Genomic DNA, 54,187 nt, shown 5'->3' on the forward strand with positions numbered 1-54,187 from the left:
GCGGATCTTCGACTTGAATTCCAGCGCGGTGTAACCGCGCTTCATCGCCGACAGCACGCGGTCGCTGCCCGCCTGCACCGGCAGGTGCAGGAAGTTGGCCAGCTGCGGCACATCGCGGAACGCATCGATCAGCGAATCGCTGAACTCCAGTGGGTGCGAGGTGGTGAAGCGGATGCGACCGACACCATCGATCTCGGCGATGGTGCGGATCAGCAGGCCGAGGTCGGCGAGATCGCCATCACCGTAGGGGCCGCGGTAGGCGTTGACGTTCTGGCCGAGCAGGTTGATCTCGCGCACGCCCTGCGCGGCGAGCTGCGCCACTTCCACCACCACGTCCTCGAACGGGCGGCTGACTTCGGTACCGCGCGTGTAGGGCACCACGCAGAACGAGCAGTACTTGGAGCAGCCTTCCATGATCGACACGAACGCCGACGCGCCATCGGCACGCGGTTCGGGCATGCGATCGAACTTCTCGATTTCCGGGAAGCTGATGTCCACCTGTGGGCGCTGCTGTTCGCGACGGGCGCGGATCAGCTCCGGCAGGCGATGCAGCGTCTGTGGGCCGAACACCAGGTCGACGAACGGCGCACGCTTGATGATCGCCTCGCCTTCCTGCGACGCCACGCAACCGCCGACGCCGATGATGACCTCACGGCCCTGGTTCTTCAGGCTCTTCCAGATGCCCAGCTGGCTGAACACCTTCTCCTGCGCCTTTTCGCGGATCGAGCAGGTGTTGACCAGGATGACGTCGGCGTCTTCCGGGCGATCGGTCAGTTCCAGGCCATCACTGGCGGCCAGCACGTCGGCCATCTTGGCCGAGTCGTACTCGTTCATCTGGCAACCGTGGGTCTTGATGTACAGCTTGCCTTTCACCTGGTCGGGCTTGCGCGGACCAGAGGGCAGGGCAACGAGCGGGGTACCGCCCGGCGTGGCGGGCGGAAAGACGTCTGGCGTCCCGGTCATGGCGCTTAATCCATTCGGGTGGCGGGAAAGGGGGCGATTCTACCCGCATCCTGCGCCACCCGCCGCGCCCTTGTAGAGCCGAGCCCACGCTCGGCTGCTCTTCCCGCTTGCCATGCATGGGGCAGCCAGGCACGGCCTGGCTCTACTGAAACCAGCCGAGCGTGGGCTCGGCTCTACAAAGGAAACCCTGCGAATGCCTTACGCTGCGATCAGCTCCGCATCGATCTGCCGCGAACGATCAAACGCGGTCAGCGCACTCATCCGTTCGATGTAGGCGGCCGTCGCCGGTGCTGGCTGCACCAGGCCGAACGCACTGGTCCATGCCAGTGCATTGCCCCACAACACGTCTGCCGCACTCATCACCTCGCCCAGCAGGTACGGCCCCTGCGCCAGCTGTGCTTCGATCACCTGCAGCACCGTATCGGCGTCGTTGTAGGGCGACATCGCATGCGGCGGCGGGTCGCGACGCATCGCCCGGTCGATCATCGCCGGCTCGAAGCAGGCGCCGTAGAAGGCCATCCAGCGCAGATAGGGGCCGCGCAGGGCGTCGCCGATCGGCGGTGCCAGCCCGGCTTCCGGGTACAGGTCGGCCAGGTACAGATAGATCGCCACCTGCTCGGTCACCAGGGCGCCGTTGTGCACGATGGCCGGCACCTTGCCCATCGGATTGATCGCCAGATAGGCCGGGGCCAGGTTGGCGCCAGCCTTCAGGTCCAGCACCTGCATGCGGTAGTCGGCGCCCAGTGCTTCAAGCAGGGCCACCGCGCCGCTCGAGCGTGAACGGGCGGCGTGGTAGAGGGTGATCTGGCGTGACGTCATGGCATTGCTCCTTGCAGGTGGTGGTGAAGTGGGGGCCATCCTGGGGCACAATTGCGGACGACTTCTGTCCGCGATCCGTCATGCGCCATACCGCCCATCGCCTGCTTCGCCTGATCTCGCTGCTGCAGGCCCGCCGCCACTGGTCCGGTGCCGAGCTCGCCGAGCGCATGGGGGTGGATCGGCGCAGCATCCGCCGCGATGTCGAACGCCTGCGCGAGCTGGGATATCCGGTGCAGGCGTCGGCCGGCGTAGGCGGGGGCTACCGGCTGGGCGCGGGGGCACCGGTGCTGCCGATGCTGCTGGACGAGGAAGAGGCCACCACGCTGGCGATTGCCCTGCGTGCGGCCTCGGCCACGGTCTCCGGCATCGACGACACCGCCCGCGGCCTGCTGTCCAAGCTCGACCCGCTGGTGCCGGCGCGTCGCCGCCAGCAGGCCGGCGAAGTGCATGCGGCCACTGCGACCCTGTCCGATCTGCCATCCACCGATGCGCGCCTGCTCGGGCGGCTGGCCCAGCACTGCCGGCAGGCCGCGCGGCTGGCCTTCGAATACCGCAGCGCGCAGGACGCAGTGACGCAACGGGAGGTCGAGGCTCAGCACCTGGTCAACTACGGGCGGCGCTGGTATCTGCTGGCCTGGGACCTGGGGCGGCAGGACTGGCGCACGCTGCGCGTGGACCGGATGGGCGCTGTGCGGCCTCTGCCCGAGCCTGGCCTGCACCGGCGAACCCCGGCGCCGCCCGATGTGATGGTGCGGCAGGCGGTCAGCCAGGCGCCGTTCGCGCTGCAGGCCATCCTGCGCCTGGCCGGCAGTGAAGCGGAGCTGGCCGGCCGCATTCCGCCCTGGTGCGGCGTGCTCGAGGCTGACGGCGCAGACCATTGTCTGTTGCGGATGGGTGCGGAAAGCCGCGGCATGATGCTGGCGCAGATCCTCAGCCTGGATCGCCTGCCGGTGGCACTGTGGACCACGCCGGCCGAGCTGCGCGAGGAGCTTGCCCAGCGTCTGACCGGGCTCAGCCAGGTACTGGCCGTGCCCGCGGTCACGGTCTGAGCCGTCGCCCTTGGCAAGCCGCAGCGAAGCTGGGACACTCGCGGCCATGAAGGGGAGACTGGGGATAACGGCGATCGTCATCGCTGCGCTGACCGCTGCGCCGGCCAGCGCCGGCACCCTGTACAAGTGCCTTGGCGCCGATGGGGTCACCAGCTATGTCAGCAAGCGGGTGGCCGGTGCCCAATGCAGCACCATCAGCTACACCCGCAGCGCGGGCAGGGCGGTGCGCGCCCCGGTCGCCACCTCGGCGCCGACGCCAGCATCCGTACCTGCTGCAATGGTGGCCAGCGCCGAGCGTAATCCGGTCGCGGTTGCCGCCAGCGCTGCCAGTCCCGCTGTCGCACCGACTCCGGTACCCGCGGCAGCGTCCACGCCGGCCGCTCCACGCGGCGGCAAGATGGTCAGCGGACAGGTCTATTCGTACATGCAGGACGGGGTGCGCCACTACACCAGTGCACGCCCGACCCAGGTCGCCAACCTCGGCCCGGTACGGACCATCCGCTACAGCTTCATGGAGCGCTGCTACGCCTGCGGGGTCAATCCACGCGTCGATTTCGGCAGCGTGCGCCTGAACACCACGGCCTTCCAGAGCGAGATCACCTCGGCTGCACGCGAGTTCGGGGTGGAAGAGGCAGTGGTGCGCGCGATCATCCATGCCGAGTCGGCCTACAACCCGACCGCGCTCAGCCGTGCCGGTGCGCAGGGCCTGATGCAGCTGATGCCGCCCACCGCCGCACGCTTCGGCGTCAGCGATTCCTACGACGCCGGGCAGAACATCCGTGGCGGCGTGCAGTACCTGGCGTGGTTGTTGAAGCGCTTCAAAGGTGATCTGACCCTGGCCGCGGCCGGTTACAACGCTGGCGAAGGCGCGGTCGATCGCCATGGAGGCGTGCCACCCTACAGCGAGACCCAGTATTACGTGCGAAGGGTAGGGCAGCTGGCCGAGCGTTACCGCACCGCCCTGACCCATCAGTAGGTGCCGACCGTTGGTCGGCACACCTTCAAGCGGGTAGGTGCCAACTGTCAGTCGGCACACCTTGAAAAGAGTTGTTGCAATGCGTTGTGTGGCGCGCGACGGTTCCGCTACACTCGACCGAGATTCAATGCGGCTCTGGCCCCCACCGGAACCGCTGGCAGCCTTAAAGCTACCTAATCAATATCGGAGTGCCGGATGGCCAACGATGGGGTACACGATCCAGTCAACACCGGACGTCGGCGTTTTCTTACTGCCACCACAGCCGTGGTGGGCGCCGTCGGCGTCGGATTCACCGCAGTTCCTTTCATCAAATCCTGGAACCCCAGTGCCCGCGCCAAGCTTGCCGGCGCACCGGTGGTGGCCGACATCAGCGCCCTGCAGGAAGGCCAACGCCTGATCGTGGAATGGCGTGGCCAGCCGATCTGGATCGTCAAACGGTCCAAGGCGATCCTCGATGCGCTGCACGGGCTGGATGGCCGCTTGAAGGACCCCGAGTCCGGCGAGAAGGACCAGCAGCCGGAGTACGTGCTCAAGCAGAACCCCGAGCTGCGCTCGATCAAGCCCGAGATCTCGGTGCTGGTCGGTCTGTGCACGCACCTGGGCTGCTCGCCGGAAATGGTGGGTGAAATCCGCCCCGAGCCCTACGACCCACAGTGGAAGGGCGGCTATTTCTGCCCCTGCCACAAGTCGCGCTTCGACATGTCCGGCCGCGTCTTCAAGGACGTGCCCGCACCCATCAACCTGAAGGTGCCCGCGCACCACTACCAGGACGACAACACCATCATCATCGGTGTCGATCCGCAGGGGGCTGCCTGATGTCCAACATCCTCAGCCGTACCGCCACCGGCGTGGCCGACTGGGTCAATGCCCGCGCGCCGGGGTTGATGCCGATCTACCGCAAGCATGTCAGCGAGTACTACGCGCCAAAGAACTTCAACATCTGGTACTACTTCGGCTCGCTGGCGCTGCTGGTGCTGGTCAACCAGATCGTCACCGGCATCTTCCTGACCATGCACTACAAGACGAATGCTGCCGAAGCATTCGCCTCCATCGAATACATCATGCGTGACGTGGAGTGGGGCTGGCTGATCCGCTACATGCACTCCACCGGTGCCTCGCTGTTCTTCATCGTGGTCTACCTGCACATGTTCCGCGGGCTGCTGTATGGCAGCTACCAGAAGCCACGTGAACTGGTGTGGATCCTGGGCATGCTGATCTACCTGGTGCTGATGGCCGAAGCCTTCATGGGCTACGTGCTGCCGTGGGGCCAGATGTCGTTCTGGGGCGCCAAGGTGATCATCTCGCTGTTCGGCGCCATTCCAGTGATCGGCAACGGCCTCACCGAATGGATCATGGGCGATTACCTGCCCAGCGACGCCACGCTCAACCGCTTCTTCGCACTGCACGTGATCGCGCTGCCGCTGGTACTGCTGCTGCTGGTGGTGCTGCACCTGGGGGCGCTGCATGAAGTGGGATCGAACAACCCCGATGGCGTGGAGATCAAGAAGGGGCCGAAGGGCAACCGCTGGTCACCGAACGCGCCGACCGACGGTATTCCGTTCCATCCCTACTACACGCTCAAGGATGGCGTCGGTGCGGGCTTCCTGCTGATCATCGCGGCCTTCATCATCTTCTTCGCGCCGGCCTTCGGTGGCCTGTTCCTGGAACACGACAACTTCACCGAAGCCAACCGCCTGGTCACCCCCGAGCACATCAAGCCGGTCTGGTACTACACGCCGTACTACGCGATGTTGCGGGTGGTGCCGAACAAGCTGGGCGGCGTGATCGTGATGTTCTCGGCCATCGCCATCCTGTTCCTGGTGCCCTGGCTCGACCGCGCCAAGGTCAAGTCCTACCGCTACCGCGGCTGGCTGTCGCGCGGCCTGCTGGGCATGTTCGTGGTGTGCTTCGCGTGGTTGATGGTGATCGGCTCCGGTCCTGGTACCGATGCGCACGAGACCTATGTCGGGCGGGTGCTGACCTTCCTGTACTTCGCCTTCTTCATCACCATGCCGATATGGACAAGGCTGGACAAGACCAAGCCGGTACCGGAAAGGGTGACCACGCATGACTGAGCGCTGGATGGTCCGGCTGGCCCTGGCGGCCGCCCTGATGCTGGGCAGTACCCTGGCCATGGCCGCCGAGGGCGGCACCAAGCTGCTGCAGGCCGGCAACGACCTGGGTGACAGGGCGTCGCTGCAGCGCGGCGCCCAGCTGTACATGAACTACTGCAGCGGCTGCCATGCATTGAAGTACCTGCGCTATTCGCGGATGGGCGAGGACCTGGGGCTGAGCGAGGAAGAGGTGATGAACAACCTCAACTTCACCGGCTCGGCGATCGGCGATCCGGTGCCGGTGGCAATGCCCAAGGAGCAGGCCGAAAAGTGGTTCGGCAAGATGCCGCCCGACCTGAGCCTGATTTCGCGGGTACGCGGCAGCGACTGGATCTACACCTACCTGAAGTCGTTCTACCTGGACAGCAGCCGCCCGCTGGGCTGGAACAACGCGCTGTTCGCCAATGCATCCATGCCCAATCCGTTGTGGGAGATGCAGGGCCTGCAGCACGCAGTGCATGGCAAGGCCGAAGCGCCGGGCATGGACCCGCCGGTGACCGGCCTGCGCATTGAAAGTCCGGGCTCGGTCGATGCGGGCCAGTACGACCAGGCCGTGCGCGACATCACCAACTTCCTCGAATACGCCGGCGAACCGGCCGCGCTGAAGCGGCAACAGCTCGGTGTCTGGGTGATCCTGTTCCTGGCCCTGCTGACCTTCCTGGTGTACCTGCTGAAGAAGGAATACTGGAAGGACGTGCACTGATCCAGAGCCGGCCATTGCATCGGGCCTATTGGCTTTTGTGATGGTCGGTTGCACACTCGGGGAGGAGTCGACCGCCAGCACGGTGCTGGCGGCGCCGATGCGGCAGGCGGTCTCCTGTCGTAGGAGAGCCTTTGATGGCGGCGAGCGTACGCATGCGCAATACACTGACGCTGTTTTCCTCGAACGACGATGTACTGTGCCACCGTGTGCGCCTGGTGCTGGCGGCCAAGGGCGTGAGCTTCGACTTCGTTCCGGTCGATCCACAGAACCCGCCGGAAGACCTGATCGATCTCAATCCGTACCATTCGGTGCCGACCCTGGTCGAGCGCGAGCTGGTGCTGTACGCCGCGTCGGTGGTCAGCGAGTATCTGGACGAGCGCTATCCGCACCCGCCGCTGATGCCGGTTGACCCGCTGTCGCGCGCGCGCATCCGCCTGGCCATGCTGCGTATCGAGCATGACTGGGTGCCGCAGGTGCAGGCGATCCAGCTGGGCAACAAGACCCAGGCAGAGGCAGGGCGCAAGCGGCTGAAGGAACTGCTGACGGCCTCGCTGCCGTTGTTCAAGGCCAGCAAGTTCTTCCTCAACCCGGAAATGAGCCTGGCCGACTGCGCGATGGCGCCGATCATCTGGCGCCTGCAATCGCTGGATGTGCCGTTGCCGAAGGACAGCAAGGCCATCGAGGACTATGGCAACCGGATCTTCCGCCACCCCGGTTTCGTCCGCAGCCTGACCGATCAGGAAAAGAAACTGCGCGATCTGCCGGGCTGATCCGGCATCCGCTTTCCCTTCTGCACGCCGACCGGCGTGCAGGCGATCCGCCCCGGCAGGGGCGTCGGGCGCTACACTTCACGCATGACCGAAGACTTCTTCCACATGACCAGCCACCGCCCGTACCTGTTGCGGGCACTGGTGGAATGGATCAACGACAACCAGCTGACTCCGCACATCCTGGTCGACGCCGGCGTTCCCGGCGTGCAGGTTCCGCCTTCGGCCGTCAAGGACGGCCGGGTGGTGCTCAACATCGCCGAGCGCGCAGTCGTGCGGCTGGTGATCGACAACGAGTCGGTGAGCTTCTCGGCGCGCTTCTCCGGTACCAGCTATCCGGTGCAGGTGCCGATCAGCGCGGTGCTGGCGGTGTATGCCCGCGAAACCGGGCAGGGCATGGCGCTGCCGGACGACATTCCCGGTGGCGAGCCGGCGCAGGCCAGTGATGAGCTGCTGCACGACGATGAGCAGACGCCGCCTGACGACACGCCGCCCGCTGGTCCGCCGCCCAAGGGCCGCCCGACCCTGCGCGTGGTCAAGTAGTTTCCGCAGCTTTTCATCCACGCATGGCGTGGATCTACCGGCGCGATATCCAGTAGATCCACGCCATGCGTGGATGCTTCTGCTCACACATCCTCGGCATCTTCATTGTCGGTGCGGATCTGGCTGATCCGCGCCGCGCCCGGGCCGGTGAAGGAAATCAGCTGGTCGCCGCGCAGCACCATGCGGCCGACATGGCGATCGATGCCGTCGTAGGAATACTCGAACTTGAAGGTGCGCTCGAAACCGAGCCGGCCATCTTCCCCGCGCGACAGCCGCAGGCCCGTGGCGTGCACCGCCTGGTCCAGCCACTGCACATCGGCGGCGCGGCAGGCATTGCGGCCCAGTTCAACCGCACGTTCGGCGGCCGAACGCGCTGCGTTCCAGAAGAAGTAGACGATACCGCCGGCAATCAGCAGGATCAGCAGGGTGGGCATGGCTTCAGCCGTCAGGTGTCGATCCGCCAAAGATGGCGACGAATGGCGACCGGATCAAGCTGCATGTGCTCAGCGATCGCTGCCAGTCTCCGTTGCCGGCTGCAGCGGTACCGGTGTCGGTGCCGCGGGTACCGCCGAGGGACGCGGTGCAGTGGCATTCAACTGCAGCAGTGCGGCCCAGTCCTGCCGGTTGAAGCTGCACTCGTCCTCGCGACCCGGTGTGCAGGTCGGGTCGATGCCGGTGGTGTCGCGCTCGCGCGGCGGCGGCAGCTTGATCATGCCGGTGCGATCCAGTTGCAGCAGGCGCATCGCCACGGTGTTCATGACATTGCCGCCCACCAGATAAAGCGTCTGGTCGCCACCGAGGTTGGCCGCCACCACCACTTCGCAATGCGACTTCCAATGGCCGACCGAGCCGTTGCCCAAGGCCTGCACCAATCCGCTGTAGCTGAGTGTGCTGCTGCGGTCGCGCAGGAAGCACAGCAGGTCGCCCGGTGCCGGCTTGGCGGTGGCCGGGTCCACCAGGCGGTAGGGCACGCCGGAAGGGCCTGCCTGGTAGGCGGCGCGGATGTAGTCTATATGGCGTGGGGAGGTATTGAAACCGGGTACGCCGGCACGCACCATCACCCAGGAAATGAACGCCGCAGACCACGGATTGTCGATCAGGAACGCGCGGCAATCGCTGTCGGTGTAGCGCGTTCCCAACGGGGCCAGGCAACTGCTGGCACCGGGCTGGCTGCCCAATGCATTCAGCGTGCCGCTTTCGCGCCAGTAGCTGCTGACCCGTTGCCAGGCGATCAGGCCATTGTCGGCCAGATGATCGCTCTCGGCCTCGGTGACACTGAGACTGGCGGCGCGGCCGTCACGGTCGATGAAGGGGCGGAACCAGAGGCGATGCTCGTTGCAGGCAGTGTTGCGGATGGCGATCGCCAAAGGGCTCAGGCCGAAACGCGGGGGTACATCGCAGGCTTCGACGGCGGCGGCCGAGAAGGGTGCTGCGGCCAGCAGCAGGCAGGCAGGCAAGAGCATCCGGCGCATGCGCGGCTCCTGTGGGGGATGGTCGCAGCGTCGCAGCGCTGTTGTGAACGCCGGGTGTGAGAGCGGTAGTGCCGGCCGCTGGCCGGCAACATCACGATCCGCGAATCCACCCTCAACCTGGCGGTGGACCCAGCTTCAACGACAGATCAATGGCCTGCACGTGCTTGGTCAGGCCGCCGATGGAAATGCAGTCCACGCCATCTTCAGCGATCGAACGCAGGCCGCCGAGGCCGACGCTGCCGGACACTTCCAGAGGAATGCGGCCTTCGGTGATGCGCACCGCTTCGCGCCGCAGCTCCGGGCTGAAGTCGTCCAGCAGGATGCGTTCACAGCCGGCCTGCAGCGCCTGCCGCAGTTGTTCCAGGTCCTCGACCTCGACCACCAGTGGCAGTTGCGGCCATTGCCGGCGGGCGGCCGACACCGCGGCAGCCAGTGAACCGGCCGCGCGGATGTGGTTCTCCTTCAGCATCACCGTGTCGTACAGGCCGAAGCGATGGTTGTCACCGCCGCCGCAACGCACCGCGTACTTCTGCGCCAGGCGCAGGCCGGGCAGGGTCTTGCGGGTATCGAGGATGCGCGTGCCTGTCCCTTCCACCGCAGCCACATAGCGGGCTGTGGTGGTGGCGGTGCCGGACAGGGTCTGCAGGAAATTCAGCGAGGTGCGTTCGGCGCTGACCAGACTGCGGCTGCGCCCCTGCAGCAGCGCCAGCACGGTACCGGCGCTGACATGGTCGCCTTCGGCTACACGCCACTCGATCTGCACGTCGGCATCGAGCGCGCGATGGGTGGCATCGAACCACGGGCGGCCCGCGATCACCGCATCCTGCTTGCACAGCAGGTAGGCGCTGTCGGGTTGGTCGGGCAGCAGGGCGGCGGTAACGTCACCGCTGCCCAGGTCCTCGGCCAACGCGCGCGCGACATCGGCCGCGACGACGGCTGGATCCGGCGTCGGCAGCGCGTTCATGCGGTCGGGAAGTCGGCGATCTGTGCGGTCGGGATGGCCTCTTCGGCCAGCAGCACCGGAATACCGTCGTCGACGCGGAATACCTGCTTGCGGTCGCGGGTGACCAGGGCTTCGCGCAGTGGCTGCGCCAGCGGGTTGCCATCGGCGCGGTTGACGGAACCGGCGGCGATCGCCCGGTTGAGGGCTTCCAGGCCCTTGCCATCCAGCAGGGACAGGGGCTGGCGGGTATCGGGCGACACCAGCAGGTCGAGCAGCTTGCGATCCATGGTTCTTCGTCTTGCGTGGAAGATGGCTAGAATACGTCTTTAAGGCAGGTGACGGCCAATGACCCCCAACCCGATCGCGCCGCTTGTCGGCATCGTCATGGGTTCCCGCTCCGACTGGGAAACCATGCAGCACGCCGCCCAGAAGCTTGAAGCCCTGGGTGTTCCGTTCGAAGTGAAGGTGGTGTCCGCGCATCGGACGCCGGATGTGTTGTTCAGTTATGCCGAGCAGGCGGGTTCGCGCGGGCTGCGCGCGATCATTGCCGGCGCCGGCGGTGCCGCGCATCTGCCGGGCATGATCGCGGCCAAGACCGCAGTGCCGGTGCTGGGCGTGCCGGTGCAGTCCAAGGCCCTCAATGGCATGGATTCGCTGCTGTCGATCGTGCAGATGCCGGCCGGCATCCCGGTCGCCACCTTCGCCATCGGCAATGCCGGCGCCTCCAATGCCGCGCTGTTCGCCGCGGCGATGCTGGCCAGCGACCAGCCGGCGATCGGCCAGGCGCTCGATGCTTTCCGCGCGCGCCAGACCGAAGACGTGATGGCCCACGACGATCCGCGCCAATGAGCCTGACCGTCGGCATCCTCGGCGGCGGTCAGCTCGCCCGCATGATGGTCCTGGCTGGTGCGCCGCTGGGACTGCGCTTCGAACTGTATGATCCGGCGGCCGACGCCTGCAGCGGCCCACTGGCGCCGCTCACCGTCGGCGCCTTCGATGATCGGCAGGCGCTGGCGGACTTCGCTGCCAAAGTCGATGTGGTGACTTTCGATTTCGAGAACGTGCCGGCTGACAGCGCGCAATGGCTGGCCGACCGCGTGCCGGTCTACCCGCCGCCGTCGGCGCTGGCCGTGGCCCAGGACCGGTTGAGCGAGAAGACCATGTTCCAGCAGCTGGGTATCCCGCTGCCGGCGTTCGCCGATATCCGCAGCCGCGACGAACTGGCCGCCAAGGCCGCCGAATTCGGTCTGCCGTGCATCCTCAAGACCCGCCGCCTGGGCTACGACGGCAAGGGCCAGTTCCGCCTGCGCAGCGAAGCGGACATCGATGCGGCTTGGCAGGCGCTGGGTGCGCAGGTCGAGCGCACCGGCCTGATCCTCGAGGGCTTTGTCGCCTTCCAGCGCGAAGTCAGCGTGGTGGCCGTGCGCGGCCGCGATGGCAGCTTCCTGGCCTGGCCGGTCACCGGCAACTGGCATGTCGACGGCGTGCTGTCGGCCAGCGTGGCGCCGGCGGTGCTGTCCGCTGCCGAGCACGAAGCGGCGATCGGCTATGCCCAGCGTGTCGCCGAACACCTGCAGTACGTGGGCGTGTTTGCGCTGGAGCTGTTCTGCCGCGACGGTGAACTGCTGGCCAACGAGATGGCGCCGCGTGTGCACAACTCCGGTCATTGGACCATCGAAGGCAGCGAAACCTCGCAGTTCGAGAACCACCTGCGCGCGGTGCTCGGTCTGCCGCTGGGCAGTACCCGCATGCTTGGCCATGCCTGCATGCTGAACTGGCTGGGGGCGATGCCTGACCCGACGCCGGTGCTGCAGCAGGCCAGCGGCCATTGGCACGACTACGGCAAGGAATCGCGTGATGGCCGTAAGGTCGGTCACGCGACGCTGCGGGATGATGATGCCGGTGCACTGGCCGATGCGTTGGTGCAGGTTGGGCTGGAACTGGACCGTCAGGCCCAAGTGGCTCCAGCGGTGCACGCGCTGCGCAACGGCTGATCAAACGGGGCCGGCCGGCGGACGCCGCTGATCCAGGTAGTGCCGGCCGCTGGCCGGCAATGCCCACCAAGGTGGGCAGCTACCAGAGCGGTGCCCACCAAGGTAGGCATCCACCACGGCGCGGCGTGATGCCGGTAGCGCCGGGCCATGCCCGGCGGATGCCCGTCCGTATCAGCGCAGCTGGCTCTCGGCGAACTCCCAGTTCACCAGTTGCCAGAATGCTTCCAGATAACGCGCACGATCATTCTGGTAGTCGGTGTAGTACGCGTGCTCCCAGACATCGCAGCACAGCAGTGGCGTGCTGTCGCCGGTGAGCGGCGTGCCCGCGTTGCGCGTCGCCTGCAGGCCGAGCTGCCCACCCGGGTGCTGTACCAGCCACACCCAGCCGGAGCCGAACAGGCCAAGCGCGGTCCGGTTGAACTCTTCGCGAAGACGCTGGCCGTCGCCGAACTGGCGCTTGACCAGTTCGCCCAAGCGACCCTGCGGTTCGCCACCGCCACGCGGGCGCAGGCACTGCCAGTAGAAGCCGTGGTTCCAGGCCTGGGCAGCGGCATCGAACAGCGCGCCCTGGGCGTGGCGGACGATGTCCTCCAGCGTGGCTTCTTCCCATTCGGTGCCGACGATGGCGGCGTTGACCGCGTCGACGTAGGTGCGATGGTGGCGGCCGTGATGCAGTTCCACGGTCTGTGCCGACAGGTGCGGCTGCAGGGACGAGGGCAGGTAGGGCAGGGCGGGCAATTCGACGGGCATGGACAGGTTCGTGGCCAGGGGGCGGCGGCAGCCGGTACCATCGGCTTACAATGGGGGCTACCGTGGGCAGTCTAGCCGACCATCACGGTTGGTTTGTCCGGCGACGCAAGGAGTGAGGTGTGGCGGTAATGCAGCAAATCCAGGCCGAGGTGGATCGTTACCCGCTCGTGCTGTTCATGAAGGGCACCCCGCAATACCCCATGTGCGGCTATTCCAGCCGCGCCGTGCAGGCCTTGATGGCCGCAGGCGCCGTTGCGCTGCGCACGGTCAATGTGCTGGAAGAGCCCGAGATCCGCGCCAACCTGCCGCGCTTCTCCAATCTGCCCACCTTCCCGCAGCTGTTCATCAACGGTGAGTTGATCGGCGGCTGTGACATCGTCATGGAACTGTTCGAAGCCGGCGAGCTCAAGCGCATCGTCGAAGAGGCTGCGCAGGGATGAGCGCCTGGCCATCGACGTCACCGGCAGACGGGGCGCTCGATGGCCGCCCGTTGCAGGATCGCGTGGTGCTCGTTGCCGGCGCCGGTGGTGGGCTGGGGAGTGCCGCTGCTGTGGCTGCCGCCGAGGCGGGAGCGACCGTGGTCCTGTTGGGGCGCAAGCCACGCCGGCTGGACCGGGTCTATGCCCAGGTGCAGGCGGTCGGGCCGGAACCCCTGTTGTACCCGTTGGACCTGGAAGGTGCAGGTCCTGATGACTATGCCGAACTGGCCCAGGCCGTGGCGCAGGAGCTGGGACGTCTTGATGGCCTGCTGGTCTGTGCAGCGCACTTTCCGGGCCTGACCCCGTTCGAGCTGGCCGACCCGGCCAGTTTCGCCCGTGCCGTGCACGTCACCCTGACCGCTCCTGCCTGGCTGGCCCAGGCCTGCCTGCCGTTGCTGCGCCAGCGTGAAGACGCGGCACTGGTATTCACCGTGGATGCCCCTGAGCGGGTGGGGCAGGCGTACTGGGGCGGCTATGGCGCCGCCCAGCATGGCCTGCGCGGGCTGATCGGCAGCCTGCATGACGAGCTGGCCCGCAGCCCGGTGCGGGTAAGTGGTCTTTACCCCGGCCCCTTGCGTACTGCCCTGCGGGCGCGGGCCTATTCGATCGACCAGGACCCGTCCGCGCGTGGCCCGGAGGCTGCCGCTGCGGCGGCCGTGACCCTGTTGTCCGCCGCTGGACAGGCGTGGCGGGGGCAGGTGCTCGATGCGGGCAATCCGCCATCGACGAGTGAAGACGTTCGTAAAGCGGAATGAAGATCCCGTCACGATAGCGTTGCGATCCGGTGCCGTTTGTCGCACAACCGTCACATTGAAAGCGTAGCGTGTTAATCTAGTGTTAACCGTTGCGGCAGCTGCCGTTCACGGTAGGGAACCCCAGATAAATGTCCGAACAGCCGCCCGCAAGGCTGCTTGGATGCGCTTTTTTTCCGCCATCGCCAACTCGCATCGAGGCTACCGAACAATGACTCACCCATTCCGGATGTCCAAGCTCACCCTTGGTCTCGTGGCTGCGCTCGCCGCCGCTCCCGCCTTCGCCCAGAGCACCTCTGCCGGTGTCGGCGGCCAGGTCGTGTCCCGTGCCGGCCAGCCCGTCGCCGGTGCTGAAGTCACCATCACCCACACCGAGTCGGGCACCGTTTCGCGTGCGACCACCGATGCGGCGGGTCGTTACAACGCGCGCGGCCTGCGCGTGGGTGGTCCGTACTCGATCACCATCACCAAGCCGGGTGAAGGTACCAAGACCGAAGATGGCGTCTACCTGGGCGTGAACCAGACCGGCACCATCAACGCCACCTTGGCCGGCGACCTCGCCGCGACCAACCTGGACACCGTGCAGGTCACCGCTGTCGGCGGCGGCTCGGAAGTGTTCAGTGCCACCAAGATGGGTTCGGGCACCAACATCAGCCAGCAGCAGATCGAAGTTGCGCCGTCCATCGGCGGCAACATCCAGGATCTGATGCGTCTGGATCCGCGCGTGACCTTCATCGATCGCGCATCGGGCTCGATCTCGGCCGGCGGCCAGAACCCGCGCTTCAACTCGATCAGCATCGACGGCGTTTCGGCCAGCGATACCTTCGGCCTGGAAGGCAACAACATGCCGACCCGCCGCCAGCCGGTCGCGATGGAAGCCATCGAGGCGCTGGACATCAACCTGTCCAACTACGACGTCAGCATCGCTGCCGCTGCCGGCGCTACCGTCAACGCGGTGACCAAGTCGGGTACCAATGAATTCCACGGTTCGGTGTACGGCACCTACCGTGACGGCGACTGGTTCGGTGACAACCCGGAAGGCCAGCCGTTCAATGGCTTCACCAAGGAAAAGACCTACGGCATGACCGTCGGTGGTCCGATCGTCAAGGACAAGCTGTTCTTCTTCGCCAACTACGAGAAGTTCGAGCAGTCCGCTCCGGGTGCCGACCTGTCGACCACCCCGCTGGGCAAGGCCAATGGCCAGTTCAACCTGGCTGACGTGACCCGTGCGCAGCAGATCGCGCAGGGCTACGGCATCGACGCCGGTGGCCTGGAAAGCAATGGCGACACCTCGATGGAAGAGTACGCGCTGAAGCTGGACTGGAACATCAGCGACAACCACCGTGCCAACATCCGCTACAGCAAGATCGACCAGAGCAAGCTGCGCATCAACGGCATGACCACGAGCTCGGCGTCGCTGAACTCGTACTGGTACCAGCACAACAAGACCAACGAGAGCTACGTCGCCCAGCTGTTCAGCGACTGGACCGACACCTTCTCCACCGAGTTCAAGGCTTCGTACCGCGAGTTCTCGGCGATCCGTGCGGTCAATACCAACGCCCCGAGCGTGCGCATCTATTTCGATGGCACCGCTGCTGCACCGTCGGGTGACTCGCTGTACCTCGGTACCGAAGTCAACTCGCAGGACAACATCCTGACCACCAAGGCGTGGAACTACTACGGTGCAGGTACCCTGACCCTGGGTAACCACGACGTGAAGTTCGGTGCCTCGTACGACACCAACGACATCTACAACTACTACGGTGCCAACTCGTGGGGTGCCTACACCTTCTACGGTCTGGACAATTTCGCTGCCGGCCGCTGGAGCACCTACGATTACGCCCCGGAGCGCACCCCGGGTTCGATCGCAGCTGATTACAAGTACAGCAACCTTGCGCTGTTCGTGCAGGACACCTGGTACGTCAACAGCAACCTGACCCTGACCCTGGGTCTGCGTGCTGACCGTCCGGACACCAGCCCGAGCCCGGCCTACAACGACAAGGCGTCGCAGTTCTTCGGCTACAACAACAGCAAGGTCTTCGAAAGCAAGTTCCTGGTGCAGCCGCGCTTTGGCTTCAACTACACCTTCGACACCGAGCGTCCGACCCAGCTGCGCGGTGGCGTGGGCCTGTTCCAGGGTGATTCCCCGCAGGTGTGGCTGAGCAACAGCTACTCGGCGACCGGCTTCAACACCAGCGTCTACAACGTGCGTGCCTACAATCCGGCCCTGCCGTTCAATGGCAACAAGGACAACCAGCCGGTGCCGAGCGGCCCGGGCTCGACCCAGCAGAACGTCAACTTCGTCGGCAACGACTTCAAGCTGCCGTCGATCTACAAGGCCAACCTGGCCTTCGACCATGAAACCCCGTGGTACGGCATCGTGGCCTCGGCCGAACTGCTGGTCACCAAGGTCAAGGACGGCCTGTTCTACCAGAACCTGAACATGGGTCCGGTGCAGTATCAGGGTCCGGACGGTCGTGACATGTTCTACGCACAGAACAAGGTCGGTGCCTGGAGCGCGAACGACGCCCGTGTTGCTCGCAACAAGGACTACAACAACGTCTACCTGATCAACAACACCGACAAGGGCCGCACTTCGCAGTTCACCGCGTCGCTGTCCAAGCCGTGGAGCGACACCAGCGACTGGTCCTGGAACATCGGCTACACCTATACCGATGCCACCGAAGTCGGCTCGCTGACCAGCTCCACCGCCAGCTCGGGTTGGAACTACCAGTACGCCTTCGACGCCAACAGCCCGGTCGAGAACACCTCGCGCTACCAGATCCGCGATCGCCTGTCGGGCTCGCTGAACTGGAAGCACAAGTTCTTCGGTGACTACGAGACCAAGATCGGTCTGGTGTACGAAGGCCGCAGCGGTCGTCCGTACAGCTACGTGTACGCCAACGACGCCAATGGCGATGGCCGTTCGGCCAACGACCTGTTCTACGTGCCGAAGGGCCCGGGCGATGTGCTGTTCGGTACCCTGGCTGCCAATGGCCAGTTCACCGCCAACGCGCAGATGGAGAAGGACTTCTTCACCTGGCTGGCCGCCAATCCGGACCTGGCCAAGTACGCAGGCAGCTCGGCGCCGGCCAACGGCTTCCGCAGCGGCTGGATCAACACCTTCGACATCCGTATCAGCCAGCAGCTGCCGGGCTTCATGAAGGGTCACAAGTCGGAGATCTGGCTGGATATCCAGAACGTCGGCAACATGATCAACAAGGACTGGGGCAACATCTACGACTACGGCTTCTTCGCCGACAGCCGCGTTGCCACCCTGCAGGGCATGCACCAGGGCAAGTACGTGTACAACTACCGCGGTGCGGATACCCCGACCGTCGCCAACGCCGACGCCGATGGCTTCGACGTGGGTGTGTCGCAGTGGTCGCTGCAGCTGGGCTTCCGCTACCAGTTCTGATGAACTGACGTAGCAACAGCTGTGCACGGAAACGGCCGGGGAAACCCGGCCGTTTTCCGTTCAGGCGAAAGTCCTTGCGGGGGGGCCTGCATCGGCGTAGCATCCAGACACGTGCGCGGCGCAGATGCCGCCGAAGCGGTCCCGAAGCGGCGAACGCGGGACGCACCTATCCAACGGTCGGGCTTCCCGGCCGTTTTGCTTTTTAAGGGGGCGGCAGTACAGTCGGACACCTTAAAGGAAGCAGAAAAGTGGATATGACAACGAACGAAAAGGCAGCGCGGACGCTGCCGGTGCAGGACGCGCGGATCTACCCGCGTGGTGGCCTGGATGTGCTGTCGCGGGCCGAGGTTGCGCGCCTGCGCGATGCCTCCGGCGGCGGCATGCACGAGCTGCTGCGCCGCTGCGCGCTGGCCGTGCTGACCAGTGGCAGTGCTTCCGATGATCCGCGCGCGGCGCGCGATCTCTATCCCGACTTCGACATCCAGGTGGCGCAGCAGGATCGCGGCGTGCGCATCGACCTGGCCAATGCGCCGGCGATGGCGTTCGTCGATGGCGAAATCATCCGCGGTGTCGCCGAACTGTTGTTTGCGGTGGTCCGCGACCTGGCCTACATGGCCATCGAGATGGGCCCGGCCTACGCGGCCGAGCTGGAGTCGTCCGAGGGCATCACCAATGCGGTGTTCGGGCTGCTGCGCAACGCGCGCATCCTCAACCCGGGTGACCCGAACCTGGTGGTCTGCTGGGGCGGCCACTCGATCTCGCGCGACGAGTACCTGTACACCAAGCAGGTCGGTTACGAGCTGGGCCTGCGCGGCCTGGACATCTGCACCGGCTGCGGCCCGGGCGCGATGAAGGGCCCGATGAAGGGCGCCACCATCGCCCATGCCAAGCAGCGCCGGACCGTGACGCGCTACATCGGCCTGACCGAGCCGGGTATCATCGCCGCCGAATCGCCGAACCCGATCGTCAACCACCTGGTGATCATGCCGGACATCGAGAAGCGCCTTGAGGCCTTCGTCCGCATCGGCCACGGCATCATCGTGTTCGCCGGTGGCGTGGGTACCGCCGAGGAGATCCTGTACCTGCTCGGCATCCTGCTGCGCGAGGAGAACAAGGATCTGCCGTTCCCGCTGATCCTGACCGGGCCGACCGTGGCTGCGCCGTACTTCGAGCAGATCGACCGCTTCATCCGCCTGACCCTGGGCGACGCTGCGGCCGAGCGCTACGAAATCGTCATCGGCGACCCGGTGGCGGTGGCCAAGAAGATGTCGGCCGGCATCAAGCGCGTGCGTGAGCATCGCCTGGCACAGAAGGATTCGTTCTTCTTCAACTGGTCCATCGAGATTCCGTGGGAATACCAGCAGCCGTTCGTGCCGACCCACGAAGCGATGGCGGCGCTGGACCTGCACCACGGGCGCGCACCGCACGCGCTGGCCGCCGACCTGCGCCGGGCGTTCTCGGGCATCGTCGCCGGCAACGTGAAGGAAGACGGCATGCGCCGCATCGAGGAGTTCGGGCCGTTCCAGATCCATGGCGACCCCGACATGATGCAGGCCCTGGACGCGCTGCTGCGTGCCTTCGTCGAGCAGCGCCGGATGAAGATCTCCGGCGAGTACCAGCCCTGCTACCAGGTGCTGGCGTAAGCGAGGCGAGGGCAGCTGGACGGCGCGGGGGGGCCGCGCCGGACCGGCCGGGGCAGGGCGGGTCGTCAAGCCTTTGACGCCCGTCGCCCGGATCTGACCGTTCATCCTGCCGCCGCTTGCCGGCGGCAGGCCGGTGCGCCATCGTGGCCACCAACACGCTGGGGAGCGTCCAATGTCATCGCGCCGGTCCAATGGCTTCACGCTGGTCGAACTGATGGTCACCATTGCCATCGTGGCAATCTTGGCCACGATCGCGTTTCCTTCGTTCCAGAACACGATCCGCTCCAACCGGATCGCTACCGCGAGCAATGAGGCCACTGGGCTGGTCGCCCTTGCCCGCAGCGAGGCGATCCGCAACAAGCGCGGTGGCGGGGTCTGCGGCAGTGCTGATGGCGCCAGCTGCGATGGAACCTGGAGCAAGGGCATGCTGGCATGGGCCGATGTTGATGCCGACGGCGGATTCACCACAGGTGAGGTTGTGCTCCGTTACGTCACGGTCAACTCCGCGGTGAAGGTGACCGGGCCGACCGGCGCCACGATCGCCTTCGACGGGCGCGGGCGCAGGCGCGCTGCCGATGCGCAGGAGCTGACCCTGCAGCCAGCAAGTTGCGACAAGCAGCCCCTGCGACGTCGTCTGACCATCAATGCGTCTGGTCAGCTCAACAGCCTGAAAGAGACCTGCTCATGAGACGTTTGCATGCCCCCATCGGCCGTCGTTCGGCGGAAGGCTTCAGCATGATCGAGGTGCTGATCACCATCATCGTGCTTGCGTTCGGCTTGTTGGGATTTGCCCTGCTGCAGACGATGAACGTGCGCTTCGTGCAGAGCGCGAACTACCGTACCCAGGCGACCAACCTGGCGTATGACCTACTCGACCAGATGCGGACCAATCGCTATCAGGCTGCCTGGTACACCAATGCATCCTTTGCCGCTGGCACCGTGCCTCGCGCCGGCTGCTCGCGCCCGACGGGCTCGATAGCCGTCTCCGACAACGTCCTGCGCTGGCAGTGCCAGGTCGTGCAGGCGCTGGGGGACGGTGCGAGCGCGACGGTGGTCAACAACAATGGTCGGGTAACCGTGGGTATCGCCTGGGGCGACCAGCGCTGGGACAAGACCAATCCGGATTCGCTGACGACCTTTACCGCGGAGACCCAGCTGTGAGCCCGGTATCCACCCGTCTACGTCGCGTCGCCGGCATCTCGCTGATCGAGGTGATGATCGCGATGGTGATCGGCCTGGTTCTGATGCTGGGCGTCATCCAGGTATTCTCGGCATCGCGCGAAGCATCGCAGTTGGCACAGGGGGCGGCCCGCGCGCAGGAGAATGCGCGGTTCGCCATGGAGTTCCTGCAGCGTGATATCCGCATGGCGGGACACTTTGGCTGCGTCAACGACCAGGCGCATTTCGTCAAGAGTGAAGGCGATCCGGTCGTCAACATTGCGGGTGTCACCACAGGCAGTGGCAGTCCGCTGGATTTTTCTGTGTCCGTTCAGGGCTACGAAGCACCAGGCACCGGGCCGGGAAACAGCCTCACACTGGGGCAGAACTGGACCGCACCGACGGGCTTGCCGTCCGCGCTGCAGGCGCTGGGCGCCCGCGGCGGCAGCGATATCCTGGTTCTACGCTACCTGGCGCCGATCGGCGTGCCGGTCACCAGCATCAGCAGTGGTGCCAACAGCGCCATCGGCTTTGATCCCAAGCTGGGTACCCGCCTGACCGAGGACGGCGTGGCCGCACCGACTCTGTTCGGTATCGCCGACTGCAGTCACGCAGATGTTTTCATCGGCAGTTACGCCGCCGGTACCGTCACTGCCAATGGCGCCTCTGTCATGCGTTACAACGTGCAGCCGACTGGTGAAACGATGCTATACCGCGCCGAGTCGTTGGCCTACTACGTGGGCACGTCGGCCAGTGGTGAGCCGGTGTTGATGCGCGCGCGTGCGAACAGTGGCGGAACCTACACTGTTCGCGAAGAGCTGGTTGAAGGCATCGAGAACCTGCAGGTGATGTTCGGTCAGGACACCACAGCAGTCATCACCCAGACCTCGTTGCCGACGGGAAACATCACCGTGCAGAACACGGCAGCGGGGGTGACCACAGCAGCTACGCCGGCCGGCGCCGGGGAATGGCGGCGCGTGGGTATGGTGCAGGTAGGAATACTGGCGCGCAGTCCGAATCCATCGGTCTCGCGTGCATCGGCTGCCGAGCTCAATGATCCGCGGTCGCTGGGCGTGCGCTTTGCGCCGGCGGCCACCAATGACGCGCGTTACCGGGCGGTGTACGAGTCGTCCATCGCCCTGCGCAACCGCCTCTTCGGAAACTGACGCCATGAAACGTCCCTCCCGATCGTTCGTCGCCCCGGCACAGCAGCGCGGTGCAGTGCTCTATGTCGCCTTGATCATGTTGATCCTGCTGGCCCTGATCGGCATCGCCGGTATGCAGGTTGCGGGCATGCAGGAGAAGATGGCGGCAAACTATCGCGCCACCAATACCTCATTCCAGGCTGCCGAGAGTGTGACGCGGCGTACCGAGCAGGCGATCGAAGCCATCGCCAACCGGACTTCGCTGGCCGGTGATGCGCCGATCCAGGCGAGCAGCATCCAGCCCAACTGCGATGACGGCTACGATCCGGTCGCATGGGGGCGAGGCAAGGCGATCGCGGCGGTCGAGTCGGTGAACGTGCGGCGGATCGACACCTGCATCATCGGCGGTGGATCGCTGGGCATGGGCAAGCCGGTGGATCCCACCGCGCCGATCTACCAGATCACCTCGTTCTCGACGGACTCGCAGGCGGGCCCGTCCTCGTCGGCGGTTGTCGACACTGTATTCAAGCTTTGAGGGTCGCTGCCATGGTCACGCGCAAATTTGGCATTACCGCAGGCGTGGGCGCATTGCTGCTCGCCTCAGGTGTGTACTTCATCTACAACCTGTTCGCCGCGCAGGGGCAGGGCGAGCTCGCGCAGGCTCCGATGAACTCGGTCAGCTCGGCGCCGCCGGCATTCATCATGGCTGTCGATGATTCCAACTCGATGACCTTCGAGCGCATCTTCGTCGGTGGCGACGGCCGCATGCAATGGAATGGCAGCAGCTTCTTCCAGTCGGCCGGTGTGTTCTATGACATTGGCGCCGGTTGCACCAACAACTCCATCGACTGCTATCTCTACCTGTTCCCGCATAACGGTTACAACAGCAGTTACAGCCCGGGGCGTGCGATTCCGCCGTTCGATGTGTTCGGTTTTGCGCGTTCGCCTGCCTACAACGCGGGATATTTCGATCCGAACGTGAAGTATGACCCCTGGCGGTTGGCGGAGGCCGATGCATCCAACAGCGTGCTGATGAAGCCTGCAGATATCGGCCTGACACGCGCGGATCCACGTACCGGGTCTGACTTCTCCACGGCCTACGCGGTGACATACAACATGGAAGCCACCCGTGCCAATACGGGTGAGAGTTTCCGTGTGCTTGCGGGTATGACCATTCCCAAAGGGACGCTTTATTACGCAAACGGTCAGATCTGCTATTCGACCTATACCGATCGCTGGGGCAACGTCTATTCCAACAACGACGGTTTGAAGGACAGCAACGGCAAGTGGGTCACACTGGCAGACGACTGGGTGTCGCCCGGGAACTGCCAGCTTCCCATGCGCTACTACCCCGCCACCTACTATCTTCCGGAAGCCACCCCGGCACCGGCGGGCTACAAGACCGACGCCGCGAGCCGTCCGCTGATCAAGAACGCCTGCGGCCCTGGCTGCAACATGTACCGGTACACCATTGCTTCGGGCAACTACACCAGCGGCTACAGTGATGCGATCCAGAACTTCGCGAACTGGTTCCAATACCACCGCAACCGCATCCTCTCCATGGTCGGTTCGTCCTCGCATGCGATGGGGCAGATCGAGAACATGCGCGTGGGCTACTTCACGATCAACAATCGCACCGACGTGACGATGTATGACGTGGCCAAGCAGCGAGCGTCCCTGTATCAACAGATCTATTCGCTCAAGCCCAACGGTGGCACGCCGAATCGTGAGGCAGTGGACTTCCTCGGCAAGCAGTTCCGGCGCACCGATTCCGGCGCGCCGGTCGCACTGGCCTGTCAGCGCAATGGTGGCATGCTGTTCACCGACGGCTATACCAATACCAGCAGCAAGGTGCCGAATGGCACCGACTACGGCAACGCCGATTCCAGTGGTACCACGCACTTCACTGGAGCGCCGTTCGCCGACGGATACAGCAATACCATCGCCGACATTGCTGCTGCGTACTACGACAGCAGCAACCTGGTACCGTTGCGCGGTGGTACGGCCTTCCCGGCAGGGCAGGTTCCCGTCAGCAAGCAGTGTGAGTCGCTGAGCAAGAGTTCGGCCGATTGGAAGCGGCTGGACTGCCAGACCAATCTGCATATGAATTTCTACGCTGTGACGCTTGGCGCGCAGGGCAGGATTTTCGAGGTCAACCAGGCCGCGACGAAAGATCCGTACACGACGACACCGAATTGGAACGCCAATGGCAACCCGGTGGATTCCGACGATGGTCGCGTGATCGATGAGCTCTGGCATGCCACTGTCAACACCCGTGGTGAATTCATCAACGCCAAGACACCGGCGGAAGTAACCGCCGCGATGCGTCGCGTGCTTTCTGCGGTGGCATCCGGTTCGTCCCCCTCAGGCAGCATCGCGCTGACGGGGGCGCGTATCGGCGCCGGTTCGTTGACCGTGACGCCGCAGTATGAGGTCGCCAATGAAGGCACTGACTGGTTCAGCCGCCTCAGGGCGAACCAGGTCACGGTCGATCCCAAGACCCGCGCTGCGGTATACACCCCCATATGGGAGGCCAGTACTGCCTTCCCGGCACCGTCGGCACGCAAGATCTACTATGCCAACGGCAGTTCGGTAAGCGAGTTCAACGACGGCTCGGTGACCCTTGAGGCGCTTTGCGGCACGCCCACGAACCTCTATCCGACGATGAGCCGTTGCGATGCGGCAGCACTGACCGCTCTCGGCGCCTCCGCTTCGTCGGCAGTGGCCTACCTGCGCGGAGACACCTCGGGTGAAGTCCGCAATGGTGGCAAGCTGCGCGACCGTACCGCGATTCTGGGTGACATCATCAACTCGTCGCCGCTGATCAGCTCGCCCATCGATGATTACGGTTATCGTGCGTTGGGCGGTACGCTGGGCACGTCCTACGAGGCCTACATGAAGGCCAAGAAGGACAAGCGCTACATGGTCTACGTGGGCGCCAACGATGGCATGCTGCACGCTTTCGACGGCGGCATGGATGCGGCCGGCAAGGTGTCCGGCAACGGTGGCAGCGAGACGTTCGCCTATGTCCCAGGGACTTCGATCGGACATATGGGCAACCTCCTCAAGCCTTACAACCCGCTCAATGCCAAGGACCAGGTGCCGCATCGATACTTCGTCGACGGTCCTGTCACCGTTGGCGACACGTTCTATGGCAACAGTTGGCACACCACGCTGGTGGGCACCACCGGTGCGGGTGGTCGCGGCGTGTTCGCGCTGGACGTCACTACCCCGGACAGCTTCGGGACAGGTAGTCGCCTGTGGGAGATCAATGACATCACCGGTGCCACCCAGACCATCCGCGAGAACATTGGCCACGTGCTCGGCAAGCCGGTGATCGTGCCGGTCAAGTCGGGTACGACCGTGAGCTGGAAGGCGATCTTCGGCAACGGCTACAACAGCAAGAGTGGCAAGGCCGTGCTGTTCGTGGTCGACCTCGACTCGGGTACCGGTGACCCGACCGTGCGCATGATCGAGGCGGCAGAAACCGGCAGCAATGTTCCAGCCGGTGTGAACGGTCTCGGCAACATCGTGGTGCTTGACCGCAAGAACAACGTCGATCCTTCAATCGCGGTACGCGATGGCTATGCAGACACCGTGTACGGTGCCGACGCCAAGGGGGCTGTGTGGCGTTTCGACCTGCTGTCCACCTCCAACTCGATTTCCACACCAGTGTTCACCTCCCTTGCTTCAGTGGAGAATTCCCAGACCTACCGGCAGCCGATCACCGGCGGTCTGGCGGCTGCCACGGGTGAAGGTGGTGGCGTGCAATTGGTGTTCGGTACCGGCAGCTTCTCGTTCCTGAACGATGCCAAGGACGTCACGTTGCAGTCGCTGTACTCAATCACGGACCGCTCTGGAGCAACGATCACTACGGTGACGCGCAGCAATCTGCTGCCCTACGCGGTGTCTACCGGCACCGATGGCGTATCGCGGACCATGACGGTGGGCACCAGGCCTTCCAACATGCTGGGGTGGTCCATCGATCTGCCCACCGGTGAGCGTTTCGTCGGCTATCCTGAAATCGTGTCCGGCGTACTGTTCATGCCGACCTATGCGGCGAAGGTGACCGCGACCGATTGCAGTACGGTCGGTGCGAACTGGTTGTTCGGCCTTGATGCGCGCTCGGGTGCGCCTGCGTTGTCGACAGTGCGTACCGGCTCGCCTGGCGGGACAGGCTATGGCAAGGGGACCGCTGCCATCGCGCTGGATACCGGCGGCACCGCGCCGATCAAGGATGTGGCTGTTTCGGTGGTGCCGCGCCTCGAAGCACCCGCCAACCCGGGCGGCGGCGCCGCGCCCCCGGCTGTTCCCGGTAGCGGTTGCTGGATGGTGGTCAACGTTGCCGGCGCCCCGCCGATGTACCTGCCTTATCCCTGTGGTCGCCAGTCCTGGCGCCAGATCCAGTAACGGAGACCGCCCATGTTTTCCTTCCGATCCAGTCGTGCCAGCTGCCTGCATCCGCGGGCAGGGGGGTTCACCCTGATCGAGCTGATGATTACTGTTGCGGTGGTGGCCATCCTGGCCGCCGTGGCAGTACCGTCCTATCAGGACCAGGTCCGCAAGTCGCGGCGTGCGCAGGCCAAGGCCGATCTGGTCGAGTATGCGCAGATGGCCGAACGCTTCCACACCGTCAACAATACCTACGCCGGTTATGCCCTGGGCTCCACCCAGTCGCCGCGGGAAGGCGGTACGGCGTGGTACACGCTGGGCATCCAGCAGACGCAGTCCACGTTCACCATCACCGCCACGCCGAAAGGCAATCAGGCCAAGGACAAATGCGGCACGATGACCCTGAACCAGGCCAGCGTGAAAACGCCTGCCGAATCCAAGGTGTCCGGCTGCTGGTGATCATTGCGGGTCGCAGCGGAAAAAGGGTTGCATCCTTTTGCGGCACCCCCTAAAATGCGCCTCCCCGCCCGAATAGCTCAGCCGGTTAGAGCACTTGACTGTTAATCAGGGGGTCGTTGGTTCGAGTCCAACTTCGGGCGCCAGATTGTACAAAAGCCGCGAGAAATCGCGGCTTTTGTCGTTTCATGCTGTGTGTTGTGGCTCCTAGTAGCAGGGAGGTGGATCGGCCTCCCGGACCGATCGCGCGCGCCCGCTGTTGTTGACGATTACCTGGCCATGACGCCGCCCGCGTGCGCAGATCGTGACGGTGAGGTTGCTGCCCAGGCTGCGTCCGTCTGCGGCATAGCGCAGTGATCGTCTCCCGTCGCTTGATATGGCCCGGACGCCGGAGGAGCGCGTGTTTGGCTGATGGTGCAGCACGTCCGCCTGCTGGCCGGGCTGGCCCTGTCGGTCTGGGTCTAGATAGATCATCCAGCCGGCGCTCCAATCCTGAATGCAATGACGCCCATCGGAGCTGGCGCACACGCTGACTGACTGTCGCCGGCTCAATGCTGTGCTGCGCGCCGAGGCAAACGCGGAGAGCAGATGAAGCCGCGCCGAATCGCAGGCTACCCGGTCTCGCAACGCCTGGAATGCCGGAAGGGCGAGGGCGGCCAAGATGCTCAGCAGGGCGATCGCCATCAGCAGCTGAAGCAGCGTGTAGCCGGCGGAAAGTCTCGCGGACGGGTCGGAAAGGGGCATGCTGGATGGCCTGAAAGAGGGTGCTGTCGACCCTGAACCCTTGGTGCCGCGGTGCACATCGGTGAATGCCCCGGCCAGTTTCGGAACTGCCCTCAGCCGTCCGTCACCGACCTCCTCGTATACTCACCGTTCCCGAGACCTGGCAGCACCATGAGCGACAGTTTTCAACTTGTCTCGCCGTATTCGCCGGCGGGCGACCAACCCGATGCCATCGCCAAGCTGACCAGCAATTTCGAGGCTGGCGTGGCCAAGCAGACCCTGCTGGGCGTGACCGGCTCGGGCAAGACCTACACCATCGCCAACGTCATCCAGCAGATCCAGAAGCCGACGCTGATCATGGCGCCGAACAAGACCCTGGCCGCGCAGCTGTACGGTGAGTTCAAGGCGTTCTTCCCGCACAACGCGGTGGAGTACTTCGTCAGCTATTACGACTACTACCAGCCGGAAGCCTACGTGCCGTCGTCGGACACCTTCATCGAGAAGGACAGTTCGATCAACGAGCACATCGAGCAGATGCGGCTGGCGGCGACCAAGACTCTGCTGTCGCGACCGGATGCGATCGTGGTGGCGACCGTGTCGGCCATCTACGGCCTGGGCGCACCGGAAGACTACCTGTCGCTGCGCCTGATCCTGTCCAAGGGCGAGCGCATCGACCAGCGCGACCTGATCAATCATCTGACCCAGCTGCAGTACACGCGCAATGAGTACGAACTGCAGCGCGGTACCTTCCGCGTGCGTGGTGAAGTGATCGACGTGTTCCCGGCAGAATCGGACAGTGAGGCCCTGCGCATCGAACTGTTCGATGGCGAGGTGGAAAAGATCACTATGTTCGATCCGCTCACCGGCGAGACCATGCGCAACCTGATGCGCTTCACGGTGTACCCGAAGACCCACTACGCCACCACGCGCGAACGCGTGCTGGCAGCGGTGGAGACCATCAAGGTCGAGCTGAAGGAGCGGCTGGAGCAGCTGTACGCGCAGAACAAGCTGGTCGAGGCGCAGCGCCTGGCCCAGCGCACCCAGTTCGACCTCGAAATGATGGCCGAAGTGGGCTTCTGCAATGGCATCGAGAACTACTCGCGGCATTTGACCGGCAAGAACGCGGGCGAGCCGCCGCCGACCCTGTTCGATTACCTGCCGGCCGATGCGTTGCTGGTGATCGACGAATCGCACGTGACCATTCCGCAGATCGGCGCCATGTTCAAGGGCGACCGTTCGCGCAAGGAAACCCTGGTCGAGTTCGGCTTCCGTCTGCCGTCGGCTCTGGACAACCGTCCGCTGCGTTTCGAGGAATGGGAGGCGCGCTGCCCGCGCAGCATCTATGTCTCGGCGACGCCGGGCCCTTACGAATTCCGTGAGGCCGGTGAGGACATGGCCGAGCTGGTGGTGCGCCCGACCGGCCTGATCGATCCGGTGGTGGAGATCCGCCCGGTCGGCACCCAGGTCGATGACCTGATGAGCGAGGCCAACGAGCGGATCAAGGCCGGTGACCGCGTGCTGGTCACTACCCTGACCAAGCGCATGGCCGAGAACCTCACCGAGTATCTCACCGAGCACGGCATCCGCGTGCGCTACCTGCACTCGGACATCGATACCGTCGAACGCGTGGAGATCATCCGCGACCTGCGCCTGGGCAAGTTCGATGTGCTGGTCGGCATCAACCTGCTGCGCGAGGGGTTGGACATGCCCGAGGTCTCGCTGGTGGCGATCCTGGATGCGGACAAGGAGGGCTTCCTGCGCTCGACTGGTTCGTTGATCCAGACCATCGGCCGTGCGGCCCGCAACGTGCGCGGCAAGGCGATCCTGTATGCGGACAGGATCACCCGTTCGATGCAGGCAGCGATTGACGAGACCGACCGTCGTCGCGCCAAGCAGGTCGAGTACAACCAGGAACACGGCATCATTCCGCGCTCGGTCCTGCGGCCGATTGTCGACGTGCTGGAAGGCGCGCGTTCGGATGCTGCCGAGAAGGAAGCCAAGAAGGGCAAGGGCAAGGGGCGGGCGGGTGTGGCCGAAGACACCGCCGACTACCGTTCGCTCAGCCCGGCGCAGTTGGCCGCTCGCCTCAAGGCCCTGGAGCAGCGGATGTACCAGCATGCCAAGGACCTGGAATTCGAGGATGCCGCCCGGGTCCGCGACCAGATCAGGCAGCTGAAGGAAGCCAGCCTGGGCTGAACGCGGTAAAGCGGCTTTTCTTCACAAAAGTATTGCGCTTGCCGGTCGTCGTCCGTAATATACGCGGCCTGCACCGACGCAATCGCGGCGCTGCAGAAGCAACAAACGGGCGGTTAGCTCAGCGGTAGAGCACTACCTTGACATGGTAGGGGTCACAGGTTCGAACCCTGTACCGCCCACCACGAAGTCCCCCAGGGGGCTGTCGTGAGCATGAAAAGCCCGGCCCTGGCGCCGGGTTTTTACGTAGAAGCACCAGCCTGCGGGCTGTACGGAATTTTTGGGCGGTTAGCTCAGCGGTAGAGCACTACCTTGACATGGTAGGGGTCACAGGTTCGAACCCTGTACCGCCCACCACCGGTTCCCGGCATCGCCGGAGCAGCGGTGGACACGATCAAAGCCGGCCTTGGGCCGGTTTTTTTGTGCCTGCAATTCGCGCTCGTCTGCGCCTGGCCGGTTGCTGTCATCGTCAACCGCGTTGCTCGACACTGGCGCTGCGCTGCAGCTGCCAATGACCATCCACGCGCTGCCACAGCTGCATGAGGCCCCGGGAGTGCGTTTGCCCGCGCTGTCCCGCAGGCGCTTCAGCGTGCACGCGACCATGGGCCACCTGCAGTACGCGGTCCGCACTCAAGCGCAGGATCTGCACGCTCTGGCTGTCCGTCTGGCCGTGCGTGTCTGGCTCGCTGGCGGCACGCTGGGCATCGGCCTGCAGGATCTGCAATCGCAGCGAATCGCTTCCGGTGTCGGCGTCACGGTTGCATAGACCGGCCATCAACAGCAGCAAGGCAAGCATCGGCATGGCACGGTGCTCCGGAGAAGGGAGTCCAGCGTTGCACTGCGGCCTGTGGTGTGAAACCGGTATCCGACGAAGGCGGGAAAAGTGCGTGCCAACGAGAGCCAGCAAGGATGAATCCGGGCTGGGTCGGGGCAGCTGCAGGTCACTGCCATGAAAAAGGCCGGGCCGCCTGTGAAGGCAGTCCGGCCCGTTTGCCCGGAAGTGACCCCGTTGGCCGGGAAGCCTGGGCTCAGGTCACGACATGGCTGGAACCTTCAAGCAGGCTCAGAGCGGATCGCAGCACAGGCGAGGACCGGACCAATGCCCTGAACCGCCATACGGGCAACCCGGGGTGAACTCGCAGCCCGGTGCGAACCCGGCCTTGGCCGGCGTGGCGAAGGCCTGAGCGGCACCGAATGACATGGCGGCAACCACGACGATGCCGGCAATGGACGAGAACAGCTTCTTCTTTCCGATCATCTGTATCTCCTTTGCAGAGCGTCGAGGTGGATCACATGGGATCGCAGCAGATCAGCAGGCCGTGAGAGCCGGCATTGCCGTACGGGCAGCTGGGATGTTCCTTGCAGCCCGGTGCGAAGCCGGTCTTCACTGGAGTGGCGAAGGCCTGAGCGGCACCGAATGACATGGCGGCAACCACGACGATGCCGGCAATGGACGAGAACAGTTTCTTCTTTCCGATCATGTGTATCTCCTTGGAATGGCGATGGAACATGAGGTCACCGCTTGCGGGGCGGTGTCGAAGCGGAATCAGTTGGCGACGCAGCAGATGCGGGTGCCGCCGGCGCGGCCATTGCCGCCGAACATGCACCCGGGGGTATCCACGCAGCCTGGCGCAAAGCCGGTCTTCACCGGTGTGGCGAAGGCCTGTGCGGCACCGAATGACATTGCAGCAACGATGACGATACCGGCGACGGACGAGAACAGCGTTTTCTTCCCGATCATGTGTATCTCCTTCAGTTGGTGTGGCTTCCCGGATTCATTGCCTTGGCGACGGCCTGTACCGTCTCTGTGTCGAGCTGGCCGACATGCTTGTAGACGACGCTGCCATCCGCGGCGAGCACCATCAGCATCGGTGTCAGCGTGGCGCGGTAGCGCTTGGAGACTTCGCCCTGATCGTCGACGGCGATCGGAAACGCCAGCGCGTGTTTGCCGGCGTACCCGGCAAGCTGGTCATACGGTGGCAGGCCGACGCCCACCAGTTCGGCGCTGCCGCGTGCAGCGGCGATCTGCTGCAGCTGTGGCACCGAGGCCAGGCAGTAGCGGCAGGCAGTAGAGAAGAAGTAGAGGATCTGCGGAACGGCGCGGGCGCCACCGATATCGACATGGGTCTGCTGCGTCGTCCGCAGCGTCAGCAGTTCAGGCCGGGTGCCGATGGCAGGACCATGTGCATCCAGCTGGGTCTGCTGCAGTTGCGCCGCCATCTGTTCGTTGACCTGCCGCAACTGGCGGTTCTGCCAGGAGAGCACGATGACCAGTGCGGCCAGCAGCAGGGCGACTACGGGAAACAGTGCACGCTTGAGCATCGATCATCCTTGAACGCCGCGTTGCATCGACCATACCGGAAACAGCAACAGGAATGTCAAGCTTTTGTATCATCGGTGACGCAGTTCCCAAACCACAGGACGCCACCATGAGTGACCATGCTCCCGTTTCACGGCCGAACCCGATCATCGATCTGCTGTTCGGCGGCAACATGCTGGAAGGCACCTTCAAAGCGGTGGTGTGGGTCGCGCTGCTGTCCGCGGTTCTGGCCTGGACAACCTTCCGCTGACGGAATGCTCAGGCAGCAGTGAAGGCCTGCCGCAGGCTGCGCAGCGTTGCCTGCCGATACTCGGCCGCGCACGGCTCGCCCATCTCCAGTTCCTGCAGGCGCAGGCCGACCAGGGTCATCGACAGGGCATAGCCGCGCGCCGCATCGGCAGCGCGCGACAGGCCAAGTGCACGTCGGGTCAGTGCATCGACATGATCCATGTCCGGCAGCAGGCCGAGGTAGGCGCGCTCGGCGCTGTCCAGATCCGGTGCGCGCAGGATCGCGTTGGCATCGGCGGTGGGGGTGACGGCGGCCATGCGGGATCCTTGTTGTCCGTGGGGCGGATGCGGGTTCGGTCAGAACGCGCGCATCAGCGAGATGAAAGCGGATGTCTGGCTGCTGCGTCGTGCCATCGGGCTGTCCTCGACGGCATCACCGAACCACTGGTTGGCGACCACGCCGGTCGCACGCCATTTCGTGCCCAGCGGCGTGCTGACTGCAATCTGCAGGCTCGGCGAGGTGGCACTGCCGGGTTTGTAGGCTGCCAGCCCGGAGCGCAGGGCCTCCTCGTCGCTGATGCCGTAGTAGTAGTCGAGCAGGCGTGCGCTGGAATGCACCACGCCCACACGCGGCACCCAGGTGAAGCGACCGGCCTGGATCGGATAGCTGTAGTGCAGGCTTGATTCAACACCGCCGCCATGCCCGCTCACTTCGCGCTTCACGCTGGCCGCCACCGCACCCCAGTCCGCACTGTAGTCGGCATTGATGCCGACCATCGCCGACATCTGCCGGCTGTGCAGGCGGCGCAGCTGCGGATCGTTCACGTCGTCGGTCTTGAAACGCAACGTGTAGGGCGTAGCCACGGCCGACAGGCGCAGGCCATCGGCCTTGTAGAGGTTCATGCCGAGCGAGCCGGGGCTGGCGAAGAAGCGCTTGCCCTGCCAGGACAGCGCCGGCAGCACCAGCGGCTTGTCGTCATAGTGCGCGTAGGCACCGGTGGTCGCGCCGAAGGTGATGCCGGCCTGCACGCCCGGGCGCTGTTCCTGCGCGTTTGCCAGCAGCGGCGTGGAGAGAACGACGGTGCACAGCAGGGGGCGCAGCAGGGCGGGGGGCAGTGAAGTCATCAACGTACTACTTTGCGGGGATGGCGATGGATGCTGCGCGCACAACATTGTCGGAACATTGCGCAGGCGCAATCTGCTGCATCGGCGCCACTTGCACGCCGAAGGCACTATGATCGGCTCCGTTTCCGGTTGCCGAGCCCCCGATGCGCATTCTCCTGGTCGAAGATGATCCCGATCTCTCGCGAGCCCTGCAGTCCGGGCTGGAGCGCCAGGGGGTGGTCGCCGACGTGGTCGGCAGCCTGGCCGAGGCGGCGCTCGCCCTGCGTGAGCCGGTGCACCAGCTGATGCTGCTTGATCGGCAGCTGCCGGACGGTGATGGCGTGGGCTTCGTGGCGACCGCCCGTGCGCTGCGGCCGAACCTGGCGGTGATCATGCTCACCGCCAAGGGCGCGCTGTCGGACAAGGTGGAGGGGCTGGATGTCGGCGCCGATGACTACCTGGTCAAGCCGGTGGCGATCGAAGAGCTGATGGCGCGCATCCGTGCCGTATCGCGTCGACCGTCGGCGATGGTGACCCCCCGGTTGCGGCTGGGCCGGCTGGAGTTTGATTTCGAATCGCTGCAGGCGCAGGTGGATGGACAGCCGGTCGCATTGCCGCGGCGACAGGTGCTGGTGCTGCAGGCGCTGGCGATGCGGCAGGGTCGCACGGTCACCCGTAGTGCGCTGGAAGCGGCGGTGTACGGGTTCGATGATGAGATCCAGTCCAATGCGCTCGACGCGCATATCTCCAAGCTGCGCAAGGCGCTGCAGCAGGCGGGGGCAGGCGTGGAGATCCACGTGATCCGTGGCGTCGGCTACCTGCTGGCGGAGGCCTGAGATGGCGCGACCGATCCGTTCGATCACGCTGGGTCTGGCATGGCGGTTGTTCCTGGCGCAGGCCTTCACGGTGTTGTTCGCCGTGGTTGCGTTGATCCTGACGTGGGGCGACAAGGACACCTGGGGCATGGACATGTTCATGGCCGAGAGCGCGGCCAACGCCGTGCACAGCGAAGGCGGCCGGCTGGTGCTGGATGAAGCGCGCTGGCAGAAGCTCGATGCGCGTGCCGGTGGCAACCTGTGGTTCGCGGCAGTCGACGATCGCGGCGCATGGCTGCAGCGCGGCACGCTGCCTGCCATTCACGCGCCGCTGTTGGCCCGCCTGCCGACACTGGGTGCCACCGAGCTGGGGTCGCTGGTACCGCCGTACCTGGACGTGGCCCGGGTGATGATCCGCAATGAAGACGGACGCCGCATCACGGTGATGGTGGGCGGGGCGCCGAAGGGCGGCCTGCTGGATGGCGCGTTGATGGTGCTGCGGTTGATCGGCCTGTGGTTCTTCCTGCCGTTGATCGTGGTCACGCTGCTGGTGATGCCGACGGTAATCCATCGCGCCATGCGTGGCGTGCGCCGGTCCGCGCAGCAGGCCAAGGAACTGGATATCGGCCAGCCCGGTGCGCGCCTGGACGCGCAGCTGGTGTCGACCGAGGTGGCGCCTCTGGTCGAAGCGTTCAACGATGCGATCGACAAGGTGCAGCAGGGCTACGCAGCACGCGACAAGTTCCTGGCCGATGCGGCGCATGAACTGCGGGTGCCGATTGCGGTGGTGCAGGCGCGCTTGTCGCAGTTGCCGCAGGGGGAGCTGAAATCGCAGTTGCTGACCGATGTCGCCCGTCTCGGCAACGTCGCCGAGCACCTGCTCGATCTGCAGCGCCTGGACAGGAACATCGCCGCGTTGCAGCGGCTGGACCTGGCGCATGTCGTGCGCGAAGCGGCCGCCGACCTCGCTCCGCTGGTCGTTGGCGCCGGCTATGGCTTCGAGGTTGATGCGCCGGATACGCCGGTCTGGATCCATGGTGATGGCCTGGCCCTGGGCCGGGTGATCGCCAATCTGGTGCACAACGCCATCGTCCACGGCGGCGGGCGCGGCACCATCTGCGTGCGTCTGGACCGGCAGGGCCTGCTGGAAGTCAGCGATCAGGGCGCCGGTGTGCCGGTCGGTGACCGCGAGGCGATCTTCGAGCCGTTCCACCGCCTGCGCGCCGCCGGCAGTGGCAGCGGCCTCGGCCTGCATCTGGTCAAGGAAATCGTGCAGCACCACGGCGGCACGGTGAGCGTGGGCGAGGCTGTCGGGGGCGGCGCCAGTTTCAGGGTCAACTTCCACCGCGGCAGCGTGCGGCGCTAGTGGGGCGCTGACAGAAGCACACGGCGTTGCCTGATGGTTGCGTGAGGCTGCTCCTCGGCACGCTGTGGTGATGGTTGTCGACCGGATCTCGTCGCCCTTGCTGGGCCCCGCATGCGCTGCCGCTCTGGTCATTGGCGCGCTGGCCTGCGTGCTGTTGCCGGCGTTGCCACCGCTATGGGCTTCTGCTCCGGCCGCCGCCGTGGCTGCGTTGGGCTGGGTGTTGCGCTGGCGAGGACGCGCGGCGGCTGCGCTGCTGTTCGGCCTGGCCTGGACGTGCTGCCATGGGTATTGGGCACTGCAGGCGCAGCTGCCGGCCGGTGCTGTTGCGCAGGATGTGCTTGTCCGGGGTCAGGTTGTCGACCTGCCGAAGCAAGCGCCTGGATACACCCGGTTCGAGTTCCGGGTCGATGCGTCCGATGCGATACCGACGCTGCGTGGCAAGCGGCTGCAGGTGCTCTGGCACGCGCCCCGGGGCGGGCCGGCCGACGCCGGGACTGATCAGAGACATCGCCTGCACGCTGGGGCGGACTGGCAGTTGTCACTGCGCGTGCGACCGCCACGTTCACGCATCAACCCGGGTGGCTTCGATGGCGAACGGCATGCGCTGCTGCGTGGGCTGGCAGCGAGTGGCAACGTGCGTGATGCCCACACTACGCGGCAGCTGCGTCCTGCACATGGTCTGCCCGCCTGGCGCGAGCGCACCAGTGCGGCCATCGCCAGGCAGATCGCACATCCCTCGGCGCGGTTCATCCAGGCTCTGGCGCTGGGTGATACGCGTGGCCTGTCCGATATCGACTGGGCGCAGCTGCGCGCGCTGGGCCTGACACATCTGATCGCCATCTCCGGTTTCCATGTCGGTCTGGTGGCGGGCTTCGCCGCATTGCTGTGTTCTGTTCTCTGGCGATCCTGGCCGGGGCTTGCCAGGTTCTGGCCACGACCGCAGGCGGCGGCCTGTGCGGCAGCGGTTGCAGCGGTCGGCTATGCCGTTGTTGCGGGCAGCGAGCTGCCGACCGTACGCACCGCGTTGATGATCGCGGTGGTGGCCTTGGCGCGCGTCGTCCGCCGTCCGGTGACGGTGGCACAGGGCTTGGCGCTTGCCGCGCTGGCGATGCTGTTGCCGGCCCCGCTGTCGGTGCTGTCTGCGGGCTTCTGGCTCAGTTTCGGCGGCGTCCTGTGGTTGTTGTGGTGCCTGCCGCAGGGGCGACCGAAGGGGGGCGCCGCAATGCTGCGCGGCGCTCTGGCAGGACAGGGGGTGGCCAGCGTCGCTCTGCTGCCGCTGGCAGTGGCGCTGTTTGGTGGCACCGCACGGCTGGGGCCGCTGGTGAACCTGCCGGTCATTCCGCTGTGGAGCCTGCTGGTAGTGCCTTTGGCTCTGCTGGGAACCGCTCTGGAGGCCCTGCGCAGCGGAGCAGGGCAGTGGCCTTGGCGCGCGGCAGCCTGGGTGTTCGATGCCAGTTGGCAGCTGATGCAGCCGTTGGCCGAGCACCCGCAGGCGATGTGGTGGCTGGCGCAGGGGCCCGCCTGGGCGTTGCCGGCGGCGCTGCTGGGGGTGTTCTGGTGGCTGTTGCCACGCGGGGCGGGTGCGGTGCTTGCCGGGTCACTGCTGTGCCTGCCGTTGCTGTGGCCGGCACGCTCGGCGCCGCAGCAAGGGGAGTTGGAACTGGTGGTGCACGATGTCGGCCAGGGCACGGCGGTGCTGCTGCGGACCGCCCACCACGCACTCTGGTACGACGTCGGGCCGCCCGCAGGCAGCGAAGGCGAGGAGCGGATGCTGCTGCCGACGTTGCGTGCGTTGGGACAGGTACCGCCGGCCCGGGTGATGATCAGTCACGACCACCTGGACCACAGCGGCAACCTTGCAGCGCTGCGCCGGCAACTGCCGGGTCTGCAGGTACTGGCGCCACGGGGCAGTGCGATTGCCAGTGCCGGTACCTGCCAACATGGACTGCGCTGGCAATGGGACGGCGTCGATTTCCAGGTGCTGCACCCGCCTGCCGCCTTCCCGGCCGCCGGCAAGGGCGCCGACAACGAGGCCAGTTGCGTGCTGCGGGTTGCCGGCACACACGGGGCGGTGCTGCTGCCCGGCGACATCGGCCGGCAGGGCGAGCAGGCCCTGCTGCAGGGCGCTGCCGATGCGCTGCGTGCGGACGTGGTGCTGGTGCCCCATCACGGCAGTGGAGGCAGCTCCACTGGGGGCTGGGTGGAGGCGGTGGCGCCGCAGCTGGCGCTGGTCTCGGCCGGGCATCAGAACCGTTTTGGCCACCCGAAGCGTGACGTGGTGCAGCGCTGGCAGGCGGCCGGCGCCGAAGTGCTGTCCACCGCCGAGTCCGGCGCGATCCGCGTATGGCTTGGTGCACAAGGCCTGCAGCTGCGTGAACAGCGTATCCACGCAGCCCGGTGGTGGGATGCCGCTGGGCGGGCACGGTCGGCTGCTATCCTATCGCCGATCGAACAAGCGGCCGTTGGGCCGGAGGGTTGAAACGTGTGGGAACTGGTCAAGGCCGGTGGCTGGCCGATGGTGCCGCTGCTGCTGTTGGGCGTACTGGCTTTGGCGATCGTCCTGGAGCGTTTCTGGTCCCTGCGGCGTAACGAGGTGCTGCCGCCTGGCCTGGGCCAGGAAGTGCGCAACTGGGCCGCGCGCGGCAAGCTCGACCCGGCGCACCTGCAGACCCTGCGGGCCAATTCACCGTTGGGCGCCCTGCTGGCCGCCGCACTGGAAGCGCGCAACCGCCCGCGCGACCAGATCCGCGAGCGCATCGAAGACACCGGTCGCCACCTGGTGCACCGCATGGAGCGTTTCCTCAATGCGCTGGGCACCATCGCCTCGGCCGGCCCGCTGCTGGGCCTGCTCGGCACCGTGGTCGGCATGATCCAGATGTTTCTGGGCATCCTCGACCACGGCGTGGGTGATGTGAACCAGCTTGCCGGCGGTATCGGCAAGGCGCTGGTGTGCACCGCCACCGGCATGATCGTGGCGATCCCGGCGCTGATGTTCCATCGCTTCTTCAAAGGCCGCATCCACGGCTACGTGGTGGAGATGGAGCAGGAAGCCAGTGCATTGCTGGATACGCTGGATGGTCGCCCCGGGGTGATGACCCCGGCTCCCGCCGCGCGCGCGTCCTCCGCCGCCACGGCAAAGGCCTGATCGATGCGTATCGGCAACGACCGGTCCCAGGATGAACCGCATATCGACCTGGTCCCGCTGATCGACGTCATCCTGGTGCTGATCATCTTCTTCGTGGTCACCACCACCTTCGATGCGCGATCAACCCTGCAGGTGCAGCTGCCGACCGCCAGCCAGCAGCAGACCAACGAGCCGCCGCGCTCGCTGAGCGTGCTGATCAACGCTGACGGTCGCTACTTCGTCAACGATCAGGAAGTACTGCGCAGCGATGTCGAGTCGGTCAAGCAGACGATCGCCGCCGTCGCTGGCAGCGACCGCGAACAGACCGTGCTGCTGCGTGCCGACGCGCGCACTCCCTACCAGGCCGTGGTCACCGCGCAGGATGCGCTGGGCCAGCTCGGCTTCCGTCGTATCGCCATTGCAACAGCGCCAGAGGTGCGTCCATGAGTTCCCATCACGCGCCAGTGTGGCCGATCTACAAACGTCTGCTGGGCTATACCCGCACCTACTGGGTCTTCATGATCGGCGCGGTCATCGCGATGGTGGTCGAAGCGCTGGCCGGCTATCACTTCACCAAGCTGATGGAGCCGCTGGTCAACCGTGGCTTCGTCAACCCTGAGCCGCGCATGGCGGTGATCCTGCCGCTTACCATTCTCGGCCTGTTCCTGATGCGCAGCGTGGCGACCTGGGTCAGCGACTACACGCTGGCCAAGACCGGCCGCAGCGTGGTCCGCGACCTGCGCGAACAGGTGCTGCAGAAGTACCTGCACCTGCCGTCCTCGCACTTCGACGCCGAGGCGACGCCGGTGATGGTCAGCCGCCTGAACTTCGATACCGAACAGGTCACCCAGGCCAGTGCCGACGCACTGAAGACCGTGGTCGCCGATACCCTGACCATCATCGCCATGCTGGCGGTGATGCTGCAGATGAGCGTCAAGGTGACCCTGGCGATGCTGGTGGTGGTGCCGCTGATCGGCGTGATCGTTTCCTACGTGGGCAAGCGCTACCGGCGCATCAGCCGCGGCATCCAGGACGGCATGGGCACCATGGCGCAGACCGCCGAGCAGTCGCTGGCCGCGCAGCAGGAAGTGAAGGTGCACGGCACCCAGCAGCACGAGATCTCGCGCTACTCGCGCCTGGCCAACCGCATGCTGGCGCTGAACATGAAGGTGGAAGTGACCCGCGCGGCGGCCTCCAGCGTGGTCCAGTTCCTAGCGGCGTTGGCGCTGGCAGTCATCGTCTGGGTGTCCACCCGCGAGGCACTGGCCGGCAAACTCAATGCGGGCCAGTTCATGGGCCTGATGACCTCGATGATGGCCATCATTCCGTCGCTGCGCCGGCTGACCAGCGTGCAGACCTCGATCTCGCGCGGCGTGGCCGCTGCCGAGCGCCTGTTCGGCATCATCGACATGCCGGTCGAGCGCGACGACGGCAAGCATGCGGTGCAGCGCGTACGCGGCGAACTGGCGTTCGAGCACGTCATGCTGCGTTACCGTGAAGACAGCGGCATCGCCCTGGACGACATCAGCTTCGTTGCCAGGCCGGGCACGGTCACCGCCATCGTCGGTCGTTCCGGCAGCGGCAAGACCAGCCTGATCCGGCTGGTGCCGCGCTTCTACGAACCCAACGGCGGCCGCATCACGCTCGATGGCGTCGCCCTGGATGACTATCCGTTGGCCGATCTGCGCAGGCAGGTGGCCATCGTCGGCCAGAAGGTCATGCTGTTCGACGACACCATCGCGGCCAACATCGCCTACGGCATGGATGCAACCGACGAGCAGATCCGCGCGGCGGCCGAAGCGGCCAATGCCTGGGAGTTCATCGCACGCATGCCGCAGCAGCTGCAGACGCCGGTGGGTGAGAACGGTGCGCTGTTGTCCGGCGGCCAGCGCCAGCGCCTGGCGATCGCCCGCGCGATCCTGCGCGATGCGCCGATCCTGATCCTGGACGAGGCCACCGCGGCGCTGGACAACGAATCCGAGCGCCTGGTGCAGGATGCGCTGCAGCGCTTGATGCCCGAGCGCACCACGCTGGTGATCGCGCACCGCCTGTCGACCATCGAGCATGCCGACCAGGTGCTGGTGATGGACCATGGCCGCATCGTTGAACGTGGCACCCATCAGGAACTGCTGTCGATGGGTGGCCTGTACCAGCACCTGCACAACATGCAGTTCCGCGAAAGGCAGGACTGATGGCGGGCAAAGGTACCCAGACCCCGCCGTACTGGTATGACGGCAGCCCGGTTCCGTGGCCGATGCGACTGTTGGCACCGCTGTACGCGGGCGTCACCGCGCTGCGCCGGCGCCTGTACCGGCGTGGCTGGCGCAAGCGCCATGCACTGGCTGTGCCTGTCATCGTGGTCGGCAACATCACCGCCGGTGGCACCGGCAAGACGCCGCTGACCATCGCCCTGGTCGAGCGCCTGCGCGCAGCGGGTTGGAAGCCCGGTGTGGCCAGTCGCGGCTATGGCCGCGAAGAAGCGGACAAGGCACGTTGGGTGGAAGCCGATACGCCGACCGCCCTTGGTGGCGACGAGCCGGTGCTGATCGCCTGGAAGACCGGCGTGCCGGTACGCGTGGACAGCGATCGCGTGGCGGCGGGCAAGGCGCTGATCGCCGCCGGCTGCGACGTGATCGTCTGCGATGACGGCCTGCAGCACTACCGGCTGGCGCGCGACATCGAAATCGAGGTGGTCGATGCCCAGCGTCGCTATGGCAATGGACGGATGATTCCGGCCGGCCCACTGCGCGAGCCGGTCAGCCGCGCCGCCGAATGCGATTTCCGTGTGATCAATCTTGGCCAGGCGGATGAAGCGACGGCTGCCCAGGCCTGCGGCTTCGGCCAATGGCCGATGGCCCTGCACATCGACAGTGCACAACCACTGGCTGGTGGACGGGCGCGTCCGCTCTCGTACTTCGCGGGCCAGCGCGTGCATGCCGTGGCCGGCATCGCCCATCCACAACGCTTCTTCGACATGCTGCGCGCGCGTGCGATCGGCGTGGTGCCGCATGCCTTCGCCGACCATCACGCCTACCAGCCGCAGGATCTGTCCTTTGGCAGCCAGCTGCCGGTGCTGATGACCGAAAAGGATGCCGTGAAGTGCCGCGCGTTCGCCAACGACTGGCAGTACGCCGTGCCGCTGCGTGCCGAGATGCCTGCTGCTTTCTGGATCGCGTTGACCGATCGCCTGGACAAGCTGCGACCGAACTGAGGGGCCGTGCGGCGCTTGCAAATGCACGCCGCCGGCCGCATTCCTGCTGTATCGCGCCTGCCGAGTACCGCCCGCATGACCGACTTCGTTGTTGCCATCCCGGCCCGCTACGCCGCTTCGCGGCTGCCGGGCAAACCGCTGCGCCTGCTGGGCGGAGAGCCCATGGTGCTGCATGTGGCCCGACGCGCGCTGCAGGCCGGCGCGGGTGAGGTCTGGGTCGCCACTGACGACCAGCGCATTGCCGACGCCTTGTCCGGCCTGGAAGAAGTGAAGGTGGCGATGACCGCGGCTTCGCATGCCTCCGGCACCGATCGCCTGGCCGAATGCGCGCGCATCGCCGGCTGGGCGGATGACACCGTCGTGGTCAACCTGCAGGGCGATGAGCCGTTCGCACCCGCCGCCGGCATCCGCGCCGTGGCAGCGGCACTGGTGGAAGGCAGCGCGCCGATGTCGACCCTGGCCACGCCGGTCGAGGACGCGCACACGCTGTTCGACCCGAACGTGGTCAAGCTGGTGCGCAACGTGCGCAACGAGGCCATGTACTTCAGCCGTGCGCCAATCGCCTGGCACCGTGATGGCTTCGCCCGCAGCCGCGAGACCCTGCCCGAGGGCCACCAGTGGCTACGCCACATAGGCATCTATGGCTACCGAGCCGGCTTCCTGCAGCAGTTCGCTTCGATGCCGCCGGGCACGCTGGAACAGGTGGAATCGCTGGAGCAGTTGCGCGTGCTGGAAGCGGGCTACCCGATCGCCGTGGCGATCTCGCCTGAACCCTTCCCGCCGGGCATCGACACCCCTGAAGACCTGCAGCGCGCCGAAACGCTGCTGCAGGCGATGGCGGCGCGATGAAGCTGCTGGTCGTCTGCCTCGGCAACATCTGCCGCTCGCCGATGGCCGAAGGCGCGCTGCGCGCCCGCCTGGATGCCTCGGCGCTGGCCGGGCGGGTGCAGGTCGATTCGGCCGGTACCGGCGACTGGCATGTGGGCCAGCCACCCGACCGGCGTGCGATTGCGTGCGCAGCCGGGCATGGCGTGGACCTCGGCGGCTTGCGCGCGCGGCAGCTGCAGCCACAGGACTTCGACGCCTTCGACTGGATCCTGTGCGCCGACGAGGCCAATCTGCGTGATGCCGCGCGCCTTGCTACCGCCACCCAGCGCGAGCGCCTGGCGCTGTACCTGCCATGGTCAGGCGGGCAGGGCGAGCGCGCGATTCCCGATCCCTATACCGGTGGCAGTGATCATTTCGAACAGGTCTGGTCGCTGGTCGACGCTGCTGCCGAGCGGACCGTGGCACGCCTGTTGCATCACGCCGACTCCGGCATAATCGGGCCATGAACATCCAGCCCGTCCCGGACCTGCCCGAGTTCGCCGCCTGGCTCAACGCCGCGCCCTGCACCCTGACCGAACTGCGTGGCCGGCCGGTCGCGCTGTTGTTCGTCAACGCGGCTTCCGCGTGGAGCGCGCAACGGCTGGCCGAGTTCAGCCAGTGGCTGTCACGCCACCCCGGCAAGTTGCAACCCTTGGTGCTGCAGGTACCGCGTTTCGATTTCGAGCGTGATGCCACGGCTGCGTTGAAACTGCTGCGCCGCCAGGGCCTGACCATGCCGGTGCTGCTCGATGCCGATTGGGATGGATGGCGCCGCTTCGGTGTCACCGCCTGGCCGACCATGGTGTTGCTGGACGCGCAGGGGCGCGAACAGCAGCGATTGATCGGCCAGGGCGTGCCCGGCGAGCTGGAGCGGGCCCTGAATGCTCTTTGCGAGGGTGCGCCGTCGGCCCCTTCGCGCGGCGGCAGCGAACTGCACCCCGAGCCGCGCCAGGCGCTGCGATTCCCCATGGGTCTGGCCGTGAACCAGGAACGGCTGTACATCGCCGACAGCGGCCACCACCGCATTCTTGAATGCAGTCATGGCGGCCGCGTGCTGCGCCAGTTCGGCCTGGGCACCGCCGACTTCATGGACGGCAATCTCGCCGAAGCCGCTTTCCACCGGCCGCAGGCGCTGGCGCTGGAGCGCGAGTCGCTGTACGTGGCCGACACCGGCAACCACGCCGTGCGCCGCATCAACCTGCTGACCGGCCTGGTCGACACCCTGTGCGGCAACGGTCGTCCGGGCGCTCCCGAGGAAGGGCCGGTGGCGCAGCCACGACAGGTGTCGCTGGATCATCCGGTCGGCCTGGCCATCGCCGAAAACCAGCTGCACATCGCCATGGCCGGCGACAACCGCATCTGGAGCTACCACCTCGGCCAGCGCAGCCTGCAGTGGCGCGCCGGCAGCGGCGCCATCGACGAGCGCGACGGCAGTGGCCACCTCGCCGCGTTCGCCCAGCCCACGGCCGTGGCCGTGGTCCAGCAGGTGCTGTACGTGGCCGACGCGCTGGGGTCTTCGGTCCGTTCGCTGCAGCTGCGCGGCGATCTGGTGCAGACCCTGGTCGGGCAGGGCACCTGGCGCTTTGGCGAAGACGATGGCCCGCGCGCGCAGGCCAGCCTGCAGTTCCCGCAGGCGATCGCGCTGAGCCCGGATGCGCCGTTGCTGTGGATCGCCGATACCGGCAATGGCCGCCTGCGCACGTTGCGCCTGGGCGGCGGCGAACTGACCACCCAGCCCTTGCCGCGGCGCCTGCACGCCCCGGCCGGCCTGGCCGTCGGTGCCGGTGCCGTATGGATCGCCGAGACAGATTCCCACACCGTACTGCGTCTGGACCCTGACAGCGGCGTACTCAGCGAAGTGCCGATCAGCGAATGACCGTTGTTCCCGTCCCGCCCTTCGATGGCAAGGCATTCGCGGCCCAGCTGAGTACCGCCCCGGGCGTGTACCGGATGTACGCGGCCGACGACACGCTGTTGTACGTCGGCAAGGCCCGTGCGCTGCGCAACCGCGTGGGCAGTTACTTCAACGGCAGCCCGAAGAACGCGCGCATCATGTCGATGCTCTCGCAGATCGTGCGCATGGACGTGACCGTGACGCGCTCGGAAGCCGAAGCGCTGCTGCTGGAAAACCAGCTGATCAAATCACTGTCGCCGCGCTACAACGTGTCCCTGCGCGACGACAAGACCTATCCGCATGTGCTGCTGACCCGCGAGGACTGGCCGCGCATCGCCCTGCATCGTGGCCCGCGCGCCATTCCCGGGCGTTACTTCGGACCGTATCCCGGCGTCACCGCGGTGCGCGAAACGCTGAACCTGATGCACAAGCTGTTCAAGCTGCGCAGCTGCGAAGACAGCGTGTTCCGCAACCGCTCGCGGCCCTGCCTGCAGTATCAGATCGGGCGCTGCAGCGCGCCGTGCGTGGAGCTGGTGCCGGCCGCGGACTACGCCGAGTCGGTGCGCCGCGCGGCGATGTTCCTGGAGGGCAAGAGCGATGAGCTGACCCGGGAGCTGGGCGAGCAGATGCAGGCCGCCAGCGAGGCGCTGGAGTTCGAGCAGGCCGCGCGCCTGCGTGATCTGATCACCTCGTTGCGCAGCATGCAGACCCGCCAGTACGTGGACGGCCGTGCGGCCGACCTGGACGTGTTGGCGGTAGCCATGCAGGGCTCGCAGGCCTGCGTGATGCTGCTGGCCTTCCGTGACGGCCGCAACCTGGGCACCCGTCCGTTCTTTCCCCGCACCAACGGCGAGGAAAGTCCGGACGAAGTGCTGGCGGCCTTTGTTTCGCAGTACTACATCGAATTCGAGCCGCCGCGCGAGATCCTGCTCGACCGCGAAATTCCTGATGCCGACTTGATTGGTTCGGCGCTGTCGGCCTCGGCCGAGCGCAAGGTGCAGTTGAAGTGGAACGTCCGTGGCGAGCGCGCCGGCTACCTGGAACTTGCCAGCCGCAACGCGCAGTTGACCCTGGCGACCGAGATCAACAGCCGCACCGCGCAGCACGCCCGTAGCGAAGCACTGCGGGTGATGCTGGGGTTGGCCGAACCGGTGAAGCGGGTGGAGTGCTTCGACATCAGCCACACCATGGGCGAAGCCACCGTGGCCTCGTGCGTGGTGTTCGATGCTGCCGGCCCGGTGCGCGCGCAGTACCGCCGTTTCAACATCAGTGGCATCGAGCCGGGCGATGACTACGCCGCGATGCGCCAGGCCATCGACCGCCGTTTCCGCCGCGCGGTGGAAGAGCAGGGCGTGCTGCCGGACGTGCTGCTGATCGACGGTGGCGCCGGCCAGCTGGCACAGGCGCAGGCGGCGCTGGCCGATCTGGGCGTAGAAGGCGTGCTGCTGGTGGGTGTGGCCAAGGGTGTGGAACGCCGTGCCGGCCACGAAGCCCTGGTGATGCCCGATGGTCGCGAACTGCGCCCGGGTGCGGCGGATCCGGCCCTGCAGTTCATCCAACAGGTGCGCGACGAAGCGCACCGCTTCGCCATCACCGGCCATCGCGGGCGCCGGCAGAAGGCCCGGATGACCAGCAAACTGGAAGATATCCCCGGCATCGGGCCGCGCCGGCGCGCCAGCCTGCTGAAGCATTTCGGCGGCCTGGTCGGCCTGAAAGCCGCCGGAGAAGCGGAAATCGCCAAGGTGGAAGGCATCAATGACGCCCTCGCAGCGCGCATCTACGCTAACCTGCACGGGTTGGCCGCGCCTGATCCGGCCGAGTAGAGAGAGAACCAAGCCGCATGACGTTGACCCTGCCCACCTGGCTGACCCTGTTGCGGATCGTGATGATCCCGGTGCTGGTGCTGGTGTTCTACCTGCCCTACACCTGGACCAACTTCGCATCGGCGGCGATCTTCGGCCTGGCTGCGATCACCGACTGGCTCGATGGCTGGATCGCGCGTCGCTACGGCCTGGAGTCGGCGTTCGGCGCCTTCCTCGACCCGGTCGCGGACAAGCTGATGGTGGCAGTGGCGTTGTTCCTGATCGTGCAGGGCCACCCGACGCCGTGGATGGCGTTCTGGGCGGCGGTGATCGTCGGCCGCGAGATCGCGGTGTCGGCACTGCGCGAGTGGATGGCCGAACTCGGCCAGCGTGCCAAGGTACGCGTGGCGATGATCGGCAAGGTCAAGACCACCGCGCAGATGGTCGCGCTGCTGTGCCTGTTGTACTCGGTGGCACCCAACGTGCCGGTCAACGACATCTGGATGGGCCCGCCGGTATTCCATATCGGCGACTGGACCCTGGCCATTGCCGCCGTGCTGACCCTGTGGTCGGGCCTGCAGTACCTGCACGCCGCCTGGCCGAGCCTGCGTGACGACGAACGCGCTGCGCGCGAGCGTGCGCGCCAGAAGAAGCTGGGTAACTGAGCACCGGGGTCGGAGCACCGGGGTCGGATCCCTTTCCGCAGGAAAGGGCTCTGATCCCATCGCCGCCCGCATCCACGCATGGCGTGGATCTACCGATTTGTGGGGGCGTGGAGTAGATCCACGCCATGCGTGGATACGCGGTGCAAGGCGCCTCGCTGACCCCGAAAAAAGCGCTTGACGCCATTTCCAGAATAGGTAAAATTTCGCCTCCCAAGCGGGAATAGCTCAGTTGGTAGAGCGCAACCTTGCCAAGGTTGAGGTCGCGAGTTCGAGTCTCGTTTCCCGCTCCAGATTCAAGAAAAGCGCTCCCGAAAGGGGGCGTTTTTTGTTTGCGTCCAGCGCGCTTCATACCCACTTCACCGCCACTCCATCGCCTCACCATTCGGAGGCTCGATGCTGCATCTCCCTTCTCAAGTGGTGATGCCGCGATGCCTCACACTCCCGCTGCCTACGACTACGACGTGGTCATCGTCGGCGCCAGTTTTGCAGGTGCTGCCTGCGCACTCGCCGCCGCCCAGTACGGCCTGCGCGTCTGCGTGCTCGAACGCAAAGCCGACCCCGGCGAGCGCCTGCATACCACCGGCATCGTGGTGAAGGAGGCCATGCAGCACACCTGGCTTGGTCGCATGCCCGAACAGCTGGTGCAGCGCGTGGCGCGCGTGCGCCTGTACGCACCGAACCTGCGCAATGTGTTGCTGGCCGCACCGGGCTACTACTTCCTCACCACCGATACACCGAACCTGATGCGCTGGCTGGCCAGCGAGCTGCGTGCCAGCGGGGTGGACCTGCGGCTGCAGCAGTCGTTCACCGGGGCCTGCCGCGACGGCGACGCATGGCAGGTTGAAGGGGTGGGGCGCACCGCGTATCTGGTCGGCGCTGACGGTGCACGATCGCGTGTCGCGCAGCGCATCGGCCTGGGCCAGGTGCGCGACAACCTGTACGGCGTCGAGCGTGAGTTTGCCGGCGTGCAGCTGCCGGAAGGCGACGCCTTGCACTGCTTCGTCAGCCGCCGCTTCGCACCCGGCTACATCGGCTGGGCCGCGCAGAATCCTACCGGTGTGCAGGTGGGGCTGGCGCTGCGCCACGATCCCGAACATGTCCGTTCGCCGGATATCGAGGGTTTCCTTGAGCATGTGCGCGACGTGGTGGGCCTTCCTCGCTCTGCCGAGGCTGCCGGCACCCGCGCGGGGCTGGTGCCGTGCGGGTTGCCGGATGGCCCGATCACCGCGCCGGGCGTGATCCTTACCGGCGATGCGGCGGGTGTCGTCTCGCCGCTGTCGGCCGGAGGCATCCACTCGTCATGGCGGCATGGCTGGGCGGTCGGCGATGCAATCGGCCTGCATCGGCGCGGCAAGGGGCCTGCCGCCGAGCAGGTGGCGCGACAGGCGGCGCCCACCTTTCACCGCAAGCGCGTACTGCGCTGGGCCATGGACCATCTGCAGCGGGACTGGCCGGTCGACGCGCTGCTGTGTACCGGTCCGGTACGCCGGCTGGCCGAACAGATCTACTTCCACCGACGGGGCGTTCGGGCGTGATCCGGAAGCTGAACGCTGGCCGGTAAAAGGGCTGCAGAATCCTGTTGACGCCGTGCAGCAATATCGACACAATAGCGCTCCTTCGACGCAGGTCGAACGGAATCTGCGGGAATAGCTCAGTTGGTAGAGCGCAACCTTGCCAAGGTTGAGGTCGCGAGTTCGAGTCTCGTTTCCCGCTCCAGATTCAAGAAGAACGCTCCCGCAAGGGGGCGTTTTTCGTTTGCGCGCCGCCATCCGGATGCGGCCTCACCCGCGTGGGATACCCCGGCTCGCACTGCACCAGGTGCGCACGTCCGCACGGTCGAAGCCGGCGCAGGTGTTTTTCCGCGGGATGTACAGATAAGGCGCGTCGGCCTGGTAGGTGAAGTGGTAGTAGTAGGTCCGGTCCTGGCCATACAGCCAGTAGTTCGACGAGCCGTTGTTGATCACGTAGGGCTCGAAGGAAAAGATCGACGACTGCGCGGGAATGAAGTTGCTGCGGTCCATCAGCAGCATGGTCGCGTTCGATGCCAGTGGCGTGGCCAGGCAGATCGCCATCGTGCCCACGACAAGCACGGCCATGAAGATGCCGAGCGCGCGGCAAGGACTTAATTTCAAGCGTATAGCCTGCCGGTGGGAGCGTTCAGGCCAATGTGCCGCAGCGCCCGCGAACAGTCCAGCGTTCAGCTTGGCGGCGCTCATGAAAGGCTGGGGAAAGGCCGAGGGTTCGCAATGCAGGCACCGCATACGCGCTGTAACGCAGCTCCGACTGATTCTCCATGTCCACTCCACAATCGCGGCGTAGCCTCCCCGGCTTCTCTCTCCACGAAGGTGGGCGGGTGGCCAATCGTTTCACTTCCCCTGCAGTGTCCGCTCAAAGGTATGTCGCCGTGCCGCGCAGGGTGCTGCGTAGCGGGGTGCTGCTGGCCAGCGTGATGCTGGCCGGCTGCATGTCGGTGCCGGTTCCTGACCTGCCCGATCGCACTCCAGTGGTCTGGAATCAACCGGCCCCTGGGCAGGGCGTGGCGGTCGATGCGCGCCAGTGGTGGAAGGTGTTGGCCGATGCGCGCTTGAACACACTGGTGGAAGAGGCGATCGCCGGCAATCTGGACCTGCAGCAGGCCACGCTGCGGCTGCAGGCGGTACGCCTGGTGTCGGGCACCGCCGATGCGCGCTTCCGTCCGGAGATAACGGCCAGTGCAAAGCAGGTGCAGGACGCCGCCGCGGTCGACACTTACTTCCACGCCGGTGTCGAAGCGATCTGGGATCTTGGCTTGTTTGGCGCAGCGGAAAGTGCCCGACTGAGCGCGCAGGCGGCCAACGGAAATGCAGAAGCACTGCGCAATGCCGCACAGGTGGCGGTGATCGCAGATGTAGTGCGCAGCTATCTGGATCTTTCCGTCGCGCAGGCGCAGGCGGATCTGTTGGGTAAGCAACAGGCCGTTGACGCACGCGGCGAGCAACTGGGGCTGGTGCGGCAGCGCCTGCATCTGGACGAGCCTGGCGAACTGGATCGTCTGCGTGCGCGGCAGGCTGCCACACGCGCTGCCATTGCGCAGGCGGATGAAAACGCAGGCAACGCCGCGCGTGCGCTGGCGCTGCTGCTGGGGCGCGATGGGCCGGATCCGGCCTGGAATGCCTACCGCACGCCGCCGCACTTGAGCACCTTCACCCTGCAGCAGGTGCCGGCTGATCTGCTGCGCCATCGCCCGCAGATCCTGCTGGCCGAGGCCGATGTACTGCAGGCCACCGCCGAAAAGGGCAGCGCACGCGCGGCGATGTTCCCGAAACTGAGCCTGGGCGGCTCCATCCTGTACGCCTACAACCTCACCCAGAACGCACGCTCCAACTCCGATTCCAGCCCATCGATCGGTCCCTACATCGACATTCCGCTGTGGGATTGGGGCCAGCGTCGCGCGCGCTACCAGTCCGACGACAAGCAACTGGATGCGGCATTGCTGGCCTACCGCAAGGCCGTGCTGCAAGGCGTGGCGGAAGTGGAAGATGCATTGGGCAGCCTGGCCCGCCAGGACAGCAGCATCCAATCGCTGCAGGTGGCCGACGAAACTGCACGGCAGCAGGTCGCGCGACAGGCCCGGCAGGTGCAGCTTGGCCTCTCCAGTGAGTTCGACGGGTTGGAAAGCCAGCGTACGGCGTTGTCCGCGCATGCCGATCTGATTGGTGCGCAGGGCGCGCGCGTGCTCGCCTTCGCATCGCTGTATCGCGCCGTGGGCGGCGCACCCTTGCCGGTCGAGCCTGAAGGCGGCGCGCAGTGATCGCGCTTGCCCGCAAAACGCTGGTTTACGAGTGGCGCAGGTTCCTGCCGGTGGTGCTGGCCATGTGTTTCGCCGGTGTGCTGCTGATCGTGCAGGCAGCGCTGGTGCTGGGCATCTTCGGCACCGCTGCGATCTACGTGAAGGCATCGACCGCCGATGTCTGGGCTGGCTTTGCCGGCACGCAGAGCGTGAACTACGGCCATGCGATCAGCGCGGATGTTGAAAGCCGGCTGCGCATGGACCCGGATGTCACCCGCGTCGAGCCCTACGAATGGGTCGATGGCGAGTGGCGCTCCAGCGCGCAGGGCACCGGCAACGTGTCGGTATACCTGTCCGGCATCTCCACGGCGAACGACGCGATGATGTTCTCGCGCATCCTTTCGCCTGGGCTGCGTGCGCAGCTACGCGAACCCGGTGCGGTGATCGTCGACAGCGCTGACCTGGACACGCTGGGCGTTGATCTGCGCAGCAACCAGGCCTGGATCAACGGCAAGGCCGTGCGTGTGGTCGCCGCGCAACCCGGCCTGCGTGGTCTTGGCGGCGTCAACGTGCTGGCATCACTGGATACCGCGCGTGCCATCGCCGGAACCGACCCGCATGAAGGCAGTACCTATTTCGTGGCGGGCACGCGATCACCGGAATTGGCAGGTCGCGTGCGCGATCGCCTCAACGATTCAACGGGCCGCGCTACGCCTGTCGAATTCTGGACGGCCCCGGAGTTTGCCAGCCGCTCGCAGCAGTACTGGCTGTTCGACACCGGTGCCGGCATCGCGGTGCTGTTCATGGCGGTCATCGTCTGCTTCGTCGGCGCGGTGATCACCAACCAGTCCTTCGCGGCGGTGGTGGCCGGGTCGGTACGCGAGTACGCCACGCTGAACGCGCTCGGTGCAGGCCGCTACGCACTGGCGCGGGTGGTGTTCGAACAGGCCGTACTGATCGGCGGCGTCGGCATGCTGCTGGCCGCAGCCTTCAGTTCGGTGGTGCTGTTGGCGGCGCAGACCCAGCGCGTGCCGGTACAGCTCACGCCGATGGTGGTTCTCGGCTGCGTGGCGCTGGTCGCGGTGATGGCCATGCTGTCAAGCATCATGGCGGTGCGCAGCGTCGTCCGTTCCGATCCATCGTTGCTGTTGCGTTGAGGGGCGACCGATGAAAAACACCTCCATCACGTCCCCGACCCTGCGTGCCGACGCACTGGAAAAGGGCTTCGTGTCCGGCGATGTGCACGTTCCCGTGCTGCGTGGCCTGTCGCTGGACATCTATCCCGGCGAACTGACCCTGGTGTCGGGCCCCTCCGGCTGCGGCAAGAGCACGCTGCTGTCGCTGATGTCCGGACTCTCCACGCCCGATGGCGGCCGCGTGCATGCGCTTGGCCAGGACGTCAGCCATATGACCCGCAGTGAGGTGGAGCGCTTCCGCCTGCATCATGTTGGTTTCGTGTTCCAGGGCTTCAATCTGTTTCCGGCACTGACCGCGCTGGAACAGGTGCAGCTGCCGTTGGGCTATCGCGGAATGCGCAACCGTGACAGCGAGCCGCTGGCGCGGCAGGCGCTGGACGAGGTCGGTCTCTCGCACCGCAGCCACATGCGTCCGGCACAGTTGTCCGGCGGCGAGAAGCAGCGTGTCGCGGTTGCACGTGCCTTCGCCAAGTCACCCACGCTGATCTTTGCCGATGAGCCCACCAGCGCACTGGATGCCGAGAACGGCCAGCGTGTGATCGACATCCTGCACCGCTATGCACGCGCACATCAGGCCACGGTGCTGTGCGTAAGCCACGATCCACGCCTGATCCGCCATGCGGATCGGGTGATCGCCATGGAAGACGGCACGGTCCGCGATGACCGCCGCCAGAACGAAACCGTAGAGCCCAACTGATGACCAGATTGCCGCCGTTGTTCTCCCTCAGCTTCTCCTTGGGCATGGCATTGCTGCTGGGTGCCTGCAGCAAGGATGCACCCGTACCCGCACAGCCGGCCGCATCTACATCCACCAGCGCGGACAAGGTGGCCGTCGCCCGCGGCATCATCGATGTGGAAGGCGGGCTGATTGCACTGGTCCCATCTATGGATGGCTCCGTCAGCACCGCGCCGGTGAAGGAGGGGGCGGTGGTCCGCAAGGGCGATGTCCTGCTCTCCCTGGATGGCGCACTGCTTGAACAGGAAGTGGGCATGGCCAACGCCGATCTCGCGCTGGCTACCGACCGGCTGAATGGCAGCCAGGCACAGCTGCGCGAGCTGGAGCGCAACGCCACGCGTCTTGCCACCGGCGCCAGCGAAGGCGTCTCTTCCAACCAGCAGGCCGACGCGGCAAAGCAGCAGTTGGCTGGCGTTCGCGCCGATGTCGATGTGGCTGGCGCGCAGGTCGAGATGGCCCAGCACAAACTGGAGCACGCCAGGCTCAAACTGCGGCAGATGTCGCTGACCGCGCCGGATGCCGGCACCGTGGTCGGTCAGGTGCCCGGCGTGGGTGCATTCGTGCCGGCCGGCAAGCCGGCGATTTCATTGCTGCCGGCGCGGCCCCTGCAGGTGCGCGCTGAGCTCAGCGCCGCCTATGCCGATGCAGTGCAGGTGGGCATGCGCGCGACGGTAGTGATCGATAGCGATGGCACCGAGGGCAAGCCGCTGCCGATGGCACGCGTGGTCCGCATCAGCCCTGTGTTCGCACCGGCGCGGTTGCCGGAGGATGCAGGGCGCGGCGTGGCCAAAGTGGTGGAGTGCGTGCTGGAGTTCGAGAGTGCGGCAAAGGCGCGCGTCGGCCAGCACGTGCGGGTGGAGTTCCGGAAGTAATTGCGCCGCTCTCTCTATGAGCGCGCGCGGCCTGCTTGTTTCCTTTTGGCAAACGCCCGCCACGCACTGACCAGTGACACCACGCACAGCGCCAGCAGCAATCCCACGTCCAGAAGCAGCAACCACAGCAGGTGCATTCCCTGTACCGGTGGCTGGTGCATCATCGACGCCAGCCACGGGAAGGTCCACGCCAGCAGCAGCACGACGGCGATCAACAGTCGCAGCCACAGGCGGTCGAATCTCCAGGGGCGCACGATCAGCGCAGCGATCACCAGCTCGACCGTACTCAACAGCGCGAACACGACAACGCTGCTGGTCGGGTAGGGCAGGGTTCCGCCTTCGAAGTGCCGCAACATCCAGTAGTCCGGGGTGAAGCCCGCATTGACCAATGCGGCGACCACCGCCAGCCAGGTGAGGGCGACAAGGATCCAGAACAGGCGGGCGTAGCGAGGTCTCGTGACCGGGTTCATCGGGTAGGCGGGCTGTTGACGGCGTGAAGGAATTTCGACACAATAGCGCTCCTTCGACGCAGGTCGGAGAATCTGCGGGAATAGCTCAGTTGGTAGAGCGCAACCTTGCCAAGGTTGAGGTCGCGAGTTCGAGTCTCGTTTCCCGCTCCAGATTGCACAGGGCCCCGGTTGGGGCCTTGTTTTTCTCCCGCCACGGCAAGGCGGGGCATGTTGAGCCACAAGGCTTTGCGCGCAGTCAGAAAAGTGAAAAGTGTTGTGAAATGGCTGGTGTGTGTCCCGGGCTTCCGGTACCATGA

The 54,187-nt window shown here is 65.8% G+C and carries 55 protein-coding genes and 6 tRNA genes (1 of these 61 running past the window's edge); 44 read left to right on the plus strand and 17 right to left on the minus strand.

Annotated features, from left to right (window positions below; all coding sequences use genetic code 11):
• Both miaB and QP457_RS07745 read right to left on the minus strand, forming a co-directional pair.
• Nucleotides 1–963, minus strand: partial view of a tRNA (N6-isopentenyl adenosine(37)-C2)-methylthiotransferase MiaB gene (gene miaB / locus QP457_RS07740; RefSeq protein ID WP_205403970.1) — the 5' portion only. 456 nt of this gene lie to the left of the window's left edge; 963 of the gene's 1,419 nt are visible here — the first part of the coding sequence; the start codon lies at nucleotides 961–963; its stop codon lies beyond the left edge, outside the window.
• A gap of 198 nt (nucleotides 964–1,161) precedes the next feature.
• Nucleotides 1,162–1,782 carry a glutathione S-transferase family protein gene (locus QP457_RS07745; RefSeq protein WP_100552072.1) on the minus strand — a complete coding sequence of 207 codons (621 nt, stop codon included), beginning with the start codon at nucleotides 1,780–1,782 and terminating at the stop codon, nucleotides 1,162–1,164.
• 80 nt (nucleotides 1,783–1,862) lie between these two features.
• On the opposite strand from QP457_RS07745, the gene QP457_RS07750 reads away from it, so the two are divergent.
• From QP457_RS07750 to QP457_RS07780, 7 genes are all read left to right on the plus strand, one after another.
• A complete protein-coding gene (locus QP457_RS07750; protein WP_205403969.1) occupies nucleotides 1,863–2,831 on the plus strand; it encodes a WYL domain-containing protein in 969 nt (322 codons plus the stop codon).
• Nucleotides 2,832–2,877: 46 nt separating this feature from the next.
• Nucleotides 2,878–3,807, plus strand: coding sequence for a lytic transglycosylase domain-containing protein (locus tag QP457_RS07755; RefSeq protein WP_205403968.1), 930 nt, complete (start codon nucleotides 2,878–2,880; stop codon nucleotides 3,805–3,807).
• A gap of 195 nt (nucleotides 3,808–4,002) precedes the next feature.
• The gene (petA, locus tag QP457_RS07760; protein WP_025875286.1) at nucleotides 4,003–4,623 is read left to right on the plus strand and encodes a ubiquinol-cytochrome c reductase iron-sulfur subunit; all 621 of its coding nucleotides are present in this window, start codon (nucleotides 4,003–4,005) and stop codon (nucleotides 4,621–4,623) included.
• Nucleotides 4,623–5,882 carry a cytochrome bc complex cytochrome b subunit gene (locus tag QP457_RS07765; protein WP_025875284.1) on the plus strand — a complete coding sequence of 420 codons (1,260 nt, stop codon included), beginning with the start codon at nucleotides 4,623–4,625 and terminating at the stop codon, nucleotides 5,880–5,882. Before petA ends, QP457_RS07765 begins: the two co-directional genes overlap by 1 nt.
• On the plus strand, nucleotides 5,875–6,624 hold the full coding sequence (locus tag QP457_RS07770) for a cytochrome c1 (RefSeq protein WP_099820023.1): 750 nt from the start codon (nucleotides 5,875–5,877) through the stop codon (nucleotides 6,622–6,624). The genes QP457_RS07765 and QP457_RS07770 overlap by 8 nt, the downstream gene beginning before the upstream one ends.
• Before the next feature lie 134 nt (nucleotides 6,625–6,758).
• Entirely contained in the window at nucleotides 6,759–7,394 is a 636-nt protein-coding gene (locus QP457_RS07775) for a glutathione S-transferase N-terminal domain-containing protein (protein ID WP_089240017.1), read from the plus strand.
• Nucleotides 7,395–7,478: 84 nt separating this feature from the next.
• Entirely contained in the window at nucleotides 7,479–7,934 is a 456-nt protein-coding gene (locus QP457_RS07780; RefSeq protein WP_100464519.1) for a ClpXP protease specificity-enhancing factor, read from the plus strand.
• Between the two features lie 83 nt (nucleotides 7,935–8,017).
• On the opposite strand, the gene QP457_RS07785 is transcribed toward QP457_RS07780, so the two are convergent.
• The 4 genes from QP457_RS07785 to QP457_RS07800 all read right to left on the minus strand — a co-directional run bounded on the left by QP457_RS07785 (nucleotide 8,018) and on the right by QP457_RS07800 (nucleotide 10,636).
• The gene (locus QP457_RS07785) at nucleotides 8,018–8,368 is read right to left on the minus strand and encodes a DUF3301 domain-containing protein (protein ID WP_180164286.1); all 351 of its coding nucleotides are present in this window, start codon (nucleotides 8,366–8,368) and stop codon (nucleotides 8,018–8,020) included.
• Between the two features lie 69 nt (nucleotides 8,369–8,437).
• Nucleotides 8,438–9,406: a DUF2272 domain-containing protein gene (locus QP457_RS07790; protein WP_180164288.1), complete on the minus strand. Its 969-nt coding sequence runs from the start codon at nucleotides 9,404–9,406 to the stop codon at nucleotides 8,438–8,440.
• 112 nt (nucleotides 9,407–9,518) lie between these two features.
• The gene (nadC, locus tag QP457_RS07795) at nucleotides 9,519–10,370 is read right to left on the minus strand and encodes a carboxylating nicotinate-nucleotide diphosphorylase (RefSeq protein WP_205403967.1); all 852 of its coding nucleotides are present in this window, start codon (nucleotides 10,368–10,370) and stop codon (nucleotides 9,519–9,521) included.
• Entirely contained in the window at nucleotides 10,367–10,636 is a 270-nt protein-coding gene (locus QP457_RS07800) for a Trm112 family protein (protein ID WP_099820028.1), read from the minus strand. Before QP457_RS07800 ends, nadC begins: the two co-directional genes overlap by 4 nt.
• A gap of 58 nt (nucleotides 10,637–10,694) precedes the next feature.
• Between QP457_RS07800 and purE the strand changes: the two genes are divergently transcribed.
• Together purE and QP457_RS07810 are read left to right on the plus strand one after the other, a co-directional pair.
• Entirely contained in the window at nucleotides 10,695–11,198 is a 504-nt protein-coding gene (purE, locus tag QP457_RS07805) for a 5-(carboxyamino)imidazole ribonucleotide mutase (protein WP_099820029.1), read from the plus strand.
• Nucleotides 11,195–12,343, plus strand: a complete 1,149-nt coding sequence (locus tag QP457_RS07810; protein ID WP_205403966.1) for a 5-(carboxyamino)imidazole ribonucleotide synthase — start codon at nucleotides 11,195–11,197, stop codon at nucleotides 12,341–12,343. Before purE ends, QP457_RS07810 begins: the two co-directional genes overlap by 4 nt.
• 171 nt (nucleotides 12,344–12,514) lie before the next feature.
• Here the strand turns inward: QP457_RS07810 and QP457_RS07815 are convergent, their stop codons facing one another.
• Entirely contained in the window at nucleotides 12,515–13,093 is a 579-nt protein-coding gene (locus QP457_RS07815; RefSeq protein ID WP_205403965.1) for a superoxide dismutase, read from the minus strand.
• A gap of 119 nt (nucleotides 13,094–13,212) precedes the next feature.
• On the opposite strand from QP457_RS07815, the gene grxD reads away from it, so the two are divergent.
• The 11 genes from grxD (at nucleotide 13,213) to QP457_RS07870 (ending at nucleotide 26,682) form a co-directional block, all read left to right on the plus strand.
• Nucleotides 13,213–13,533, plus strand: a complete 321-nt coding sequence (gene grxD, locus QP457_RS07820) for a Grx4 family monothiol glutaredoxin (RefSeq protein WP_025875264.1) — start codon at nucleotides 13,213–13,215, stop codon at nucleotides 13,531–13,533.
• Nucleotides 13,530–14,327, plus strand: a complete 798-nt coding sequence (locus tag QP457_RS07825) for an SDR family NAD(P)-dependent oxidoreductase (protein WP_205403964.1) — start codon at nucleotides 13,530–13,532, stop codon at nucleotides 14,325–14,327. Before grxD ends, QP457_RS07825 begins: the two co-directional genes overlap by 4 nt.
• Nucleotides 14,328–14,553: 226 nt before the next feature.
• Entirely contained in the window at nucleotides 14,554–17,742 is a 3,189-nt protein-coding gene (locus QP457_RS07830; RefSeq protein ID WP_205403963.1) for a carboxypeptidase regulatory-like domain-containing protein, read from the plus strand.
• A 254-nt stretch (nucleotides 17,743–17,996) separates the two neighbouring features.
• On the plus strand, nucleotides 17,997–19,385 hold the full coding sequence (ppnN, locus tag QP457_RS07835) for a nucleotide 5'-monophosphate nucleosidase PpnN (protein WP_089240035.1): 1,389 nt from the start codon (nucleotides 17,997–17,999) through the stop codon (nucleotides 19,383–19,385).
• A gap of 172 nt (nucleotides 19,386–19,557) precedes the next feature.
• Nucleotides 19,558–20,073, plus strand: coding sequence for a Tfp pilus assembly protein FimT/FimU (locus tag QP457_RS07840; RefSeq protein ID WP_205404036.1), 516 nt, complete (start codon nucleotides 19,558–19,560; stop codon nucleotides 20,071–20,073).
• Nucleotides 20,070–20,546, plus strand: coding sequence for a type IV pilus modification protein PilV (pilV, locus tag QP457_RS07845; protein ID WP_205403962.1), 477 nt, complete (start codon nucleotides 20,070–20,072; stop codon nucleotides 20,544–20,546). Before QP457_RS07840 ends, pilV begins: the two co-directional genes overlap by 4 nt.
• On the plus strand, nucleotides 20,543–21,709 hold the full coding sequence (locus QP457_RS07850) for a PilW family protein (RefSeq protein WP_286041409.1): 1,167 nt from the start codon (nucleotides 20,543–20,545) through the stop codon (nucleotides 21,707–21,709). Before pilV ends, QP457_RS07850 begins: the two co-directional genes overlap by 4 nt.
• Nucleotides 21,710–21,713: 4 nt before the next feature.
• Nucleotides 21,714–22,223 carry a PilX N-terminal domain-containing pilus assembly protein gene (locus QP457_RS07855; protein WP_205403961.1) on the plus strand — a complete coding sequence of 170 codons (510 nt, stop codon included), beginning with the start codon at nucleotides 21,714–21,716 and terminating at the stop codon, nucleotides 22,221–22,223.
• An 11-nt stretch (nucleotides 22,224–22,234) separates the two neighbouring features.
• On the plus strand, nucleotides 22,235–26,098 hold the full coding sequence (locus tag QP457_RS07860) for a PilC/PilY family type IV pilus protein (RefSeq protein WP_205403960.1): 3,864 nt from the start codon (nucleotides 22,235–22,237) through the stop codon (nucleotides 26,096–26,098).
• Nucleotides 26,099–26,110: 12 nt separating this feature from the next.
• The gene (locus QP457_RS07865; protein WP_205403959.1) at nucleotides 26,111–26,539 is read left to right on the plus strand and encodes a type IV pilin protein; all 429 of its coding nucleotides are present in this window, start codon (nucleotides 26,111–26,113) and stop codon (nucleotides 26,537–26,539) included.
• 66 nt (nucleotides 26,540–26,605) lie between these two features.
• Nucleotides 26,606–26,682 (plus strand) — tRNA-Asn (locus tag QP457_RS07870).
• A 61-nt stretch (nucleotides 26,683–26,743) separates the two neighbouring features.
• On the opposite strand, the gene QP457_RS07875 is transcribed toward QP457_RS07870, so the two are convergent.
• The gene (locus QP457_RS07875; protein WP_205403958.1) at nucleotides 26,744–27,280 is read right to left on the minus strand and encodes a GspH/FimT family protein; all 537 of its coding nucleotides are present in this window, start codon (nucleotides 27,278–27,280) and stop codon (nucleotides 26,744–26,746) included.
• A gap of 150 nt (nucleotides 27,281–27,430) precedes the next feature.
• Between QP457_RS07875 and uvrB the strand changes: the two genes are divergently transcribed.
• The 3 genes from uvrB (at nucleotide 27,431) to QP457_RS07890 (ending at nucleotide 29,809) form a co-directional block, all read left to right on the plus strand.
• On the plus strand, nucleotides 27,431–29,455 hold the full coding sequence (gene uvrB, locus QP457_RS07880; protein WP_180164302.1) for an excinuclease ABC subunit UvrB: 2,025 nt from the start codon (nucleotides 27,431–27,433) through the stop codon (nucleotides 29,453–29,455).
• A gap of 107 nt (nucleotides 29,456–29,562) precedes the next feature.
• Nucleotides 29,563–29,637, plus strand: a tRNA-Val gene (locus QP457_RS07885).
• A gap of 97 nt (nucleotides 29,638–29,734) precedes the next feature.
• Nucleotides 29,735–29,809, plus strand: a tRNA-Val gene (locus tag QP457_RS07890).
• Nucleotides 29,810–29,921: 112 nt separating this feature from the next.
• Here QP457_RS07890 and QP457_RS07895 read toward each other — a convergent pair.
• The 5 genes from QP457_RS07895 to QP457_RS07915 all read right to left on the minus strand — a co-directional run bounded on the left by QP457_RS07895 (nucleotide 29,922) and on the right by QP457_RS07915 (nucleotide 31,774).
• A complete protein-coding gene (locus QP457_RS07895; protein WP_205403957.1) occupies nucleotides 29,922–30,254 on the minus strand; it encodes a hypothetical protein in 333 nt (110 codons plus the stop codon).
• Between the two features lie 261 nt (nucleotides 30,255–30,515).
• Complete coding sequence (locus QP457_RS07900) at nucleotides 30,516–30,710, minus strand: hypothetical protein (RefSeq protein WP_099820043.1); 195 nt, start codon at nucleotides 30,708–30,710, stop codon at nucleotides 30,516–30,518.
• Between the two features lie 31 nt (nucleotides 30,711–30,741).
• A complete protein-coding gene (locus tag QP457_RS07905) occupies nucleotides 30,742–30,933 on the minus strand; it encodes a hypothetical protein (protein ID WP_205403956.1) in 192 nt (63 codons plus the stop codon).
• A gap of 65 nt (nucleotides 30,934–30,998) precedes the next feature.
• Complete coding sequence (locus QP457_RS07910) at nucleotides 30,999–31,193, minus strand: hypothetical protein (protein WP_025875233.1); 195 nt, start codon at nucleotides 31,191–31,193, stop codon at nucleotides 30,999–31,001.
• Between the two features lie 11 nt (nucleotides 31,194–31,204).
• A complete protein-coding gene (locus QP457_RS07915; protein ID WP_205403955.1) occupies nucleotides 31,205–31,774 on the minus strand; it encodes a TlpA disulfide reductase family protein in 570 nt (189 codons plus the stop codon).
• Between the two features lie 107 nt (nucleotides 31,775–31,881).
• Here QP457_RS07915 and QP457_RS07920 point away from each other — a divergent pair, with 107 nt between their 5' ends.
• On the plus strand, nucleotides 31,882–32,022 hold the full coding sequence (locus QP457_RS07920) for a hypothetical protein (RefSeq protein WP_165780968.1): 141 nt from the start codon (nucleotides 31,882–31,884) through the stop codon (nucleotides 32,020–32,022).
• Between the two features lie 8 nt (nucleotides 32,023–32,030).
• Here QP457_RS07920 and QP457_RS07925 read toward each other — a convergent pair whose 3' ends face one another.
• Nucleotides 32,031–32,318 (minus strand): hypothetical protein, encoded by a 288-nt coding sequence (locus QP457_RS07925; protein WP_025875229.1) that lies wholly within the window; start codon nucleotides 32,316–32,318, stop codon nucleotides 32,031–32,033.
• A gap of 39 nt (nucleotides 32,319–32,357) precedes the next feature.
• The gene (locus tag QP457_RS07930) at nucleotides 32,358–33,125 is read right to left on the minus strand and encodes a MipA/OmpV family protein (RefSeq protein ID WP_205403954.1); all 768 of its coding nucleotides are present in this window, start codon (nucleotides 33,123–33,125) and stop codon (nucleotides 32,358–32,360) included.
• A gap of 143 nt (nucleotides 33,126–33,268) precedes the next feature.
• Between QP457_RS07930 and QP457_RS07935 the strand changes: the two genes are divergently transcribed.
• The 15 genes from QP457_RS07935 (at nucleotide 33,269) to QP457_RS08005 (ending at nucleotide 48,564) form a co-directional block, all read left to right on the plus strand.
• Nucleotides 33,269–33,940, plus strand: coding sequence for a response regulator transcription factor (locus tag QP457_RS07935; RefSeq protein WP_205403953.1), 672 nt, complete (start codon nucleotides 33,269–33,271; stop codon nucleotides 33,938–33,940).
• 1 nt (nucleotide 33,941) lies between these two features.
• Nucleotides 33,942–35,285 (plus strand): HAMP domain-containing sensor histidine kinase, encoded by a 1,344-nt coding sequence (locus QP457_RS07940; protein WP_205403952.1) that lies wholly within the window; start codon nucleotides 33,942–33,944, stop codon nucleotides 35,283–35,285.
• 70 nt (nucleotides 35,286–35,355) lie between these two features.
• Nucleotides 35,356–37,764, plus strand: a complete 2,409-nt coding sequence (locus tag QP457_RS07945; protein ID WP_205404034.1) for a DNA internalization-related competence protein ComEC/Rec2 — start codon at nucleotides 35,356–35,358, stop codon at nucleotides 37,762–37,764.
• 3 nt (nucleotides 37,765–37,767) lie between these two features.
• Entirely contained in the window at nucleotides 37,768–38,430 is a 663-nt protein-coding gene (locus tag QP457_RS07950; RefSeq protein WP_025875219.1) for a MotA/TolQ/ExbB proton channel family protein, read from the plus strand.
• A 3-nt stretch (nucleotides 38,431–38,433) separates the two neighbouring features.
• Nucleotides 38,434–38,856: a biopolymer transporter ExbD gene (locus QP457_RS07955; RefSeq protein ID WP_025875217.1), complete on the plus strand. Its 423-nt coding sequence runs from the start codon at nucleotides 38,434–38,436 to the stop codon at nucleotides 38,854–38,856.
• Entirely contained in the window at nucleotides 38,853–40,601 is a 1,749-nt protein-coding gene (gene msbA / locus QP457_RS07960; RefSeq protein ID WP_049469016.1) for a lipid A export permease/ATP-binding protein MsbA, read from the plus strand. The genes QP457_RS07955 and msbA overlap by 4 nt, the downstream gene beginning before the upstream one ends.
• Nucleotides 40,601–41,620 carry a tetraacyldisaccharide 4'-kinase gene (gene lpxK / locus QP457_RS07965; RefSeq protein ID WP_180167622.1) on the plus strand — a complete coding sequence of 340 codons (1,020 nt, stop codon included), beginning with the start codon at nucleotides 40,601–40,603 and terminating at the stop codon, nucleotides 41,618–41,620. The genes msbA and lpxK overlap by 1 nt, the downstream gene beginning before the upstream one ends.
• A 75-nt stretch (nucleotides 41,621–41,695) precedes the next feature.
• Nucleotides 41,696–42,469 carry a 3-deoxy-manno-octulosonate cytidylyltransferase gene (gene kdsB / locus QP457_RS07970; RefSeq protein WP_180167621.1) on the plus strand — a complete coding sequence of 258 codons (774 nt, stop codon included), beginning with the start codon at nucleotides 41,696–41,698 and terminating at the stop codon, nucleotides 42,467–42,469.
• Nucleotides 42,466–42,954 carry a low molecular weight protein-tyrosine-phosphatase gene (locus QP457_RS07975; protein ID WP_205403951.1) on the plus strand — a complete coding sequence of 163 codons (489 nt, stop codon included), beginning with the start codon at nucleotides 42,466–42,468 and terminating at the stop codon, nucleotides 42,952–42,954. Before kdsB ends, QP457_RS07975 begins: the two co-directional genes overlap by 4 nt.
• Nucleotides 42,951–44,363, plus strand: a complete 1,413-nt coding sequence (locus tag QP457_RS07980; RefSeq protein WP_180167619.1) for a hypothetical protein — start codon at nucleotides 42,951–42,953, stop codon at nucleotides 44,361–44,363. The genes QP457_RS07975 and QP457_RS07980 overlap by 4 nt, the downstream gene beginning before the upstream one ends.
• A complete protein-coding gene (gene uvrC / locus QP457_RS07985; protein WP_205403950.1) occupies nucleotides 44,360–46,204 on the plus strand; it encodes an excinuclease ABC subunit UvrC in 1,845 nt (614 codons plus the stop codon). The genes QP457_RS07980 and uvrC overlap by 4 nt, the downstream gene beginning before the upstream one ends.
• Nucleotides 46,205–46,221: 17 nt before the next feature.
• On the plus strand, nucleotides 46,222–46,848 hold the full coding sequence (pgsA, locus tag QP457_RS07990) for a CDP-diacylglycerol--glycerol-3-phosphate 3-phosphatidyltransferase (protein WP_099820053.1): 627 nt from the start codon (nucleotides 46,222–46,224) through the stop codon (nucleotides 46,846–46,848).
• Between the two features lie 214 nt (nucleotides 46,849–47,062).
• Nucleotides 47,063–47,138: transfer RNA gene (locus tag QP457_RS07995), tRNA-Gly, on the plus strand.
• Nucleotides 47,139–47,276: 138 nt separating this feature from the next.
• Complete coding sequence (locus QP457_RS08000; RefSeq protein WP_205403949.1) at nucleotides 47,277–48,383, plus strand: NAD(P)/FAD-dependent oxidoreductase; 1,107 nt, start codon at nucleotides 47,277–47,279, stop codon at nucleotides 48,381–48,383.
• Nucleotides 48,384–48,488: 105 nt separating this feature from the next.
• Nucleotides 48,489–48,564: transfer RNA gene (locus QP457_RS08005), tRNA-Gly, on the plus strand.
• A 65-nt stretch (nucleotides 48,565–48,629) separates the two neighbouring features.
• Here the strand turns inward: QP457_RS08005 and QP457_RS08010 are convergent.
• Nucleotides 48,630–49,064: a hypothetical protein gene (locus tag QP457_RS08010; RefSeq protein ID WP_240196356.1), complete on the minus strand. Its 435-nt coding sequence runs from the start codon at nucleotides 49,062–49,064 to the stop codon at nucleotides 48,630–48,632.
• Nucleotides 49,065–49,141: 77 nt separating this feature from the next.
• On the opposite strand from QP457_RS08010, the gene QP457_RS08015 reads away from it, so the two are divergent.
• From QP457_RS08015 to QP457_RS08030, 4 genes are read left to right on the plus strand one after another with little or no spacing between them, the layout of a single operon-like run.
• Complete coding sequence (locus tag QP457_RS08015; protein ID WP_205403948.1) at nucleotides 49,142–50,638, plus strand: efflux transporter outer membrane subunit; 1,497 nt, start codon at nucleotides 49,142–49,144, stop codon at nucleotides 50,636–50,638.
• Nucleotides 50,635–51,774, plus strand: coding sequence for an ABC transporter permease (locus QP457_RS08020; RefSeq protein ID WP_205403947.1), 1,140 nt, complete (start codon nucleotides 50,635–50,637; stop codon nucleotides 51,772–51,774). Before QP457_RS08015 ends, QP457_RS08020 begins: the two co-directional genes overlap by 4 nt.
• Before the next feature lie 10 nt (nucleotides 51,775–51,784).
• Nucleotides 51,785–52,510: an ABC transporter ATP-binding protein gene (locus QP457_RS08025; RefSeq protein WP_180167610.1), complete on the plus strand. Its 726-nt coding sequence runs from the start codon at nucleotides 51,785–51,787 to the stop codon at nucleotides 52,508–52,510.
• Entirely contained in the window at nucleotides 52,510–53,421 is a 912-nt protein-coding gene (locus QP457_RS08030; RefSeq protein WP_205403946.1) for an HlyD family efflux transporter periplasmic adaptor subunit, read from the plus strand. Before QP457_RS08025 ends, QP457_RS08030 begins: the two co-directional genes overlap by 1 nt.
• Nucleotides 53,422–53,435: 14 nt before the next feature.
• Here the strand turns inward: QP457_RS08030 and QP457_RS08035 are convergent, their stop codons facing one another.
• Nucleotides 53,436–53,891: a hypothetical protein gene (locus QP457_RS08035; protein WP_205403945.1), complete on the minus strand. Its 456-nt coding sequence runs from the start codon at nucleotides 53,889–53,891 to the stop codon at nucleotides 53,436–53,438.
• A gap of 74 nt (nucleotides 53,892–53,965) precedes the next feature.
• Between QP457_RS08035 and QP457_RS08040 the strand changes: the two genes are divergently transcribed.
• A tRNA-Gly gene (locus QP457_RS08040) sits at nucleotides 53,966–54,041 on the plus strand.
• The last annotated feature ends 146 nt before the right edge of the window (nucleotides 54,042–54,187 follow it).

This window comes from Stenotrophomonas sp. As-7, assembly GCF_030291015.1.
GTDB classification, from domain to species: domain Bacteria; phylum Pseudomonadota; class Gammaproteobacteria; order Xanthomonadales; family Xanthomonadaceae; genus Stenotrophomonas; species Stenotrophomonas lactitubi.

Bases quoted from the DNA above. Each gene is read 5' to 3' on its own strand.
- QP457_RS07920 (WP_165780968.1), top strand. From the start codon at position 31,882: ATGAGTGACCATGCTCCCGTTTCACGGCCGAACCCGATCATCGATCTG.
- QP457_RS07975 (WP_205403951.1), top strand. From the start codon at position 42,466: ATGAAGCTGCTGGTCGTCTGCCTCGGCAACATCTGCCGCTCGCCGATG.
- QP457_RS07755 (WP_205403968.1), top strand. From the start codon at position 2,878: ATGAAGGGGAGACTGGGGATAACGGCGATCGTCATCGCTGCGCTGACC.
- QP457_RS07905 (WP_205403956.1), bottom strand. From the start codon at position 30,933: ATGATCGGAAAGAAGAAACTGTTCTCGTCCATTGCCGGCATCGTCGTG.
- uvrB (WP_180164302.1), top strand. From the start codon at position 27,431: ATGAGCGACAGTTTTCAACTTGTCTCGCCGTATTCGCCGGCGGGCGAC.
- QP457_RS07925 (WP_025875229.1), bottom strand. From the start codon at position 32,318: ATGGCCGCCGTCACCCCCACCGCCGATGCCAACGCGATCCTGCGCGCA.
- pilV (WP_205403962.1), top strand. From the start codon at position 20,070: ATGAGACGTTTGCATGCCCCCATCGGCCGTCGTTCGGCGGAAGGCTTC.
- QP457_RS07780 (WP_100464519.1), top strand. From the start codon at position 7,479: ATGACCGAAGACTTCTTCCACATGACCAGCCACCGCCCGTACCTGTTG.
- purE (WP_099820029.1), top strand. From the start codon at position 10,695: ATGACCCCCAACCCGATCGCGCCGCTTGTCGGCATCGTCATGGGTTCC.
- QP457_RS07955 (WP_025875217.1), top strand. From the start codon at position 38,434: ATGCGTATCGGCAACGACCGGTCCCAGGATGAACCGCATATCGACCTG.
- QP457_RS07800 (WP_099820028.1), bottom strand. From the start codon at position 10,636: ATGGATCGCAAGCTGCTCGACCTGCTGGTGTCGCCCGATACCCGCCAG.
- QP457_RS08015 (WP_205403948.1), top strand. From the start codon at position 49,142: ATGTCCACTCCACAATCGCGGCGTAGCCTCCCCGGCTTCTCTCTCCAC.
- ppnN (WP_089240035.1), top strand. From the start codon at position 17,997: ATGACAACGAACGAAAAGGCAGCGCGGACGCTGCCGGTGCAGGACGCG.
- QP457_RS07935 (WP_205403953.1), top strand. From the start codon at position 33,269: ATGCGCATTCTCCTGGTCGAAGATGATCCCGATCTCTCGCGAGCCCTG.
- QP457_RS08030 (WP_205403946.1), top strand. From the start codon at position 52,510: ATGACCAGATTGCCGCCGTTGTTCTCCCTCAGCTTCTCCTTGGGCATG.
- QP457_RS07875 (WP_205403958.1), bottom strand. From the start codon at position 27,280: ATGCCCCTTTCCGACCCGTCCGCGAGACTTTCCGCCGGCTACACGCTG.
- QP457_RS07915 (WP_205403955.1), bottom strand. From the start codon at position 31,774: ATGCTCAAGCGTGCACTGTTTCCCGTAGTCGCCCTGCTGCTGGCCGCA.
- QP457_RS07895 (WP_205403957.1), bottom strand. From the start codon at position 30,254: ATGCCGATGCTTGCCTTGCTGCTGTTGATGGCCGGTCTATGCAACCGT.
- QP457_RS07910 (WP_025875233.1), bottom strand. From the start codon at position 31,193: ATGATCGGGAAGAAAACGCTGTTCTCGTCCGTCGCCGGTATCGTCATC.
- msbA (WP_049469016.1), top strand. From the start codon at position 38,853: ATGAGTTCCCATCACGCGCCAGTGTGGCCGATCTACAAACGTCTGCTG.
- QP457_RS07830 (WP_205403963.1), top strand. From the start codon at position 14,554: ATGTCCAAGCTCACCCTTGGTCTCGTGGCTGCGCTCGCCGCCGCTCCC.
- QP457_RS08035 (WP_205403945.1), bottom strand. From the start codon at position 53,891: ATGAACCCGGTCACGAGACCTCGCTACGCCCGCCTGTTCTGGATCCTT.
- QP457_RS07770 (WP_099820023.1), top strand. From the start codon at position 5,875: ATGACTGAGCGCTGGATGGTCCGGCTGGCCCTGGCGGCCGCCCTGATG.
- QP457_RS07900 (WP_099820043.1), bottom strand. From the start codon at position 30,710: ATGATCGGAAAGAAGAAGCTGTTCTCGTCCATTGCCGGCATCGTCGTG.
- QP457_RS07865 (WP_205403959.1), top strand. From the start codon at position 26,111: ATGTTTTCCTTCCGATCCAGTCGTGCCAGCTGCCTGCATCCGCGGGCA.
- petA (WP_025875286.1), top strand. From the start codon at position 4,003: ATGGCCAACGATGGGGTACACGATCCAGTCAACACCGGACGTCGGCGT.
- nadC (WP_205403967.1), bottom strand. From the start codon at position 10,370: ATGAACGCGCTGCCGACGCCGGATCCAGCCGTCGTCGCGGCCGATGTC.
- kdsB (WP_180167621.1), top strand. From the start codon at position 41,696: ATGACCGACTTCGTTGTTGCCATCCCGGCCCGCTACGCCGCTTCGCGG.
- uvrC (WP_205403950.1), top strand. From the start codon at position 44,360: ATGACCGTTGTTCCCGTCCCGCCCTTCGATGGCAAGGCATTCGCGGCC.
- QP457_RS07785 (WP_180164286.1), bottom strand. From the start codon at position 8,368: ATGCCCACCCTGCTGATCCTGCTGATTGCCGGCGGTATCGTCTACTTC.
- pgsA (WP_099820053.1), top strand. From the start codon at position 46,222: ATGACGTTGACCCTGCCCACCTGGCTGACCCTGTTGCGGATCGTGATG.
- QP457_RS07750 (WP_205403969.1), top strand. From the start codon at position 1,863: ATGCGCCATACCGCCCATCGCCTGCTTCGCCTGATCTCGCTGCTGCAG.
- QP457_RS07765 (WP_025875284.1), top strand. From the start codon at position 4,623: ATGTCCAACATCCTCAGCCGTACCGCCACCGGCGTGGCCGACTGGGTC.
- QP457_RS08025 (WP_180167610.1), top strand. From the start codon at position 51,785: ATGAAAAACACCTCCATCACGTCCCCGACCCTGCGTGCCGACGCACTG.
- QP457_RS07745 (WP_100552072.1), bottom strand. From the start codon at position 1,782: ATGACGTCACGCCAGATCACCCTCTACCACGCCGCCCGTTCACGCTCG.
- QP457_RS07930 (WP_205403954.1), bottom strand. From the start codon at position 33,125: ATGACTTCACTGCCCCCCGCCCTGCTGCGCCCCCTGCTGTGCACCGTC.
- lpxK (WP_180167622.1), top strand. From the start codon at position 40,601: ATGGCGGGCAAAGGTACCCAGACCCCGCCGTACTGGTATGACGGCAGC.
- QP457_RS07940 (WP_205403952.1), top strand. From the start codon at position 33,942: ATGGCGCGACCGATCCGTTCGATCACGCTGGGTCTGGCATGGCGGTTG.
- QP457_RS07825 (WP_205403964.1), top strand. From the start codon at position 13,530: ATGAGCGCCTGGCCATCGACGTCACCGGCAGACGGGGCGCTCGATGGC.
- QP457_RS07790 (WP_180164288.1), bottom strand. From the start codon at position 9,406: ATGCGCCGGATGCTCTTGCCTGCCTGCCTGCTGCTGGCCGCAGCACCC.
- QP457_RS08000 (WP_205403949.1), top strand. From the start codon at position 47,277: ATGCCTCACACTCCCGCTGCCTACGACTACGACGTGGTCATCGTCGGC.
- QP457_RS07855 (WP_205403961.1), top strand. From the start codon at position 21,714: ATGAAACGTCCCTCCCGATCGTTCGTCGCCCCGGCACAGCAGCGCGGT.
- QP457_RS07840 (WP_205404036.1), top strand. From the start codon at position 19,558: ATGTCATCGCGCCGGTCCAATGGCTTCACGCTGGTCGAACTGATGGTC.
- QP457_RS08010 (WP_240196356.1), bottom strand. From the start codon at position 49,064: ATGAGCGCCGCCAAGCTGAACGCTGGACTGTTCGCGGGCGCTGCGGCA.
- QP457_RS07815 (WP_205403965.1), bottom strand. From the start codon at position 13,093: ATGCCCGTCGAATTGCCCGCCCTGCCCTACCTGCCCTCGTCCCTGCAG.
- QP457_RS07945 (WP_205404034.1), top strand. From the start codon at position 35,356: ATGGTTGTCGACCGGATCTCGTCGCCCTTGCTGGGCCCCGCATGCGCT.
- QP457_RS07775 (WP_089240017.1), top strand. From the start codon at position 6,759: ATGGCGGCGAGCGTACGCATGCGCAATACACTGACGCTGTTTTCCTCG.
- QP457_RS07980 (WP_180167619.1), top strand. From the start codon at position 42,951: ATGAACATCCAGCCCGTCCCGGACCTGCCCGAGTTCGCCGCCTGGCTC.
- QP457_RS07810 (WP_205403966.1), top strand. From the start codon at position 11,195: ATGAGCCTGACCGTCGGCATCCTCGGCGGCGGTCAGCTCGCCCGCATG.
- QP457_RS07860 (WP_205403960.1), top strand. From the start codon at position 22,235: ATGGTCACGCGCAAATTTGGCATTACCGCAGGCGTGGGCGCATTGCTG.